The organism is Adlercreutzia sp. CNCM I-6216, from assembly GCF_977113345.1.
Genome location: NZ_CDSBIE010000010.1, coordinates 1 through 57,671, shown reverse-complemented (window position 1 = coordinate 57,671; position 57,671 = coordinate 1). Strand labels below are relative to the sequence as shown.

Annotated in this window: 44 protein-coding genes, 1 pseudogene and 1 riboswitch (1 of these 46 running past the window's edge); of the genes and pseudogenes, 18 read left to right on the top strand and 27 right to left on the bottom strand. The window is 63.6% G+C overall.

Features of this window, described 5'->3' with window-relative positions; translation table 11 throughout:
* A protein-coding gene (locus ACYVRU_RS09550; RefSeq protein WP_461186060.1) for a molybdopterin-dependent oxidoreductase crosses the window boundary here: on the bottom strand, nt 1–799 show its start. Its footprint begins 1,025 nt before the window's first position; only the first 799 of its 1,824 coding nucleotides appear in the window; the start codon lies at nt 797–799; its stop codon lies off the left edge, out of view.
* Nucleotides 800–1,066: 267 nt separating this feature from the next.
* Between ACYVRU_RS09550 and ACYVRU_RS09545 the strand changes: the two genes are divergently transcribed.
* From ACYVRU_RS09545 to ACYVRU_RS09530, 4 genes are all read left to right on the top strand, one after another.
* The gene (locus tag ACYVRU_RS09545; protein ID WP_227070528.1) at nt 1,067–2,302 is read left to right on the top strand and encodes an LL-diaminopimelate aminotransferase; all 1,236 of its coding nucleotides are present in this window, start codon (nt 1,067–1,069) and stop codon (nt 2,300–2,302) included.
* 160 nt (nt 2,303–2,462) lie between these two features.
* The gene (locus ACYVRU_RS09540; protein WP_114548680.1) at nt 2,463–3,413 is read left to right on the top strand and encodes a hypothetical protein; all 951 of its coding nucleotides are present in this window, start codon (nt 2,463–2,465) and stop codon (nt 3,411–3,413) included.
* Between the two features lie 780 nt (nt 3,414–4,193).
* Nucleotides 4,194–5,303 (top strand): cation diffusion facilitator family transporter, encoded by a 1,110-nt coding sequence (locus tag ACYVRU_RS09535; RefSeq protein ID WP_452039540.1) that lies wholly within the window; start codon nt 4,194–4,196, stop codon nt 5,301–5,303.
* Nucleotides 5,304–5,328: 25 nt separating this feature from the next.
* On the top strand, nt 5,329–6,309 hold the full coding sequence (locus tag ACYVRU_RS09530; protein ID WP_302223435.1) for a helix-turn-helix transcriptional regulator: 981 nt from the start codon (nt 5,329–5,331) through the stop codon (nt 6,307–6,309).
* Nucleotides 6,310–6,439: 130 nt separating this feature from the next.
* Here the strand turns inward: ACYVRU_RS09530 and ACYVRU_RS09525 are convergent, their stop codons facing one another.
* Together ACYVRU_RS09525 and cysK are read right to left on the bottom strand one after the other, a co-directional pair.
* The gene (locus ACYVRU_RS09525) at nt 6,440–8,095 is read right to left on the bottom strand and encodes a PAS domain-containing hybrid sensor histidine kinase/response regulator (protein WP_302223436.1); all 1,656 of its coding nucleotides are present in this window, start codon (nt 8,093–8,095) and stop codon (nt 6,440–6,442) included.
* 120 nt (nt 8,096–8,215) lie between these two features.
* Nucleotides 8,216–9,148, bottom strand: coding sequence for a cysteine synthase A (gene cysK, locus ACYVRU_RS09520; protein ID WP_302223438.1), 933 nt, complete (start codon nt 9,146–9,148; stop codon nt 8,216–8,218).
* 352 nt (nt 9,149–9,500) lie between these two features.
* On the opposite strand from cysK, the gene ACYVRU_RS09515 reads away from it, so the two are divergent.
* Nucleotides 9,501–10,427: a LysR family transcriptional regulator gene (locus tag ACYVRU_RS09515; protein ID WP_452039539.1), complete on the top strand. Its 927-nt coding sequence runs from the start codon at nt 9,501–9,503 to the stop codon at nt 10,425–10,427.
* Nucleotides 10,428–10,465: 38 nt separating this feature from the next.
* Here ACYVRU_RS09515 and ACYVRU_RS09510 read toward each other — a convergent pair whose 3' ends face one another.
* On the bottom strand, nt 10,466–11,950 hold the full coding sequence (locus tag ACYVRU_RS09510) for a helix-turn-helix transcriptional regulator (protein ID WP_117284662.1): 1,485 nt from the start codon (nt 11,948–11,950) through the stop codon (nt 10,466–10,468).
* A 345-nt stretch (nt 11,951–12,295) separates the two neighbouring features.
* On the opposite strand from ACYVRU_RS09510, the gene ACYVRU_RS09505 reads away from it, so the two are divergent.
* The gene (locus ACYVRU_RS09505; RefSeq protein ID WP_302223442.1) at nt 12,296–13,909 is read left to right on the top strand and encodes an FAD-binding protein; all 1,614 of its coding nucleotides are present in this window, start codon (nt 12,296–12,298) and stop codon (nt 13,907–13,909) included.
* Nucleotides 13,910–14,164: 255 nt separating this feature from the next.
* Here ACYVRU_RS09505 and mnmA read toward each other — a convergent pair whose 3' ends face one another.
* Nucleotides 14,165–15,274 (bottom strand): tRNA 2-thiouridine(34) synthase MnmA, encoded by a 1,110-nt coding sequence (mnmA, locus tag ACYVRU_RS09500; RefSeq protein ID WP_302223443.1) that lies wholly within the window; start codon nt 15,272–15,274, stop codon nt 14,165–14,167.
* A gap of 182 nt (nt 15,275–15,456) precedes the next feature.
* Nucleotides 15,457–15,578: riboswitch (TPP riboswitch) on the top strand.
* A 78-nt stretch (nt 15,579–15,656) separates the two neighbouring features.
* On the opposite strand from mnmA, the gene thiM reads away from it, so the two are divergent.
* The 3 genes from thiM (at nt 15,657) to ACYVRU_RS09485 (ending at nt 17,876) form a co-directional block, all read left to right on the top strand.
* The gene (gene thiM, locus ACYVRU_RS09495) at nt 15,657–16,547 is read left to right on the top strand and encodes a hydroxyethylthiazole kinase (protein ID WP_302223445.1); all 891 of its coding nucleotides are present in this window, start codon (nt 15,657–15,659) and stop codon (nt 16,545–16,547) included.
* 62 nt (nt 16,548–16,609) lie between these two features.
* A complete protein-coding gene (locus ACYVRU_RS09490; protein ID WP_157012629.1) occupies nt 16,610–16,909 on the top strand; it encodes an MTH1187 family thiamine-binding protein in 300 nt (99 codons plus the stop codon).
* A gap of 103 nt (nt 16,910–17,012) precedes the next feature.
* Nucleotides 17,013–17,876, top strand: a complete 864-nt coding sequence (locus ACYVRU_RS09485; RefSeq protein WP_161127768.1) for an ATP-binding protein — start codon at nt 17,013–17,015, stop codon at nt 17,874–17,876.
* A gap of 57 nt (nt 17,877–17,933) precedes the next feature.
* Here ACYVRU_RS09485 and ACYVRU_RS09480 read toward each other — a convergent pair whose 3' ends face one another.
* Nucleotides 17,934–19,859: an aminotransferase-like domain-containing protein gene (locus ACYVRU_RS09480; RefSeq protein ID WP_417179646.1), complete on the bottom strand. Its 1,926-nt coding sequence runs from the start codon at nt 19,857–19,859 to the stop codon at nt 17,934–17,936.
* Nucleotides 19,860–20,069: 210 nt separating this feature from the next.
* Here ACYVRU_RS09480 and pdxS point away from each other — a divergent pair, with 210 nt between their 5' ends.
* From pdxS to ACYVRU_RS09465, 3 genes are all read left to right on the top strand, one after another.
* Nucleotides 20,070–20,999: a pyridoxal 5'-phosphate synthase lyase subunit PdxS gene (pdxS, locus tag ACYVRU_RS09475; RefSeq protein WP_114548672.1), complete on the top strand. Its 930-nt coding sequence runs from the start codon at nt 20,070–20,072 to the stop codon at nt 20,997–20,999.
* 5 nt (nt 21,000–21,004) lie between these two features.
* The gene (gene pdxT, locus ACYVRU_RS09470; protein ID WP_461186059.1) at nt 21,005–21,553 is read left to right on the top strand and encodes a pyridoxal 5'-phosphate synthase glutaminase subunit PdxT; all 549 of its coding nucleotides are present in this window, start codon (nt 21,005–21,007) and stop codon (nt 21,551–21,553) included.
* A 171-nt stretch (nt 21,554–21,724) separates the two neighbouring features.
* Entirely contained in the window at nt 21,725–22,036 is a 312-nt protein-coding gene (locus ACYVRU_RS09465; protein ID WP_461186058.1) for a hypothetical protein, read from the top strand.
* Between the two features lie 121 nt (nt 22,037–22,157).
* On the opposite strand, the gene ACYVRU_RS09460 is transcribed toward ACYVRU_RS09465, so the two are convergent.
* Nucleotides 22,158–22,808 carry a very short patch repair endonuclease gene (locus tag ACYVRU_RS09460; protein WP_461186057.1) on the bottom strand — a complete coding sequence of 217 codons (651 nt, stop codon included), beginning with the start codon at nt 22,806–22,808 and terminating at the stop codon, nt 22,158–22,160.
* A gap of 121 nt (nt 22,809–22,929) precedes the next feature.
* Between ACYVRU_RS09460 and ACYVRU_RS09455 the strand changes: the two are divergent.
* A pseudogene (locus ACYVRU_RS09455) lies at nt 22,930–23,908 on the top strand (M15 family metallopeptidase); the annotation flags it as partial.
* Between the two features lie 230 nt (nt 23,909–24,138).
* On the opposite strand, the gene nrfD reads toward ACYVRU_RS09455, so the two are convergent.
* From nrfD to ACYVRU_RS09435, 4 genes are read right to left on the bottom strand one after another with little or no spacing between them, the layout of a single operon-like run.
* Nucleotides 24,139–25,038 carry an NrfD/PsrC family molybdoenzyme membrane anchor subunit gene (gene nrfD, locus ACYVRU_RS09450; protein WP_302223458.1) on the bottom strand — a complete coding sequence of 300 codons (900 nt, stop codon included), beginning with the start codon at nt 25,036–25,038 and terminating at the stop codon, nt 24,139–24,141.
* 5 nt (nt 25,039–25,043) lie between these two features.
* Complete coding sequence (locus ACYVRU_RS09445; RefSeq protein WP_041714836.1) at nt 25,044–25,586, bottom strand: 4Fe-4S dicluster domain-containing protein; 543 nt, start codon at nt 25,584–25,586, stop codon at nt 25,044–25,046.
* Nucleotides 25,586–27,790: a molybdopterin-containing oxidoreductase family protein gene (locus tag ACYVRU_RS09440; RefSeq protein ID WP_114548664.1), complete on the bottom strand. Its 2,205-nt coding sequence runs from the start codon at nt 27,788–27,790 to the stop codon at nt 25,586–25,588. The genes ACYVRU_RS09445 and ACYVRU_RS09440 overlap by 1 nt, the downstream gene beginning before the upstream one ends.
* Nucleotides 27,791–27,811: 21 nt before the next feature.
* Nucleotides 27,812–28,555, bottom strand: a complete 744-nt coding sequence (locus ACYVRU_RS09435; protein WP_114548663.1) for a 4Fe-4S binding protein — start codon at nt 28,553–28,555, stop codon at nt 27,812–27,814.
* A gap of 303 nt (nt 28,556–28,858) precedes the next feature.
* Here ACYVRU_RS09435 and ACYVRU_RS09430 point away from each other — a divergent pair, with 303 nt between their 5' ends.
* Complete coding sequence (locus ACYVRU_RS09430) at nt 28,859–31,018, top strand: aldehyde ferredoxin oxidoreductase (protein ID WP_022739251.1); 2,160 nt, start codon at nt 28,859–28,861, stop codon at nt 31,016–31,018.
* A gap of 456 nt (nt 31,019–31,474) precedes the next feature.
* Here the strand turns inward: ACYVRU_RS09430 and ACYVRU_RS09425 are convergent, their stop codons facing one another.
* Both ACYVRU_RS09425 and ACYVRU_RS09420 read right to left on the bottom strand, forming a co-directional pair.
* The gene (locus ACYVRU_RS09425; protein WP_302808908.1) at nt 31,475–32,602 is read right to left on the bottom strand and encodes a hypothetical protein; all 1,128 of its coding nucleotides are present in this window, start codon (nt 32,600–32,602) and stop codon (nt 31,475–31,477) included.
* 2 nt (nt 32,603–32,604) lie between these two features.
* Nucleotides 32,605–33,204, bottom strand: a complete 600-nt coding sequence (locus ACYVRU_RS09420; RefSeq protein ID WP_114539325.1) for an iron-sulfur cluster assembly scaffold protein — start codon at nt 33,202–33,204, stop codon at nt 32,605–32,607.
* Between the two features lie 217 nt (nt 33,205–33,421).
* On the opposite strand from ACYVRU_RS09420, the gene ACYVRU_RS09415 reads away from it, so the two are divergent.
* Both ACYVRU_RS09415 and ACYVRU_RS09410 read left to right on the top strand, forming a co-directional pair.
* Nucleotides 33,422–35,218, top strand: coding sequence for a helix-turn-helix transcriptional regulator (locus tag ACYVRU_RS09415; protein WP_231699512.1), 1,797 nt, complete (start codon nt 33,422–33,424; stop codon nt 35,216–35,218).
* Between the two features lie 9 nt (nt 35,219–35,227).
* Nucleotides 35,228–35,410, top strand: coding sequence for a hypothetical protein (locus tag ACYVRU_RS09410; protein ID WP_157012990.1), 183 nt, complete (start codon nt 35,228–35,230; stop codon nt 35,408–35,410).
* Nucleotides 35,411–35,504: 94 nt separating this feature from the next.
* Here the strand turns inward: ACYVRU_RS09410 and ACYVRU_RS09405 are convergent, their stop codons facing one another.
* From ACYVRU_RS09405 to arcA, 12 genes are all read right to left on the bottom strand, one after another.
* Complete coding sequence (locus ACYVRU_RS09405; protein WP_173114162.1) at nt 35,505–36,698, bottom strand: pyridoxal phosphate-dependent aminotransferase; 1,194 nt, start codon at nt 36,696–36,698, stop codon at nt 35,505–35,507.
* Nucleotides 36,699–36,786: 88 nt separating this feature from the next.
* The gene (locus tag ACYVRU_RS09400) at nt 36,787–38,100 is read right to left on the bottom strand and encodes a hypothetical protein (RefSeq protein WP_173114165.1); all 1,314 of its coding nucleotides are present in this window, start codon (nt 38,098–38,100) and stop codon (nt 36,787–36,789) included.
* A gap of 505 nt (nt 38,101–38,605) precedes the next feature.
* Nucleotides 38,606–39,964 (bottom strand): MFS transporter, encoded by a 1,359-nt coding sequence (locus tag ACYVRU_RS09395; protein ID WP_114548705.1) that lies wholly within the window; start codon nt 39,962–39,964, stop codon nt 38,606–38,608.
* A 281-nt stretch (nt 39,965–40,245) separates the two neighbouring features.
* Complete coding sequence (locus ACYVRU_RS09390) at nt 40,246–41,391, bottom strand: serine/threonine protein kinase (RefSeq protein WP_114539333.1); 1,146 nt, start codon at nt 41,389–41,391, stop codon at nt 40,246–40,248.
* Nucleotides 41,392–41,669: 278 nt separating this feature from the next.
* Nucleotides 41,670–42,248 carry a TetR/AcrR family transcriptional regulator gene (locus ACYVRU_RS09385; protein ID WP_114539334.1) on the bottom strand — a complete coding sequence of 193 codons (579 nt, stop codon included), beginning with the start codon at nt 42,246–42,248 and terminating at the stop codon, nt 41,670–41,672.
* 200 nt (nt 42,249–42,448) lie between these two features.
* The gene (locus tag ACYVRU_RS09380; RefSeq protein WP_114539352.1) at nt 42,449–43,786 is read right to left on the bottom strand and encodes an MFS transporter; all 1,338 of its coding nucleotides are present in this window, start codon (nt 43,784–43,786) and stop codon (nt 42,449–42,451) included.
* A gap of 259 nt (nt 43,787–44,045) precedes the next feature.
* On the bottom strand, nt 44,046–44,606 hold the full coding sequence (locus ACYVRU_RS09375) for a hypothetical protein (protein WP_227070793.1): 561 nt from the start codon (nt 44,604–44,606) through the stop codon (nt 44,046–44,048).
* A 42-nt stretch (nt 44,607–44,648) separates the two neighbouring features.
* On the bottom strand, nt 44,649–45,764 hold the full coding sequence (locus ACYVRU_RS09370) for a DMT family transporter (RefSeq protein ID WP_227070792.1): 1,116 nt from the start codon (nt 45,762–45,764) through the stop codon (nt 44,649–44,651).
* Between the two features lie 258 nt (nt 45,765–46,022).
* Nucleotides 46,023–47,168, bottom strand: coding sequence for an amidinotransferase (locus ACYVRU_RS09365; protein ID WP_022739237.1), 1,146 nt, complete (start codon nt 47,166–47,168; stop codon nt 46,023–46,025).
* 302 nt (nt 47,169–47,470) lie between these two features.
* On the bottom strand, nt 47,471–48,427 hold the full coding sequence (arcC, locus tag ACYVRU_RS09360) for a carbamate kinase (RefSeq protein ID WP_022739236.1): 957 nt from the start codon (nt 48,425–48,427) through the stop codon (nt 47,471–47,473).
* 247 nt (nt 48,428–48,674) lie between these two features.
* Nucleotides 48,675–49,673 carry an ornithine carbamoyltransferase gene (gene argF / locus ACYVRU_RS09355; RefSeq protein ID WP_022739235.1) on the bottom strand — a complete coding sequence of 333 codons (999 nt, stop codon included), beginning with the start codon at nt 49,671–49,673 and terminating at the stop codon, nt 48,675–48,677.
* Between the two features lie 158 nt (nt 49,674–49,831).
* Nucleotides 49,832–51,055 carry an arginine deiminase gene (gene arcA, locus ACYVRU_RS09350; RefSeq protein ID WP_022739234.1) on the bottom strand — a complete coding sequence of 408 codons (1,224 nt, stop codon included), beginning with the start codon at nt 51,053–51,055 and terminating at the stop codon, nt 49,832–49,834.
* 742 nt (nt 51,056–51,797) lie between these two features.
* On the opposite strand from arcA, the gene ACYVRU_RS09345 reads away from it, so the two are divergent.
* On the top strand, nt 51,798–53,426 hold the full coding sequence (locus ACYVRU_RS09345) for an amidohydrolase (RefSeq protein ID WP_461186056.1): 1,629 nt from the start codon (nt 51,798–51,800) through the stop codon (nt 53,424–53,426).
* Nucleotides 53,427–53,582: 156 nt separating this feature from the next.
* On the opposite strand, the gene ACYVRU_RS09340 is transcribed toward ACYVRU_RS09345, so the two are convergent.
* Nucleotides 53,583–55,376, bottom strand: a complete 1,794-nt coding sequence (locus ACYVRU_RS09340) for an FAD-dependent oxidoreductase (RefSeq protein ID WP_022739232.1) — start codon at nt 55,374–55,376, stop codon at nt 53,583–53,585.
* A 202-nt stretch (nt 55,377–55,578) separates the two neighbouring features.
* Between ACYVRU_RS09340 and ACYVRU_RS09335 the strand changes: the two genes are divergently transcribed.
* Entirely contained in the window at nt 55,579–56,520 is a 942-nt protein-coding gene (locus ACYVRU_RS09335; protein WP_022739231.1) for a LysR family transcriptional regulator, read from the top strand.
* 1 nt (nt 56,521) lies between these two features.
* Here ACYVRU_RS09335 and mazG read toward each other — a convergent pair whose 3' ends face one another.
* Complete coding sequence (mazG, locus tag ACYVRU_RS09330; RefSeq protein WP_461186055.1) at nt 56,522–57,397, bottom strand: nucleoside triphosphate pyrophosphohydrolase; 876 nt, start codon at nt 57,395–57,397, stop codon at nt 56,522–56,524.
* Nucleotides 57,398–57,671 lie beyond the last annotated feature (274 nt).

The following is a 57,671-nucleotide window of genomic DNA, read 5'->3' as shown; positions in this document are numbered from 1 at the left end:
CGGAGTCGATGTTCACCACGCCCCAGGATCGCAGCGCCTTGGCGAGCAGGAACTGCTCCTCAGCCACAAGGCGCGCGCCGCCGAAGCTGCCGATGGCCCGAGTGCACATGACCGGCACGCCGCGGGGACGCTTCCGGGCGCCGTAGTCGTTGTCGCCGTAGCCATCGTCGCCGTAGCCGCCGCGGTCGCTCCAGTCCCATTCGTCGAAGTCCGTCTCGCCCTGCGCCTCATCGTCGGCCTCCACGCCCTCGATGCTCTCTTCGAAGGTGGCGTCCCGCGTGTCCTTCACCAAGTTGGCGATCTCATCCAGTGCGCGATCCCAGGAGATGTCCTCCCATGCATCCGACCCGGCGCGACGCACCCGCGGCGAGGTCAAGCGCCCCGGACTGGCCGTCGTCGCGCCTTCGCTCGCGGCGTCGTTGCCGCCCGCGCCATTGCCACCATCGCCACCGGCGCCGTCCTCGGTCGCCCCTTCGGGCGCCTTCCACAAGTCGGTCAGCGCCTGAGCGCGCAGGCAGAGCCGCCCTTCAGAGAACGGATTCGCGCCGTCGCCGCGCACCGCCGCCACCCGCCCGTCCTCCACCTCGAGCACCAGTGTGCAGGCGCCCGGACACTCCTCGCAGACGACGACCGGCCCCGCAGGGGCCGCAGGCTCTTCGGCCGGCGCCTCGTCGGTGCCGGCGGGCTCTTCGGCGACCTCTTCGTCGGCCCAGGCTCGATTCGGATCCAAACCCCATGCCGCGCTTCCCGCCGCCACGGCTCCGGCGCCGGCCAGAAAGCCTCTCCGCGTCAATTTCATGGACGAACGTCTCCTTCGCACAGGCCCGCGTCCTGCTAGCGCAAGCCTATTCACACCCTGTCTCTTAGAACCTTCATTTTCACACAAGAGACCGTCGTGCGGACGCTCAAAAACCCCGAGCGCGCGCCGTAGGCGAGATGCCCACAAATTGTCCACGATTGCGGCGCTGATCTGCCCATTGATGAGGTTTATCCTCGTCTTTTCCCATTGGAAACATTCGCCCCCTAACCTAAGCGCATCAGAAAACCGCACCATGAAGGAGGCCCCATGGCCCGCATCAATCGCAACTACGAGAAGCTGCCCGGCAGCTACCTGTTCTCGGAAATCGCCCGGCGCACCGCCGCCTACCAGGAAGCGAACCCCGACGCGCGCCTCATCAAGATGGGCATCGGCGACGTCACCCGCCCGCTCGCCCCGGCCGTCGTCGCCGCCATGCACGCCGCCGTAGACGACCTCGCCGCCGCCGAGACCTTCCACGGCTACGGCCCCGAGCAGGGCTACGCCTTTTTGCGCGACGCCATCGCCGAGCACGACTTCGCCGCCCGCAACATCGCCATCGACCCCGACGAGATCTTCATCTCGGACGGCGCCAAAAGCGACTGCGGCAACATCGGCGACATCTTCGCCGAGGACAACGTCGTGGCCGTGTGCGACCCGGTCTACCCCGTTTACGTGGACACCAACGCCATGGCCGGCCGCGCCGGCGACTACGACACGGACACCGAGCGCTGGACGAACATCGTCTACATGCCCACTACCGCCGAGAACGACTTCACGCCAGCCCTGCCCGACGCGCCCGTCGACCTCATCTACCTCTGCTCGCCGAACAACCCCACGGGCACGGTGCTTTCCCGCGAGGCCCTGCAAAGATGGGTCGATTACGCCAACGCCACGGATGCCGTCATCCTCTTCGACGCCGCCTACGAGCGCTTCATCGCCGACCCCGCCATCCCCCACTCCATCTACGAAATTCCCGGCGCGAAGACGTGCGCCATCGAGTTCCGCAGCTTCTCGAAGACCGCCGGCTTCACCGGGGCCCGCTGCGGCTACACCGTGGTGCCGCGTGACCTGGTACGCGAGGGGCAGAGCTTAAACGCCATGTGGAACCGCCGCCAGACCACCAAGTTCAACGGCGCCTCCTACGTCATCCAGCGGGGCGCGGCGGCCATCTACACTCCGGAGGGGGCGGCCCAGGTGGACGAGACGATCGACTTCTACCGCGCCAACGCCCGCACGATAAAGGAGGGCCTGGCGGCGGCCGGCCTTGAGGTGTACGGCGCCGACAACAGCCCGTACGTGTGGTGCCGCACCCCTAACGGCACCGGCTCCTGGGACTTTTTCAACCGCCTTCTGGAAGAGGCCAACGTCATCACCACCCCCGGCGCCGGGTTCGGGCCGGCCGGCGAGGGCTACATCCGCCTGACCGCCTTCGGCGACGCGGACGACACGCGCGAGGCCGTCGAGCGCATCAAGCGGATGCTCGATGCCGAGAGTCGCGACTAGCCGAAGCGCACCACGGAACCGGCGCTCAGTCGAGCCCGCGCGCCGTTTGCTGACGCTTGTCAACAAACGCTCCACAATTGATCGCCGATGACGCGACTCAACAATTCGCCGCTATACTGGTCACCATCGCATTGACCGCATCGATTCAAGGAGAGACACCATGAACACCAACCATGCGAAGGCCATCAAGGGCATGAGCATTGCCAATATCGTGCTCGCAGCCCTCGGCATTTTCGGCATGCTCATCGCTTGGGCAGGCCTCGGCGTCGGCGGCGCCGCCATTTCCGGCTCCGGCTACGACTACTTCTACACCGACGACGGCCTCTATTTCACCACCGATGACGTGTCAGTGCTGCTCGGCATGCTGGGCTTCCTCGTCTTCCTCGTGATCGTCTGCGCCGTGCTCATTCTCATCGCCGGCATCCTCGGCGTGCGCGGCGCGGCCAAGCCCGACAAACTGCGCGGCATCATGATCTGGAACATCGTCGCCGCCGTGGTGAGCCTTCTCTCCTGCTGCTGGGTGTCGCTCGTGCTCTGCATCATCGTGGCCGTGTTCGCCAACAAGGATCGCGCCCTGTACGCCGCCGCGCCGGCGCCCGCGGCTCCCTACGGCTACGCGCCGGCCGCTGCGCCTGTCGCACCGGTAGCCCCGCAGCAGCCCGTGCAGCCCGCAGCCGCTGCGCCCCAGCAGCCTGCCGCTCCGGCCGCCGCTGTTCCCGTGGCCGCTGCCGTGGCCGCCGAGGCCGTTGCCGGCGCAGTGATGCCCGCCACGGCCGCTACGGCCCCTGCGGCAGAAGTCGTCGCCACCGAACAGGTCGTCGCGGCCGAGCCCGCAGCAGACGAACCCGTAGCTGCCGTCGCGGAGGAGACGGTCGCCGAGCCCGTCCCCGCCGCCGTGGTGGAAACGGTCGAGGAGGACACCTTCGCCCCGGCCGAGACTCCCGAGGAAGCCGCCGAGGCCGCAGCCGAGCCGGCCATCGTCCTGCCTGACAACTACATCGAAGACGCCCAGGCCGGCGTAGCCGTCGTCGAGGAGATCTCCTCCGACGCCGACACCGCAGCCGCCGACACTGCGACCGACGACGCCGACAACGACAAGCCCACCGCCTAACTTCGACTCGCGGGCAAGCCACATCGCTGCCGCCATCACCCGCCACGAAGGCCCTCCCACTCTATAGCCGGAGGGCCTTCTCTTTCTTGGAACGATCTTCTCTCTTTTTTTCTCTCTCTTTCTTTCTCTTTCTCTTTCCCTTTCTCTTTCCCTTTCTTTCTCGAACCGATCTCCTCTTGCCCCAAATCGGCGCATATACCCCATCCACCCGCAGAGCACCGTTCGCTAACCCGTAGCACGAGAGGGGTTTTTGCCAGGCCACCGCAGCCTTCCCGACAAAAAGCCCCCTCTGGCTGCGGGTCGAAACTCAAAAAGGGGCAAAAACCCGTAGCCAGACGTGGGTTTTTGCCAAAGCAGCATAGCCCGAGGGCCCAAAATGTCGCAAACGGGAAACGGCGATGGCAGAAAACCGTCTCAGGCTACGGATGGGTGCGCAACCGCAGGCGGTCAACGCCGTCTGCTTGCCTTCCCATCTTCTCTGCCAAAGCGCCCGCAATCGGCGGCGGCGAGCAGGATAGTTACCGAACTGCTTCGGAAAGGCTACGGGGCGGGGACTTGCCCACCTGGAGAGAGACCTATAATCGACCCATGAGACAACGCGCGCCCGCGCCAACGGCACCAGTGGCGGCGTCAACAGCCGCGCCGGTGGCGGCACCAGCGGCGGCATCGGCGCCAGCGCAGCAGCCACAACAACGGCCGCACCAGTAGCAACGGCGCCCATAATACAGCGAGGCGCGCCGACCCAAGAGGCACAAGCGCAAACCATCAGGGGTGAGAGTCATGAACCGCGAGAGGGAAATCGTCAAGGCGAGCGTATACGGCATTATCGGCAATGTGCTGCTCGTCGCCTTCAAGATGGCCGTCGGGTTCATGTCCCATTCCATCGCCATCATCTTGGACGGCGTGAACAACGCCACCGACGCCTTGTCCTCCATCGTCACCATCGTGGGCACGAAGCTCGCCGGGCGCCGGCCCGACCGCCACCACCCCTTCGGCTACGGCCGCGTGGAGTACCTCACCAGCGTCGTCATCGCCATCATCATCCTCGTGGCCGGCTTCATCTCCCTGCGCGAATCCATCGACAAGATCATCCACCCCGGCGCGCCCAGCTACTCGGCCATCACCATCATCGTCATCGTGGTGGCCATCCTCGCGAAGATCGCCATCGGCATCATGTTCAAGCGCTTCGGCGACAAAACGAACTCCGAGGCCCTCATCGCCTCGGGCATCGATTCCAACTATGACGCGGTGCTCTCGGCCGGCACGCTCGTGGTGGCGGCGGCCCAGAACTTCTGGAACCTGAACATCGACGGCGCCGTGGGCCTCATCATCTCGCTCGTGGTGCTGAAAGCCGGCTTCGAGGTGCTCGGCGACGCGCTCTCCCCGCTCATCGGCGGCCCCGAAGACAAAAAGCTCGTCGACGACATCACTGCTTACGCCAACAGTTTCCCCGACGTGCGCGGCACCTACGACGTGGTGCTGGACAACTTCGGCCCCAACGAGATTTTGGGCTCGGTGCACATCGAAGTGCCCGACGATATGTGCGCCCGCGACATCCACGCCCTCACCCGCCAGATCAGCGAAGGGCTCACCGCGAAGCTCGGCATCCTCACCACCGTGGGCATCTACGCCGCCAACACGACCGGTGCGTTCGCCCCTCTGCATGCCGACCTCGACGCCCTCGCGAAAAGCGACCCGGCGATCCTGCAGGTGCACGGCTTCTACGTAGACGAGAAAACCTCGACCGTCTACTTCGATTTGGTCATAGGCTTTAAGGCCGACGACGACGCCATCCGCGACAAAATAATCGCCCATCTGAAGGAAAAATATCCCGATTACACCTACAATGTCGTCATCGACCACGATTACGAAGACGATCAGCCAACGTAGGCGATCGTGGGGAAAGGGGCGCACGATGGCGGGCGAGAGCCAGAAACTGAAGCTGCTCAACCTCGCCAAGATGCTCTACGAGCGCACCGACGAGAGTCACGGCCTCACCTGCCCCGAAATCATCGCCGGGCTGGCTGAGGCGGGCATCGAGGCCGAGCGCAAATCGGTGTACCGCGACTTGGACGCCCTTCGCGACTTCGGTCTCGACATCGCGAAGCTTCCCACGCACCCGGTCAGCTACGCCCTCGTCTCGCGCACCTTCACCGCCGCCGAGCTCATGCTGCTCACCGACGCCGTGCAGTCCTCGCGCTTCCTCACGGTTCGTATGGCCCATCGCCTCACCGAAGGGCTGGCGTCTCTGGGCTCCTGCCACCAGGCCGCCGCGCTTTCCAAGAACGTGCACGTGGAAGGCCGCATCAAGATGCAGAACGAGTCGGTGTTCCATCACGTGGACACGCTGCACGAGGCCATCCGGCGCCGCCGCCAGGTGGCCTTCCGCTACGTGAAGCACGACGTGAACAAACAGCCGCGACCCCAGGGCGACGGCCGCATCTACCGTGAGACGCCGGTGTGCCTCATCTACTCCGAGGGGTGCTATTACCTCATCGCCTACAACGAGAAGCACGACTCCTTCCCCAGCTACCGTGTCGATCGCATGCAGGGGCTGCGCATCACCGACGAGGCGGCCGTGCGCAACGAGCGCATCGCCACCTTCGATGCGGCGACCTACACTTCTCGCACGTTCTCCATGTTCGGCGGCGAGACGACGCCGGCGACGCTGCTCGTGGAGGAATCGGTCATGAGCGCCATTATCGACCGCTTCGGCAAGGACGTGGAAAGTGCGCCGGTGGATGCGACCCATGCCCGCGTGCACGTCACCGTGGCCGCCAGCCCCGTCTTCTTCGGCTGGCTCGCCCAGTTCGGCACCGCCGTGCGCCTGGAGGCCCCCAGCGCCCTGGCTCGCCAGTACGCCGACTACCTGAGAGACATCGCCGACAGCTATTAGCCCCTCACGCCCCTTGGGGGGGCAACCGCACCCCTTCCCCGTAGGGGCTGACCTTGGTCAGCCCTCTGCAAGCGGAACAACGGCGCACGACAAAACAGGGGCGACCAAGGTCGCCCCCTACGGGCGTATCTTAGTGAACGACCTTCTCGATGAGGGACTGAAGACGGTGCACGTCGAGCGGCTTGGGAAGGTGCGCGTCCATACCGCATTCCAGCGAACGCTTGCGGTCCTCGGAAAACGCGTTGGCGCTCACGGCGATGATGGGCAGCGACGCGCGCAGCGGGTCGGGCAGCGCGCGGATGGCGCGGGTGGCGGCATAGCCGTCCATGACCGGCATCTGAATATCCATGAGCACCAAATCGTAGGCGTGCGCGTCGGCGGCCTCAATCATTCCCAGGGCCACCTCGCCGTTTTCCGCCGTGTCCACCTCATAGCCCGCATCGTCCAGAAGGCAGCAGGCGATCTCGCGGTTGAGCTCGTTGTCCTCCACGAGCAGGATGTGGCGCACCGGCCCCCGCCCGCGGCTCGGGCACGGCGCCTCGGCGGCCACATCGGCCGGAGCCTGGCGGAAGGTGATGTCCACCGTGAAAGTGGAGCCCTCCCCCGGCACGCTTTCCACAGCAAGCTCGCCTTCCATAAGATCGAGCACGTTGCGCACGATGGTGAGCCCGAGTCCCGTGCCCTGAACGCCTGAGGCCGTGGTGTTGCTCTCTCGCTCGAAGGGCATGAACATGCGCTCCATGAACGCGGGCTCCATCCCTACGCCCCTATCGGCCACGACAAAGCGGAAGCTGGCGAAGCCCTGGGGCGCGCCGGCGTTCTCGGCCACGCTGATGTGCACGATGCTGCCGGCCGGCGAGTACTTGATGGCGTTGTCCACCAGCTGGGTGAGCACATGGGACAGGCGCACAGCGTCCACAAGCACGCGGTCGTGGGTCAGAGGCTCAACATCGCAGACCAGGGTGACATCGGCACGATCGGCCAAGTCCACCATGTCCATGCGCACCTGCATGACCAGCTCGGAAAGCGAGCATTCCGCCTCGGCCAGCTGCACGTGGCCCGCCTCCATACGGCTGATCTCCAACGTCTCGTTCACCACGTCGAGCAGCTGCTCGGAGGCGGCCAGCACCTTGTCGCTGTAGGCGCGCACCCGCTCGGCCTCGCCGCCATGGGCCGAGATGAGCGACGCATAGCCCACCACGGCGTTCAGCGGCGTGCGGATGTCGTGGGACATATTCGAGAGGAACGTGTTTTTCGCCACGTTGGCGGCCTCGGCCTCGGAAAGGGCGTTGCGCAGCATGGTACGGTGCTCGAGTTCGCGGGCATAGGCCTCGCGCAGCTGGGCGTTCACCGCCTCCAGCTCGTCGGCCCGCTCGCGCAGCTTGTCCGTGGCGTCGTTGATGAACACGTAGAAGAACTCGCCCGCGTCCAACGTGACGTGGTGGCCGTAGTCCTCTATCCAACGCACCGAGCCGTCGCGGCGGATGATGCGGTACTCCACGTAGTCCATGGAGTACCGATCGGCCTGAATCTGGCGGCTGATGGAGTGCTCCACGGCTTCGATGTCCTCGGGATGCACCATGCCGGGGAAGGTGCCGCCCGTCAGCGTGACGAACTGCTCCTGATCCGCGCAGCCGAAGATGCGCAGGCAGGCCTCGTTGGCGTAGACCACCGCCTCGTCGCCGTCGGCACGGTAGACGAAGAAGCCGCCCGGCATGTGGGCGAGAACGTCGCCGATATCGAGCTGGGCTAAAGCGGGGAATATGGAGGGCGCCGAGGTTGCCATCTGTTGCTTTCTTTCGTCGGCCGAAAAGGTGCTTTCCGTATGCTACCACGGCCTTTGCCCGGCGCCCCCGAAGCTGTCGACGAGCCCACGAATTTGTAACGAAAGAGAAACGTGGAAGGCCTACGAGAAGTCGAACATGGAGGTGGAAAGGTAGCGCTCACCGGTGTCGGGCAGGATGACGACGATGTTCTTCCCCGCGTTCTCGGGCCGGCGCGCCAACTTCGCCGCCGCGGCCACCGCCGCGCCCGAGGAGATGCCCACGAGCAGTCCGTCATGGGCAGCCAGCTCCCGCCCGGCCTCGAAGGCCTCCTCGTCTTCGATGGCGATGACCTCGTCGTAGATGGCGGTGTCCAGCGTCTCGGGCACGAACCCGGCGCCGATGCCCTGAATCTTGTGGGCGCCGGCGCGGCCCTCGGAGAGCACGGGAGATCCGGCCGGTTCCACGGCCACCACCTGGATGGCCGGGTTCTGCCCCTTCAGGTAGGCGCCCGCGCCCGACAGCGTGCCGCCGGTGCCCACGCCGGCCACGAGGATGTCCACCGCGCCGTCGGTGTCCTCCCAGATCTCCGGGCCGGTGGTGCGCTCGTGCACGGCCGGGTTCGCCGGATTGGAGAACTGCGAGGGGATGAACGAGTTCGGAATCTCGGCCGCCAACCGCTCGGCCTCTTCGATGGCACCCTTCATGCCCTTGGCGCCCTCGGTGAGCACCAGCTCCGCCCCGTAGGCGCGCATGAGGTTGCGCCGCTCCACGGACATGGTCTCGGGCATGACGATGATGATGCGGTTGCCCCGCACGGCGGCGATGGCAGAAAGGCCGATGCCGGTGTTGCCGGAGGTGGGCTCGATGATGACCGTCTCGTCGTCGAGGACCCCGGCCTCCACGGCGGCGTCGATCATCGATTGGGCGGCGCGGTCCTTCACCGAGCCGGTGGGGTTGAACGACTCCACCTTCCCGATGAGCGTGGCAGGCAGCTCGTGGGCGCGCTCGTAGTTGGTCAGCTCCACCAACGGCGTGTGCCCGATCAGCTCGGTGATGTTCTCGTGGACGGTCATGGGAAATCCTTTCTGGCTGAAACAAAGCCGGCAACCGGTCGGAGACGTGGGGTGTTCTGACCGAGCGAGTTCCGCAGCGAACGAAACAGTCCAGTGGACTGTTTCGCAGAGCGAGGACTGTCTGAGCGAATCAGAATACCGCGCGGCTCCGACCGACGAGGAGATGCATTGCCCCCCATCCTACTGAATAGCCCCACTTCGTCAACGGCCCGCGCCATAGCGGTTTCCGATGGCGAGGCGGCCGAGAAAACCGTGGCGCACCGTCAAGTTCTCCCTTCCATCGCCGCCCGACGGTCGTATAATGCCTAGCAGTTCCCTAGACTTGAATCCTAACCCGCCATAGGAGCTTCCCATGACCCTGCAGCAACTTCGCTACCTCATCGCCATCGCGAACCACGGCTCCATCTCGGCGGCGGCGCACACGCTGTACGTCTCGCAGTCAAGCCTATCGGTGGCCGTACGCGACATCGAGCGCGAGACCGGCGTCACCATCTTCGAGCGGTCCAACCGCGGCATCACGCTCACGAGCGATGGCATCGAGCTTTTGGGCTACGCCCGCCAAGTAGTGGAGCAGGCCGACCTCATGGAGCAGCGCTACTCCGGCCGCGGCGGCGAGGCGGCGCAGCGTCTATCCATCACTTCCCAGCACTACGCCTTCGTGGTGGAGGCGTTCCTGGAACTGGCCGAGGAGTACGAGGGCGCCGGCTACAACTTCAGCCTGCGCGAGACCCGCACCTCCGAGGTCATCGAGGACGTGCGCGACTTCCGCAGCGATCTGGGCGTGCTGTACCTCTCCACCTTCAACGAGAGCGTCATCGGGCACGCCATTTCCGACGCGAACCTCTCCTTCAACCTGCTGTTCACTGCGCAGCCCCACGTATTCGTCAGCGACAAGCACCCCTTGGCCTCGCGCACCGAGGTGACCGTGGAAGATCTGGAGGACTACCCCCGCTACGCCTTCGAGCAGGGGGCGAACAACTCGTTCTTCTTCTCCGAGGAGCCCTTGGCCGAGCTGCCCCACAAAAAGTGCATCTCCGTAAGCGACCGCGGCACCCTCTCGAACCTGCTCGCGCACCACAACGGCTACACCATCTCCACCGGCGTGCTCTCCAGCGAGATGTACACCGGCATCGCCAGCGTGCCTTTGCAGACCAAAGAGCTCATGCGCGTGGGCTACATCGTCCACAATGAGCGGCAGCTGTCTGATCTGGCCCAAAGCTACATCGAGAAGCTGAGCCTATTCGTGGAAGGCTGCCAGATAGGCCTCGCGGGACTGTAGGGCACGCATCCCCGTCCGCCGTCCCTGCGTATGCCGACCTAATCCTGGGGCCCCGTCTCGCGGCCATCGAGGCCGAGCAGATCGAAGAGCTCCTGACGCGTGTGGATGTCGAGCTTCTGGTAAATATGGCGCACGTGGGCCTTCGCGGTGCCGTTGGCGATAAGCAGCTCCCTCTCAATGATGCCCACCGTCTTGCGCTGGGCCAAAAGCAGCAGCACTTCCTCCTCACGCGCCGATAGCTTGTAAGTTCGCGCGATCTCGTCGCAACGATCCGCCAGCTCCTGCTTGCGGATCATCGCCGCCGAGTCGGTGCCGCCGGACAGAAAGTTGGCACCCCAGCGGCTCGACAAGTCACGCTCGGAGAGCAGCACCGCCGTGGCCAAGGCCACGGCCACCACCGCCAGCGCAGAAACCGCCACCTCGCCGCCGATTCCGAACGACTCGAGTGCCCCGACCCCCGCCGCGGTCACGCGGCCGAGCCACATGAAAATTTGGCGCACGCCCCGTTCGATGCCGAACAGCCAGATAGCGGAGACCCCATAGCGGTAACAGATATTGGCGCAGATCAGCATGATGAGGATAGACTGGGCTGTATAGGCGGCGGCCATACAGAAACCGGCCGCGTAATTCTGCGTACCGCCGAACACCGGCACCAGGAACAGCGCGGCCACGATGAGGGGCAGCGCGAACCGGTAGATAAGCGAGAAGTCGAAGCGGCCGCCTTGGAAAGAGACGCCGACGAACACGAGCACCGCCACGAGCACGGCCCCGGGCGCCGAATGGGGGCCGAAGACGCCCCCGTACATGCCGTTTTCCATGAGACCGTAACCAAAGGCGTAGGCCGCCATGAACAGCACCGCCTTCCACGGCACCGAGAAGCGCGTCCACGCCGTGGCCGGACGCTCTTGGGGAGGAAGATGGGCGAACCCACGCGAAGCCGCCCAGAACGAGAGCGGAGGCAAAAGCGCCGTCATGACAAACAACCACGGCAGCATGAAACCGCGGTAGACGTACAGCACCACTGCACCCGCGACGATGGAGGCCGAATAGTAGAGAGCGACCCGCAAAGGGTTCAAACAACCGTACAGCTCGCTCCATGTCAGGATCACGAGGGCGATGCCGAAACCGCCCGCCACCGCGGCGGCATAACCGGCCCATGCCGCCAACGACGCCACCCAGCAGCTGGCAAACATCAGCGTCGTCGACGCCACGAGCATCGCGGAGCCCAGCACGAAAGGCCACCGCTTGTCGAAGAAGGGGCCGATGCGCCGGGCAAGGAGGGTGCAGCCGAGGGCGGTGACCACCATCGTCCAGTCGAATAAGTCGCGCGCCGACACGGTAGCGGCAGGAAACACCACGAATGTTCCCACAAACACGATCTCGATCCAGGCACGGTACAACCCGAGACCGAGGAATACCACGGGCACGGCAGCCACCGACCGGGGCCTCCGAAAAAGCGGGGCCCGTTCTGCTGCGGCATCGGGCCGGGCACTCTCGGTCGGGGAAACGCAATCGGACGCCATGTCGCAACCTCCTTATAGGCGCAGTTTTACCAATGAATTTTTCCCAGCATTCCGAAAAAGTTGAAGGGGAAAGCGATAGATGATAGATTCGATTATAGAACAAGACCAGCCGTCCGCCCTTCCCCGACGAGCCCCAAATGCCCACTCTGCCCGAAATAGGGGGTTATATAAGGGGGTTATAAAAGGGTTGGGGAGACAGGTTACACAATTAGGCCCCCTAATTCCCGCAGCGGTCGATGCACACAAGCATTCGCACCCCTATGGTGGAGTTGTCGGCAGGAATGCTCAAGGCCGACACGGGAGCACCGAAGCGCGGTGCCCCTTCGATACACCAAGGAGGGAATTATGAGCACTATTTCTCGCAGGGACCTGTTCAAGTTCGGCGGCGTGGCCGCCGCGGGCGCCATGGGCGTGTCCATGCTCGGGGGCTGCGCACCCCAGCAGCCGGTAGCCGCCACCGAGGAGGCCGCAGCAGCAGCCGGGGATGGAACTCCGGCATTCTTCGTGAAGCCCGAGCCCATCACCGACATCGCCGACACCCGCGATTACGACGTCGTGGTCATCGGCGCCGGCGCTGCGGGCGTGCCCGCCGCCATCTCGGCCCATGAGGCCGGCGCGAAGGTGGCGCTGCTTCAGAAGGAGGCCACGGCGGTGTCCCAGGGCAACACCTGCGACTCCATCATCGTCGACCAGACGGCTCCCGGCGGCGTGGAGGCCGTGGTTTCTCTCATCAACGCCGACTGCTGCCACCTCTCCGACCGCGAGCAGGTGCGCCTGTGGGCCTACAACTCCGGCGAGGCTTTGAAGTGGCTGTGGAACATCGGCGAGCAGGCCGGCGCGCAGATGGTCGATTCCACGGCAAAGTGGACGAGCAACATCAGCAACATCAACGGCTACGACGTCACCTACTTCGCCTTCGACTTCGGACCGAAGCCCTACAACACCGGCAACGGCATGCGCGACATCGCCGATTGGGCCGAGCAGCAGGGCGTCGAGATTTTCTACTCCACCCCGGCCGCCCAGCTCGTGCAGGACGAGTCCGGCGCCGTGACCGGCGTCATCGCCGAGGGCGCCGACGGTTACATCCAGTTCAATGCCGCCAAGGGCGTCATCGTGGCCACGGGCGACTACGAGAACGACGACGAGATGATGGCCTACTACGAGCCGGCCATGGCCAACATCTACCGCAAGGAGCAGAACAAGACCGGCGACGGCCAGAAGATGATGGTGTGGGCGGGCGCTTGCATGGAGGACGCCTGCGGCTCCAAGGTGCAGCACGACTTCGACGCCGGCCCGGGCTCCATGGCCGACATGCCGTTCTTGGCCGTGAAGAACGACGGCTCGCGCTTCTGCAACGAGGCCGCCTGCGAGATGGCCGTCATGGGCAACTTCCTGCGCAGCGAGGCCGACCAGGGTTGGTACAGCCAGATCTTCGACAGCAACTACATGGCCGACACCGAGGGCTGGCCGGGAGTGGCCCTGCCGCCCGAGGCCATGGCGAGCTACATGCCCGAGGTCGAGGGCGAGAAGACCGGCGTCTACGAGAGCCTCATCAACACCTTCTCTGCCGATACCCTGGAAGAGCTCGGCCAGAAGCTCGGCCTGACCGACGTCGACGCCTTCGTGAAGACCGTCGAGCGCTACAACGAGCTGGCCGAGAAGGGCATCGATGAGGACATGGGCAAGCCGGCCCAGTTCCTGAAGGCCATCAAGCAGCCTCCCTTCTACGGCATCCACCGCCACATCGGCCTGTCCACTATCATTCACGGCGTGAACGTGAACAAGGACATGCAGGTGCTGAACGCCGAAGGCGCACCCATCGAGGGCCTGTACGCCATCGGCAACTGCGCCGGCAACTTCTTCGGCAGCCCCGACTACCCCATGACGGTGCCCGGCCTCTCCCTCGGCCGCTGCCACACCCAAGGCTACGTCGTCGGCCGCGCTGTGGCCAGCAAGTAGGCCGCCTCTCGCAGCAACGGTGCGGGCCCCCTCCCGACTTTCCGCACCCTCCCAGCATCACCCTCCCAAGTGCACGGGGCGCCATCGAGCGCCCCGTCGCTTTTCGACCACTCTTTGGCCCGAAGGACTCCGTTAGTTCCAAAAACGGGAGTCCGACACCCGAGCACGGCCAGTCGGAGCCAAAAAACGAGAGTTTGGCATCCACGCCAATCTCCTTTGCGGGAAGACTTTCCGCAAGCATCCTTCCGCAAAACGCTACAGAGCCCGTGCGATGGTGCCGCCGCCGAGGACGATGTCGCCTTCGTAGAGGACGGCGGCCTGTCCTGGGGCAGCGGCGCGCTGGGGCTCGTCGAAGGCGACGGTCAGCTCGTCAACACCAGTCTGCTCGGCCACCGCCGGCACCGGGTGCTGGCGGTAGTGAGTCTTCACCAGCACCTCGCGCGGACCTTGCCAAACGTCGCCGCTGATGAAGTTCACATCGCTAGCCACTACCCCCACGCTGAGCAGCTCGTCCTTAAAGCCAACAATGAGCCGGTTGGCGAACGCATCCTTCCCCAGCACGTACAACGGTTCGCGCGCCGCTACGCCGATGCCCTTGCGCTGCCCGATGGTGTAGCGGATGAGCCCCGCGTGCTCCCCGAGCACGCGCCCTTCCCGATCCACGATCTCCCCCGGATTGAAAGCAGTGTCCGCGCCACAGCGGCCCTCGATGAACCTCGCATAGTCGCCGTCGGGCACGAAGCAGATGTCCTGGCTCTCGGGCTTCGCCGCCGTGACGAGGCCGCGGGCACGGGCCAGCTCGCGCACCTCGCCTTTGGTCAGCTCGCCCAGGGGAAACAGCATGTGGGCGAGTGTGTCCTGGGTAAGGTGGTACAGCACGTAGCTTTGGTCCTTGACGGGGTCGCATGCCCGCAGAAGCTGCCAGCGTCCCGTGGCCGCATCCCACCGGCGCCGGGCGTAGTGCCCCGTGGCCACGTAGTCGAGCCCCAGCTCGCGGCGGCGCTGCTGGAGAGACTCGAACTTCAAGAACCGATTGCAGGCGATGCAAGGGTTGGGCGTGCGGCCCTCGAGATAGGCGTCGCAGAAGGGGCGTACCACCGCCGCATCGAAGCGATCGCGCAGGTCGAAGGCATCGTGGGGGATGCCGAGGCGCTGGCATACCTCCCGCGCGTCTTCCACATCGCGCGACGACCCGCAGGTCGATTCCTGGTCGTCCCGCAGCACCATCGTCGCGCCGCGCACGGCATAGCCCGCTTCCTGCAACAGCAGCGCGCACACGGAGCTATCGACGCCCCCCGACATCGCCGCCATCACGCCGGACGTCCCGAGCGCCACAGCCATCTCCCTGTCATCTTCGAAAGTCATGGGGCGCATCATAACACAGCACGCCGAAACGCCAATCATCCTTCGCTATGGGCAACCTCTTATCCTGACGATGGCCCACAGCAGCTCTCTTGGCTCCCTCTCCCCGTTTTTCCCTGTTTCTTCGCCTCTCGAAAGGCACGAGCGAATTCCTCACACGCACGTCGAAGCCATCGTGCTAAGCTGAAAGCATGCAGGGGTACCGCTCGGCGGCACGCGAAGCCGTCCCGTGGTTGAGAGGGCACAGGCGCCCAACCCTTCGAACCTGTCAGCTAACACTGTCGTAGGGAGCATGCTCGCCAAGCACAAGGGGCGCTTCCTGCGGGGAGCGCCTTTTTTGGCGCGGCCCGCAGGACAACGCTCCGGCTTCCGGAAAGGAACCGCCATGTCCGAACATTCCACTACCACCGCCTCCCCCACCCGCACTGAAGCGGAACTGCGGACGCTCATGGCCCGCGCCGTGCGCGAGGTGCGCGAGACGAACCCGCTCGCGCCTTCTATCACCAACACCGTGACCCAGAGCTTCGTCGCCAACGCCCAGTTGGCCGTCGGCGGCTCGGCGGCCATGGTGTATTTGCCCGACGAGGGCGAGTGCGTCGCCGCCCTGGGAGGGGCCGTCTACATCAACCTGGGCACGCTCATGCCCGTCTACGAGCAGACGGTTCCCGCCACGGCGCGCGCCTGCGCGGCCGCGGCCACGCCCTGGGTGCTCGACCCGGTGGGCGTGGGCATCGGCAGCCTGCGCACTCGGCTCATCGAGGCCGTGCGCGAGAATCCGCCGACCATTTTGCGCGGCAACGCCTCGGAGATCATCGCCGTGGCCGACCTGTGGGGGCTTGGCGGCAACTCGGCCGATGGCGCTTCCGGCGACGGCCCCCGCGGCGTCGATAGCACTGATTCCGTGGATGCCGCCGAGCGCGCCGCCGTGGCGTGCGCCCGCTTCACGGGAGGCGCGGTAGCCGTTTCCGGCGCTACCGACCTTGTCACTGACGGCGTGCAGGTGGCGCGGCTCTCCGGCGGCTCGTCCCTCATGACCTGCATCACCGGCTCTGGCTGCTCGCTGGGCGGCGTATGCGCCGTTTACGCCTGCGTGGCCGATCCCTTCGTGGCAGCGCTCACCGCAACGGCCGCCTACAACCTGGCCGGCCTGCGCGCAGCCGAAACCTGCGACGGTCCGGGCAGCTTCCAAGTCGCCTTCCTCAATGCCCTCTACAACCTCACCACCGAAGAAGTGACTGAGGCGCCTCTGGCACTCACCAGCACATCAGCCGCGTAATCCCATAGCGATAGCCCGCAAACCTCGAAGCCGCATTTGCAACCAAAGAGAAAGGCCGCCCTATGAACACCCTTGTTGCCGTTGCCATCGCGCCCTTCGGCGTGGGAGACGAGCTCGCGCCCTATGTGGCCGAGGCCATCCGCGTCATCCGCGACTCCGGCCTGTCCCACCGCACCACCTCCATGTTCACCGAGATCGAGGGCGACTGGGACGAGGTCATGGCCGTCGTACGCGACGCGACCATGGCCCTCGCCGACCAGGGCATCCGCACCGAGGTGGTCCTGAAGGCCGACATCCGGCCGGGGCACACCGACACCCTGCACACCAAGGTCGAGAAGGTGGAAGAGCTGCTGGCCGAGTAGGGGTTCGTCCACATCTTTCCATCATCTACATGGAGCCTCTTGCGCTTTCGCGTCGACCCGCTATGATGCTGCCCGACATACGACACGAAGCGAAAGAGGTTCCATGCTCCGCAAGATCATTCACATTGACGAGGACAAATGCATCGGCTGCGGCCTGTGCGTCGACGCATGCCACGAGGGTGCCATCGCCATGGTCGACGGCAAGGCGCGCCTTATGCGCGACGACTACTGCGACGGGCTGGGCGACTGCCTGCCGGCCTGCCCTACCGACGCCATCTCCTTCGTCGAGCGGGAAGCCGCTCCCTACGACGAGGCTGCCGTGGCGGCACACCTGGCCGCCCGCAACGGCGGCGCGACGGCTTGCAGCGTTCCGGCCGCGGCCGAGCACCGCAGCGGCTGTCCCGGCTCGGCCGCCCGCACCCTCATCGACGACGCTCCGAAGCCGGCGCCGTCGCCTGCGCACCAGGGCGGATGCCCCGGTTCCCGCAGCCGCTCCCTGAACGGAGCCCCGGCACCAGCCGCTCCTGTACCGGCTGCTCGCACCGCCGCTCCGGCCGCTACCGGCGCCACCGACGCGCTTTCCGCCGTGGCCGCCGCTCTGCCGAACCGCTTGGCTCAGTGGCCGTGCCAGATCAAACTCGTACCGGTGCAGGCCCCCTACTACCAGGGCCGCGGGCTGCTTATCGCCGCCGACTGCACCGCGTTTGCCTGCGCCAGCTTCCACGAGCGCTTCATGAGCGGCAACGTCACCATCATCGGCTGCCCCAAGCTGGACGAGGGCTCCTACACCGACAAGCTCGCCGCCATCATCGCCGCCAACGACATCACCTCGGTCACCGTCGCCCGCATGGAGGTGCCCTGCTGCGGCGGCCTCGAGCGCGCCGCCGCCGAGGCCTGCGCCCAGTCGGGCAAGGACATCCCCTTCGAAGTGGTCACCTTCGCCGTCAACGGCGACGTCATCGGCTAGAAACAACCGACGCGCACTTGATTGAATGCGCCTCCTAGTTCATCGAGGATGACCAGGTCAGCCCAGCTCGACCATAACCGCCTCCGAGACGATCCCGGCTACCTCCGGGATCGTCTCTTCTTCCAAGGAAGAGAAGCTCATCACGAAGGCGGGACGGCGCCGACCCCTCCCCTCGCTGCACCCAGACCGCACCTCGTCGCATACCCTTCGGGCACCCTCGACTTCGCGAGCCTCGCACCGGCAGCCTACCGTTTCGTTCGAGCTGCGCCCAGGAGCTCCCGCCTCGCAACCCGTGAACCGATAACGGCCCAAAGGCGCCAGGCGCACGCCCCGAATCGCAGCGCGCCGGGCCACGCGCTCCTCGAAAGTCGCACTATCTCTCTCGTCTCCTTCGACACTCCTAACCTCCATGAGAAAGTGCAGCCCGGCACCCGCATTGGCAAAGTGCAAATGATCGCCGGCCGAAGACGCCGCTAGTACGTCAATCAGCGCGCTCAGCCGCCGCCGGTAACGCGTCCGCTGGCGATTGACATGGCGCTCGTAGTCCCCCGACTCCATGAACCGCGCCAACGTCAGCTGCTCCAATGCACCCACCGTGCAGGCGTAAAAGCCAAGTCGGTCGCGGAACCGTTCGGCCAGCGCCTCGGGCAGCACCATGTAGCCAATGCGGAAAGCACCCCCGAGCGTCTTCGAGAACGTGTTCGCGTAAATGACCCGCCCAGCCCCATCGAGGGCCGCGAGTGGAGGTACGGGACGCCCCGCCATGCGGAACTCGCAGTCGAAGTCATCTTCGATGAGGTAGCGCGACTGGGCACTGGAAGCTTTCACGCTCCGACCGCGAATCTCCCTAGCCGCTGCACCGTCCTCGGGCGCGGCAACCCCACTCTGGGCCCATTCCAACAACGAGCGCCGGCGCGACACCGGCACCGTGATACCGGTGGGAAACTGGTGCGACGGCGTGCAGTGCAGCACGTCGATGCGGGCACGCTCGAGCGCCTCCAAGACCGGCCCTTCCCCATCGAGAGCGATCGGCCGCACCGCCACGTCGTTCGACTCGTAGATGCGCGTAAGCCGCGGATAGCCGGGGTCTTCCACGCCGTACGCCAGATTACGACCGAGCAGCTGCACGAGCAGGCCATAAAGCGACTGGGCACCGGAACCGATCACGATCTGGTCGGGATGCACCTCCATGCCGCGAAAGCCCCGCAGATGCGCCGCGATGGCCGCCCGCAACCGAGGCGATCCCTGAGGCCCCGACGCCTCCAGCACCGTGCGCTCGCTCTCGTCGGCCAACACGCGCCGCAGCGTCCGTGCCCACGCCGCGTAGGGAAACACCCCTTCCGGCGCCGTCGCCCCCGTGAAATCGGCGAGCCATTTGCGTCCGGCGCCATTCTGGCCGCACCAAGATGCCCCACATCCGGCATCGTTCTGGCCGTTCCAAGATGCCCCGCATTCGGCCCTGTCATCCCCGATGCACGCGTTGCTCCGGATTTTCGTCGCATTCCCGCAGAGGCTCGCTTCGCCCTGGAACCCCCCACACGCCCCCGAAACATCCCCTTTGCCACAAGCTATACAAAAGGACTCGTCTTTTGTGGCAAGTTTTTCGAGGGTTTCGACGTCGCCACCTTCCGAAACCCCCATTTTGGCTACGCCGAGCGCGCTTTTGCCCTCGAAACCGGCTTTGGAAGGCGATTTCACGGTTTCACGCGTCGAAACCCTCGAAAAACTTGCCAAATTCGAGCCGATTTCCTGCACATAGAAGCCGCTGCGGGGCACGGCGCGCACATAGCCCTCGGCCACCAGCTGGTCCAAGGCCCCCTCCACGGTGACGACGCTCACCCCCAAATGCTTTGCGAATGCCCGCTTGGAAGGGAGGCGCGCGCCGGCCGCAAGAACACCGGACTCGATGTCGGCTCGAAGCGCCCGGTAAAGCTGCTCGTACAGGCTCGTCTCCCCTCCACGATTTAGCACATACGTGAGCATCGCTTTCCCTTCCTCCTCCTGCAGCACGCTTTGAACGAGCTGCTCCTTTACGACCACCTGGTCTTCTGCCAGATCGCCAGCTCGTCGGCTCTTTGCGAAACCGAGGCCATCTCCAACTGACCTTATTAAAACTTCCCAAATTGAATATAACACTAAGCTCAGTTATCCCTTACCCTTCCGCTCATATCTTTTGCGAAAGGAAGGATCCTCATGACCGAAACCGCCCCCGCCGCTAACCAGGCCGGCAACCCCGCTACTCCCATCACCTCTGCTGAGCGCGTAGCCCTCAACCGCCAGCTCGCCCAAATGCTGAAAGGCGGCGTCATCATGGACGTCACCACCCCCGAGCAGGCCCGCATCGCCGAGGCCGCCGGAGCCGCGGCCGTTATGGCGCTCGAGCGCATCCCCGCCGACATCCGCGCGGCCGGCGGCGTTTCCCGCATGAGCGACCCGGCCATGATCAAGGGCATCCAGGCGGCCGTTTCCATCCCCATCATGGCGAAATGCCGCATCGGGCACTTCGCCGAGGCACAGATCCTCCAGGCCATCGACATCGACTACATCGACGAATCCGAAGTGCTCTCGCCGGCTGACGACACCTACCACATCGACAAGACCGTCTTCGCCGTCCCCTTCGTCTGCGGCGCCCGCGACCTCGGCGAGGCCCTGCGCCGCATTGCCGAGGGCGCCACGATGATCCGCACCAAAGGCGAGCCGGGCACCGGCGACGTCGTGCAGGCCGTGCGCCACATGCGCCGGATGAACGCTGAAATCCGCCGCATCCAGAACCTGCGCGACGATGAGCTGTTCGAAGCGGCGAAGGAGCTGCAAGTGCCGGTGGAGCTGCTGCGCGAGGTGCACGAGGCCGGCAAGCTGCCCGTCGTGAACTTCGCCGCCGGCGGCATCGCCACCCCGGCCGACGCGGCCCTTATGATGCAGCTGGGCGCCGAGGGCGTCTTCGTGGGCAGCGGTATCTTCAAGTCGGGCGACCCGGCCCGACGCGCCGAGGCCATCGTAAAGGCCACCACGAACTTCAACGATCCTGAGATGCTCGCCGCCTTGTCCGAAGACCTCGGCGAAGCCATGGTGGGCATCAACGAGCAGGAGATCCAGATCATCATGGAAGAGCGGGGGCAGTAGAACCCATGTCCCCAACCATCGCCGTTCTCGCCCTGCAAGGCGCTTTCATCGAGCACGAGCAGCGCCTGCAATCCCTCGGCTGCACCACCATCGAGCTGCGCCAGGCCGCCGACCTCGCCCGTCCCTTCGACGGCCTGGTGCTCCCCGGCGGCGAGTCCACCGTACAGGCGAAGCTGCTGCATGACCTGGGAATGTTCGAACCGCTGCGCCAACGCATCGCCGAGGGCCTCCCCGCCCTCGGCACCTGCGCCGGCCTCATCCTGCTCGCCGACCATTTCCGCACCCTGCCCGTCACCGTGCGCCGCAACGCCTACGGCCGCCAACTCGGCAGCTTCCACGCCAAGGGCCGCTGGGAAAACACCGACGAAGCCATCCCCCTCACGTTCATCCGCGCCCCGCGCATCGAGGCCCTCGGCCCCGGGGTCGAGCCCCTCGTCACCCTAGACGGCACGCCGGTGGCCGTGCGCCACCGCAACCAGATAGCCTCCGCCTTCCATCCCGAACTCGACTCTGACAACCGCCTCTACGAGGCGTTCCTCGAGCGTGTAGCCTAAATCGTAGCCGCAGTGCGCAAATCGCTGATCTCAGGCACAACCAACCCCCGCTAGCAGCTCGCGCGCTGCTAGTAGTTGCAAATAGTCTCATCTCTTGAAACAACATGAGACTATGGTAGGGGGATGCGGACGAAATCTTGGACCTGGATCGAGGCCCGGAGAGGAGATCGCATGTTCACCGACGAGGATCGCAAACGCGCCTTGGAGGCCCTCGCTGCCAACGGCGGTCGAGTGACCAAGACGCTGAGGGAGCTGGGCCTTCCCCTCGATCGATTTGGCCACGAATCGTTTATTCCGACCGCTCAGCTTGTGGGGAATGAGGTCGAATATACGCTTGACGACCAGCGCCCTGTCCCCGGCGCGCTTGGCGATGTCCTCGCGATACCATTCCACGATATCCTTTTGCCTCGCGCGGAGGATCCACTTTCGTTTCATCGCGTCATCAGGCTATATATTGTTTTCTGGACCTTAGCTTTTGCCTAATTCGGTTTTCTGAACCAAGATGGAATCAGGTTATACACTTTTCTGAACCTGAACAGACCCTATATTCTCACTTTTCTGAACCCAATGAATTAGATTAAGGGCTTGTACCGCCCGAATCCACTTATTCCTCCCTCTCTTCCGGGAACGTCTCATCGTAGTCGGGGTCGTCTTCGCGGCGTACGAACTCGTACAGAAGGCGGCGCGTGGCCGGCAGCTCCTTTTTCTTCAGCTGGTGCTCCCACAGCACGAGCACCCTCCAGCCGGCCGCCTCAAGCGCCGCTAGGTTTTGCTCGTCGCGCTCGACGTTGCGGGCGAACTTAGCTTCCCAGTAATCGAGGTTCTTCTTGGGTACCGACAGGCTGCAGGTGGGGCACCGGTGCCAGAAGCACCCGCGGATCTCGATGGCGAGCTTGCGCCCCACGAAGGCCACATCGGGACGCCCGGGCGCCTTTCCCCAGTCGCAGCGGTAACCGGGAAAGCCCATCTCACGCAGCATGCGACGCACGAGCACCTCCGGCTTCGTATCGCGTCGCTTGTTGCCCTGCATCGATTTATGCGTGGCCGCCGACACGACCCCGAAATCGTAGCGGTTCGTCTTCGATAAGCGCACGCGAGATTCAGCGCCCTCCTCGCCTTCTGCAGAGTCTTCGTCGGCAGCCGCCGCTAAGACTTGCTCCCTCGCCTCGATTGCGCGATCAGTCACGCCGTCGGGAGCATCGCCCGCATCGCCCTGCGCAATCGTCTCTTTCGTTTTCTCTGTTGGCTTTTTCATGGCCGTTATTATAGCGCCTGCGCCTTCCCGCTTGCGGAACCCTGAACACTCCAATTAAGAAAGCGTAAGATGTGCGTCTTTTTGCAAATGCTGTCACGCGGCGCGCAACCCAAGCGCTACCATGGGAGCCCCCCATCGGCTCGCCAGTCGCAACTGGCGCATTCCAGCGGCAATCACACGTCGCCGGAGCCGGCCGCCCCAAAAGCGAACCGAGCCCCAAGCGACAACGCAGCAGCCGAAGGCAAGCCAAACGAAACACCGAACCCAGGAAGGAGGAGGCCCCATGACGAACGCGCCATTCGCGCTCGACCGTCGCGAGTTCATCGCGCTCGCCGGCGGATTGGCCGCCGTGCTCGTCGTCGGCGACGGTGCCTATTTCTCCTCCCGCAGGTCGGCCGCCCACGCCCAGCCTGTACCTTCCGAATCCGGTACCCTGACCCAACCCGAAACGCCGCTTAACGGCACGATCGCCTCACCCAGCACAGAGACAGCAGCGGCCGCCACGACCTCTCCCGAGACCGAGTCAGCAGCCGCGACCAATACCGAAATGCCTCCGACGACGCTTGAAGACCTACCCTGGAACCTGCGCCTCGTGAACCGCGACCATCCCCTCGCCGCCGACTTCGCGCCTAGCAATCTGGCCGAGTTGCCCGACGCAAGCTGGGTGGAGCCCCACGTCAACCACCGAGTGGATGCCCGCATCGTCGAAGATCTCACAGCCATGCTCACGGCTGCCGAAGCCGCCGGCACACATCCCATCATCTGCTCCTCTTTCCGCACCTACGACTACCAGGAGAATCTCTTCGAAAACCGCATCGAGCGAGCCGAGCGCGAGGAGCATCTGGAAGGCACCGAAGCCGAGGAGGCCGCCGCATTCTGGGTTGCCCCACCGGGCGCCAGCGAGCACCAAACCGGTCTCGCCGTCGACATCGTGGACGCTGACTACCTGGAACTGGACGAAGGCCAGGAATCCACGGCCACCCAGCAGTGGCTCATGGCCCACTGCACCGAGTACGGCTTCATCCTGCGCTACCCCACGGACAAAAGCGCCACAACCGGCATCGGCTACGAGCCCTGGCACTACCGCTACGTCGGCAAAGAGGCCGCCTCCGACATAGCGGAAAGCGGTCTCTGCCTCGAAGAGTGGCTCGTCGAAACGTACCACGTCCAGGCCTGAAGCCGCTCCGCTCCTTTTCCGCAACTGCACCCTTCCGCAGCCGCCCTCTCCGAAACCTGCCCTCTCCGAAACCGCGAAACAAAAATGCCGAGCCGTCCCACAAGAAAGGCGGCCCTAAGGCCGCCTTTTGCAAGGAGTGGGTATCGCAAGAACTTACAGCATCCAGGGCTGAACAATCGTGATCGGCACCGCCGCGCTCACGATGAGCAGACGCAGCATGAAGCCGCCGACGAGCACGCCCGCATCCGACAGCGCGCTGATCATCTGGCCCGTGCGCGAGGTCTCGAACTCGTGCTTGGCCAGCCACAGCATCCAGCATTCCAGAATCGTCGGGAGCACCAGGCCCACGATGACGAACAGCAGCCAGAACGCGACGGCCCAATTGCCCGACACCAGCGACATCACGCTCTCCCAGCCGGCGGGGCTCGGGTTGAACGCCGTGATGAACAGCAGCGCAGCAACCAACACGAACTCGATGACGGGCAGCCAGAAGTGGAACTTCTTCATGACGACCACCTCGTTGAACTCATCGGGCGCATAGAACACGCCGACGAGCAGCACCGCGGCCATGCCGGTGGACACGGCGGACACCAGGAACAGAATCGGCAGAAGCGCGCTGTTCCACAGGGGGAATCCCTGGCACACGCCAAGCAGGCAGCCGGTGTAAATGGCGACGCACAGGCCCATGACGAGCCCCACGCAATCGAGCCACATCGGCACCTCGCGCTTCATCAAATCAAGCAGGAGCACGATGAGCGCGACGACCACGAACACCGCCAGAAACACCACGCCCCAGGTCATGACCGACCCGAAGTTCGTGAGCAGAAGCGCGAAGCGCAGCGGATGGGCGAAGCCCGCGGCAGCGTCGAACATCAACAAGCACAGACCGATGATAACCACGATCGGCGCGATGAGGCGTCCGACGCGCATGAGGCGCTTACACTCCGGGTGGCGATAACGAACGAACACTGCCGTTGCGAACGCACCGCCGCCCAAGCCGGCCAGGAAGAGGTACCACGCGATGATGGCGCCCCAAATGGGTTCGTAGATCATGTCAATCACCTCACGTAATAGATCTTGGCGCGGGTCAGATCGCCGGCGATGGGAGCCGCACCCGTGCGCGCGATTTCCTTGGAAATCTCGCTGTCGGAATCGTCCAGATCGCCGAAGATGCGGGCACCGGTCAGGCAGGCATCCACGCACGAGCACATCTTCGTGCCGTTCTCATACGAAGAAAGCGTGCAGAAGCGGCACTTGTCCACCTCGCCCGTCTTCGAGTTGCGCGTACGCACCTGGTAGGGGCAGGCGGCCATGCAGTACAGACAACCGATGCAGCGGCCGTGATCCACTTCGACGATGCCGTCAGAGCCCATATGCGCGGCCCCGGTGGGGCACACGCTCGCGCACGGCGCGTCCTCGCAGTGCATGCACTGCAGCGGGATGTGCTCCACGGTCACGTTGGGGTACTTGCCCACTTCGCGCTCCTCGAAGCGAATGAACGACTCGTCGGGGAGCAGATCGTTCTGGCGCTGGCAGGCCGTGCGGCAGGCATAGCAGCCAATGCACTTCTTGGTATTGATGAGCATTCCGTAGCGTGCCATCATTCACCTACTTTCTGCACGGAAACCAACGTCTCCTGCGTCATGGCCGAGCCATAGGCCGGTTCCATGTGGAAGGGAACGAAGTCCATGAAGTTCAAGCCAACCCCATAGGCCGTGCGCTGATCGGGAGACTTGCAGCCATAGTGCGAGGGCATGTAGATGGCCGTCGGGTTAATGCGCTCGGTCACCTTCACCTTGATGGGGCCCTCGGCCATCGTGTTCGACAGAATGACCTCGTCACCATCCGCGATGCCCAGACGCTCGGCCACCTCAGCGTTGATCCAGATGCGGTCGAGGCCGTAGGACTTCGTGATGTCCATCAAAGGCTCGCAGTTGGCGGTCTGCGTATGCGTGTGGATGGCCTGCTTGCCGCCGATGAGGCGGAACTCGCCGACGGTCTCGTTCGGCATCACCTGGGGCTCGACCCACACCGGGCACGCGGACAATCCAGCCGCCTCGCACGCCTCGCTCGTAAACTGGATCTTGCCCGTCGGGGTCTTCCACTCGGGAACCTTGCCGTAGGCATAGGCCTTCTCGGGGAACGAGATCGTGCCGACCTGGCGCAGCTCATCGAGGCTCGTGCCCACGCTGCGCAGCTGCGCGTCGGCCAGCTCGTCAACGGTGAACGGGAAGTACTGCCCCACGCCGCACGCCTCGGCCAGCTGCGTGAAAATCACGTCCACCGGACGCGTGTTGGGGTGAATCACCTCGAGCACCTGATCGCGCAGGGAAACAACCGGCACGCGTCCGCCCACGAACTCGGGCAGCTCGCGACGCTCCAGGTAGCTGCACTCGGGCAGCACGTAGTCGGCCAGCATCGCGGTTTCCGACATCTGCACGTCGACGACGACCATCAGATCGAGGTTCGCGAAGTCCTCTGCCAGCTGGGCGGGGTTGGAATAGCCGGCCGCCATGTTCGAGTTGTAGAAGAACAGGCCCTTGACCTTGCCCTCCTTCGCCATCTCGGCGACGTAGAGGTTGGTGCCCATGGAAGAGAGCGCCAGCGGGTACTCCTCGGCGCCCCACATCTTCGCCTCGACCTTCGGCACCTCGGGGAACTTCGCCGGATCGAGATCGCCCGCCTTCACGCTGGGGAGGAACAGCGCCCCGCCGGGCTGGTTCCAGCAGCCCAGAAGCGTGTTGAACAGGCAGAGCGCTCGCGCCGTCTCGCCCGAGTTCGCGTACGAGCACCCGAAGGCACCGCGCCAGCTCGGCTCGATGGAGGCCGCAGGGGCCGCCTCGGCGAACTCGAGCGCCAGCCGTTCGATATCGGCAGCGGGAATGCCCGTGATGCCCTCGGCCCATTCCGGCGTGTAGCCCGCAATGGCGCTCGCCCACTCGTCGAATCCGACACTGTTGGCCGCCACGTACTCGGCATCGTAGAGATCGCGATTAATAAGCACGTTGGACATGGCCAAGATGAGCGCCAGGTCGGTGCCAGGGTTGATGGGCACCCACTCGTCAGCGAAAGCGATGCTGTTGTTCAGGCGCGGATCCACCAGCACGATGTGCGCGCCGTTCTCGTGCGCCTGCTGCAGCGCGGCCACCGAGCTGGGCCGGATGGCGTCGGCATAGCTGCGGCCGATGAACATCGTCATCTTCGAGTTGGCCACATCCGATTCGAAGTTGGCCGCCCCGATGGCCTGCGTGAACCCGGACTCCTTGGAGAGGTTGCAGGCGGCGCCGTGCGTGTACACGTTGGGGCTGCCGAGCGCGTTCATGAAGCGCTTCGTGTAGTACTTGCCCGACGGGCGCGGATCCTGCACCATGGCAAGCGCCTCGGGGCCGTACTGCGCGATGATATCGTTCACCTTCTGGCCGATCTCGCTGAGCGCCTGATCCCATCCTATTACTTCGAATTCGCCGTTTTCGTTCTTCTTCATCGGGTCGGTGAGTCGATCGGGCGAATAGGCGATCTGGGAATAGCCGTACCCGCGCGCGCACAACTTGCCCTGCGCGTTCGGATGGGCCTCATCCCCAATGAGCTTCGTGAGCTCGCCGTCTACGACGTAGGCGTAATAACCGCACTTGCTCGAGCAGGAATTGCACAGCGAGTGCACCACTTCGGTTCGCTTATCCGTCTCGGCATCAGCATCGGCTTCGCCGCGAACCGACAAGCTCACAAGGCCCGCGCCGGCGGCCACGGCAGCCACCCCGGCGCTTCCAACTAAAAAGCTGCGCCGTGTTAAAGCGTGTCCTGACATAATGGTCCTTCTCTCTATCGTTTAAGCCTCGACGATGGTGACCGTGGAAACCACGCCCTCGTCGATGGCCTTCTGGGCAATATCCTCCCAATCGATGAACTTGATGGCGCCGTTGGGGCACTGCTCGGCACAGCGACCGCAGGAGATGCACTTGGTCGACGTGCCGGTCTGGGCGTTGATGTGGGGCATGTTCCAAGGGCAGGCGGCAGAGCACATGCCACAGCCGATGCACACGTCCTCGTCGACAACGCGAGCGCCGGTCTCCTCATCGGAGTGGATGGCATGGACGGGGCAGTACTTGGCGCACTGCGGATCGACGCACTGCTTGCAGGAGGCGACCGTGAACTGGCAGTTGCCGAAGATGCCGTCGTTGGTATCGACGCCGGAACCGAAATTGTAGTTGTCCCACACGCGCACGCGGGCGATGGACTGCTGGGTCGCGCCGTCGTTCTTCAGGGTGCACATCATCTCGCAGCGCTGGCAGCCGGAGCAGCGAGCGCGGTCGGTGACGATCATTTTCGTAGGAGTGGTGCGCAGCTCGATGCGGCCCGAGGCAATGGAGGCGGTGGTCACGCCCCAGGAGGCGAGCACGCCGCCGACCACCAGGCCGGCAACGCCGCAACCGGTCATGGCGAGCACGGTGCGACGGGTAAAGAAGGGCTGCTTCTTCTCGGAGGCCGGCGCAGAGCCGGGCTCGGTAGCGGACACCGGGGCCGCGGGCGGCTGCTCGGTGGCCACGGTTTCATTTTTCTGGGTGTCAGACATTTGAACTCCCCCTTGTAACTTCATGCTTGTCTCAGAGAGAACTCAAGATCGCGACGCCACGCAACAGAGGGCATCATAGTCATGAATGAAGAAGCTGTGTACCCTCTTTGAGGGGGATTACCGAACGTTTGATTTCTCCTCATCCGTCCGTAGAGGAGCCGTCATGTTTCCGTTGAAAAAGATCCCCTCATTGAGGGGAGGGGGATAAAATTGCCCTCCCTTATACTCGTACGCGACGATTACTCCAGATCGACGACCTAGTACCACGCAACATGAGTACACGAAGAGATTTGGAGCTTCATCATGGCTGATTCAAAATTGGATCCCAACAAGTCCTATGGCTGGACCGGTAAGATCCTCCGCGTCAACCTGACCGACAAAACCGTTTCCGTCTCGCCCACCGACCCTTATAAAGAGTATTTGGGCGGTATGGGAATAGCCAACAAGATCATGTACGACGAAGTGCCCGCCGGCACCGATCCGCTCTCCCCGGAGAACAAGATCGTGTTCGCCGTCGGCCCTCTGACCGCCACCGGTGTTCCCCTGGCGGGCCGCACCACCATCGCCTCCCTTTCCACCTATACCACCGATCATCAAGTTGTTGACGCCCACACCGGCGGCATGATCGGTGCGGCCATCAAGAAGGCCGGCTGGGATGCCATCGTCATCGAGGGCGCTTCCGACGAACCGGTTTACCTGAAGATCGACGATGACGACATTGAGATCAAGCCCGCCGATCAAGTGTGGGGCCAGGGCACCCGCGCCACCACCGAGGCGCTCTCGCGCAAGGAGGGCACCGACTTCTGCGTGGCCACCATCGGCCCTGCCGGCGAGAACCTGCTGCCCTACGCCTGCATCATCAATTCCCGCAACCATTCCGCCGGCGCTGGAGCCGCCGCCGTCATGGGCTCGAAGAAATTGAAGGCGCTCGTCGTGCGCGGTAGCCAGCCCATCTACGTGGCCGACCCGCAAGAGGTGGCCGACCTGTCCGACTACATGCTGCGCGAGATCGTCGGCTCCAACAACAACCACGTCGTACCTTCCACCCAGCAGGAGTGGGCCGAGTACTTCGACAAGGGCAGCCGCTGGACGGCCCAGAAGGGACTGACCTGGGCGCTGGCCGAAGGCGGCCCCATCGACACCGGCGAGCCGAAGCCCGGCGAGATCAACACCGTGGGCTACCGCTGCATGAAGGCCTTCAAAGACGAAGGCCCAGAGGCCGAGAAGTACACCATCAAGATGGACGGCTGCCACAGTTGCCCCATCCATTGCTACTCCGACTTGCGCGTGCCGGCCTCGGCGGCCAACGGCGGCTACGAGATCACGGGCAACACCTGCGTGCCGAACTTCCCGTTCACCAACTACATGATCAAGATTTTAGGCGACAACACTTCCGTTGAAGCCGGCAGTGAAGACGCCCTCATCTGGGATCAGGTATTCGGCTCCACCATGGACGATTTGGGCCTGTGGTGCAACTACGGGCAGATCTACCGCGACATCGCCCACTGCTATGCTACGGGCCTGCTCCAGAAGGTGCTGCCCCCCGAGGAGTACGCGGAAATCAATTGGGAGGGCTTCAAGAATAACGACCCCTCCATGGTGCCGCCCCTTCTGGCGAAGATCGCCGCCAACGACTCGGAGATCGCCTACATCGGCCACGGCCCCATCGTCTGGACCGAGCGTTGGAACGATCCAGACTGGTGGAACACCCCCGCTTCCACGCTCATCAACGTGCGCGGCTGGCCGGTGCACCATGCCCATGAGTGCTTCGGACAGGTGGGCCTGCTCTATAACATGGTCTTCAACCGCGACGACATGATCCACTCTGCCGTGAACTTCCAGGGCTGCGGCTTGCCCTTCGAGCTTAAGCAGCAGATCGCGGCCGAAGTGTGGGGCGACGCGAGCGCCATCGATCCGGACAAGAACTACACCCCCATGAATGAGTATAAAGCGAACTTCGCCTGGTGGTCCATCGTCACCGACGTGCTGCACGACTCGCTCACGCTGTGCAACTGGGTATGGCCCATGACGATGAGCCCCACGAAGGCTCGCGACTATCGCGGCGACCTGGATCTGGAGGCCAAATTCATGAAGGCCGTCACCGGCGAAGACGTGACGACGGAAGACCTGTACAAGATGGGTGCGAAAATCACCACGCTACAGAGAGCCAACACCGCGCGCGGCATGGTGGGTGCCAACGGGCAAATGGGTACCAATGACTTCCGCAACGTGCACGACGTCGTTACCGAGTGGCCCTTCACCATGGATCCGGACATCGAGGTGTTCACCGAGGGCACCAACAAGATGGACAAAGAGGATTTCCAAACGGCCCTCACCATGATGTACGAATGCTTTGGCTGGGATCCCGAGCTGGGCTGCCCGACGGCCGAGTGCCTGGACTACTACGACATGCCCGACGTGAAGGAAGACCTCGCCGCCCTCGGCCTGCTTCCCGACGCCTAGGGAGATGCGCAGAGCGAAACCAATCTGCGCTGAAGGCTGATCCGTAGGGGGCGACCTCGGTCGCCCCTCCCAAGCGGCATCACCTCACCTGATAGCCGACCCCTTCTAACGCGAGCTCCGAAGGAGCTCCCCCTTCGTGAAAGGAGCCCCCGCAAACCGGTTGCGGGGGCTCCTTTTTTGCACGCACCCGTAGCACGAGGCGTGTTTTTGCCATCAGAGAAGAGCGCCTACGACATTTTTGCCTCTCGGGCTGCGGGTCGTCTTCGCCCGAACAACAAGCCCGATGCCCTGAACAGGTATTTCTTGTTCTTTTGGAAAGTTAGTCGCCTAAAACACCGCAGCCCGACCCACAAAAATGTCCAACTCATCTGAAAAGCGCGACAAAAATACGGGTCGAGCTACGGTTTCGACAGCGCAGCTCACAGACTGAACCGCCGAGGCTTGGGCAGGCAAGTCTTACACGTTGCGAATGCGCTCGACGGCGTCCCACTCGGCGAGGGCCTGGGCGCGGCGAGGAGTCAAATACGTCGTGGAATAGAAGTAGACGTCGCCGTTGGAAGCCTCCACGCGCTCGATGTCGTCGGCGCGACCCTGCGCGCGGGCCTCAGCGAAGGCCGCCTCCACCGCTTCGGCCTTCATGCGAAACGGGTCGTTGGCCAAGCTCTCCCGCGCCATGGGGCGGGGGTAGACCGACGACTCCTCGCGCACGCATTCGATGAAGGTGGCCACGGGGTCGTCCTCAGCGGCGAGGAACGCCCAGCGGGCGTAGGCGTCGGTCATGGCCGAATCGTCGTAGAGGTAGTAGCTCTCGGCACCCATGAGCAGGCGGATGTGCGCGAACTCGGGATGCGGGTCTTCCTCGGGAATCTGGTTGGAAGTCTCCTGGGGCGGGGCTGGCGGGTACCCTGATTCGCTCAAACAGTCCTCGCTCTGCGAAACAGCCCACTGGGCTGTTTCGTTCGCTGCGGAACTCGCTCGGTCAGGGCACCCGCCAGCCCCTCGGACGTCTTCTTCTGTCGCGGAGCTCGCCCGATCGACGCACTCAGCCTCTCCGCTCGGCTTCGCCTTCGCCGATCGCTCCGTCCCAACCTCTGCCGCATCCGCTGAGACGGCTTTGCGTTTGAAGGGGGATGCGCCCACGGGGCGGCCGTTGGAGGAGGAGAAGGCGGACTTCACGTGCTTGTTGGCGGCGCGGCGAGGTGCGCCTCCGGCATCGGGGCCCTCCACGTCGCCCGCATCGCGCGAGCCGTTGGGATCGCCGAATTCCATAAGCGCATCGTAGACGGCCATCTCCAAGTCTTCGGGCGTCATCGACGGGGGCACCAGGCCCGCAGCCTCCCATTCGCAGGGACACGACAGGCGGCTTGCTCGCGAGGTCGCGCGCGCCGCATCAAGCACCGCCGCGATGGCCTCCTCACGCGCCTGCTCGGGATCGAGGGCGTCTTCCGCGCCCACCTCGTCAGACGCTGCAGCCGTGGCGGCCCAAGCCTCGCCATGGGGCAGCGCGTCGGCAATGTCCTCGCCCGCCGCCTGGGCTTCCGCCAGCGCGATCACCGCCGCGCGGATCTCGTCTTCCTCGCGCACGGCTACTCACCGTCCATGGCAGCCACGAGCAGGTCGGTGCGGGTGTCGCGCAGCGAGCAATGCTCGCACATCAGGCAGGCGACGCTGTAGGAGTCGCAGGGCACCACCGCATCAAGCTCGGCCAGACCGGCCCCCTCCCGCGCAAGGAAGTCGCCGATGAGCGCCCGCACCGCTTCCACGGAGAACGTCAGTGTGTTCGCCTTCCCGGCGGGAACGCCACCCACGGCCTCCCGCACATCCTCAATGGTGAGCGCCAGCGCCTCGTCGAAAGTGCGCCCCTCGATCATCGAGCAGGTGGCGCTCGCGCACCCCGTCATCGCCAGGCATCCGCGCGTCTTGAAGCCGGCGGCCTCGATGACGCGCGTCTCGGGATTGATGCGTCCGAACAAGCGGAACGCCACCTCGCCGCGCTTCGACTTGCCGACCATCGCCTGGGCGTTCATCCCCTCGGGGCGACCGCCGTTGTGGTAGTCAGCCACAATGGCCAAAAGCTTGTCCGAGTATCCGGCCACTTCGTCGTCCACTTCGGTTTGGTACACATCGGCCGTGCGCAGCAGCACTTTCTGCTTCGGCTCGTGGTAGATATCGCGACCCTCGCTCATGGGCTCCTCCTCTTCTTCGATTGTTCACTTGCAAGATTACCAGAACCCCCTCAATGCCCCTCCCCTCTTTCAGGCGATGTCAGATTGCGGAAACGTAACGGCTCTCTCGGCAGATGCGCCGCAGCCAAGATTCCCCGCGCACAAGCCCGAAAAAGAGCTATGATGGGGAATCGCGGGAAAGCCATGATGGAACATGCATCGGGCGAAAGGGGGATTCATGAGCGTTGTCGTGAGCGGACTTTTGAGTCGCGCAAAGGCATTCTGGCCCATGCTCGCAGGCATCATCTGCGCACGCACAGCTCTCATCGTGGCGTGCTACGGCAGCTACGCCTCCACCGACGACGGCATCTTCACCGACGGCTCCATGTTCGTCACCTGCGCGCTCTTCATCGTGGCGCTGCTCATCTTCTCGCGATCTCGCCGCGAGCTCGGCGCTACCGCCGTGCAATGGATCATGGTGGGGAGCATCATCGTCGCTGCTGGAGCCTCCATGGCCCTCTCCCTGCTCGACAGCGCCGACCAAATCCTTGTGGCCACGGCTTTTGCCCTCAGCATTGCAAACACCCTGGCCCTGTCGCTGTGCATGTTCTACTGGCTGCGCTGCCTGCGCGGCACCGACGAAGTGACGGCCGCCCTGTTCGTGTTCTCGGCCTTCTTCATCAGCGTCGGCATCGTTTACCTACTTTCGTTTCTGCCCACCCGAGCGCAGAACATCATCGGTATGGCGCTCATCGTGGCCCAGTTCGCCTTCCTCGGCCCGGCCGGCCTGCGCGCCGAGCATCCGACGGAGCGGCCGCACCGTCGGGCGCGCACCTTCTTCACCTTCGCCCGCAGCAACATCCAGGACTCCCGATTCCTCGCCGCCTGCGCTGTCGGCATGGCGCTTCTGGGATTCGTCGACGGCTTTCTCCGCGGTTATCCCGACGGCCTGCCCATCCCCTTCACCTGGAGCTCGCGACTGGCCTACGCCTTGTGCTCCATGCTGATATGCGCCCTGCTCATGCTTCTCGTCGTGCGCCGCCGCGAGCGCGTCATGACCGTGGACGCGTTTATCACCATGGCGCTTTTGGCCTCCCTCAGCCTCGTCCTGTTCGGCGCCTTCCCCTACCACTGGGAGATCGGGGCCGTGGCCGTCAACACGCTGAACATCGTCATCTGCGCCTACTGCTGGTACGTCATCATCGCCTTCACCAGCTTCGGAACTCGCGACCCCTATATTTACGCCATGGGCGGCTGGGTGATCTGCTTCGGCTCGCGCTCCCTCGCCCGTATGCTGCTGTACTTCACTTACCCGTTGGCCGGCAACGATCTGCTCATCAACTCGCTTCTCGGGGCTCTTGTCCTCATTTCCACCCAAGTGGTTCTCGTGCAGTTCATGCACGCCGAGCGCGGAGAATCGTCCGCGGAAGCCGATCGCCTGGAGGCCGAGAACGAGCGGGTCATGCGCCAGGCCGAAGCCGATGCGGCCGAGTCGGCGGCGGCGCTGGCCGAAGCTGAGCAAACGCTGCAGAGCGTCGTATTCAACGCCGCGAGACGCGAGGCCACCGCCCAACAAACAGCCTCCGAGGCTTTGAAGGCCGCCGAGGCGCGCCAGTGCATCCGCTGCAACGAGGAGTGCGCCGCTATCCGGGAGCAGCTTTTCCAGATCGACCCCGCCTCAGCCTCCCCCGGTTCCACGCCCTCGCCTTCCCCCTCGGCGACAATGCCGTCGCCTCTCGGCTCTTCGCCCTCCTCTGCCCTGGAGTCTTCCCTCGCCCCTTCCCCGTCCACCATGGGCGAGCTGTCCGATTCCATGCGTCGCAACGTGGAGCGCATGGGCGAGCATTTCCTGCTCACGAGCCGCGAAATGGACGTGCTCACCCTCTACGCCTTGGGTCACACGCAGAAAAAGGTGGCCGAGGAGCTGTTCATCACTCCCGCCACCGCCCACAGCCACATCAAGCGCATCTACAGCAAGTGCGGCATGCACTCGCGCCAGGAAATCCTCGAGTACCTCAATTCTTACGGAAGCTAGGACGCCCTCATGGAAGAGAAGCAACGTTACCTGCGCTGGCTCGGCATTCTCTGCGTCATCATGGCCGCCTTCTGCCTCGGCGTCTTCGCCATCGGCTACAAAGACCCCAGCGTAGGCCGCGTGGCGACCCTCGCCGGTCTCATCGTCGCCAGCGCCGGCTTCTTCTGGCTCGCTCACCGCAAGCGTAAGTAGAGCCACTTTCTTTGGAAAATGACGAGAAGCGCACCAACCAAATTCCTAAAGCGGTCGGCTTGGATAAATCTGAGAAAACGAGGGCGCGCTATGGCTACGAACTCAATTTGGCTTCGTAGCTCTCCTTCAGGGCTTTGAATGCGGGCATCGAGCGTTCGATGGTGTCGCGGGCGATGCAGTAGGACAGGCGCACCCAGCCGCCGACGCCGAAGCTGTCCGAAGGAACGATGAGCAGCTCGTATTCCTTCGCGCGATCGGAAAACGCCTGGGCATCCTCTTCCAAGGCGCGCACCCACAGGTAGAAAGCGCCGTCGGGCTCCACGTACTCGTAGCCCAGCGCGGAAAGCCCCTCAGTCAGCAGACGGCGGTTCTCCGCGTAGGCGGCCACGTCCGACGGCTCCCCCACGCAGCGAGCCGCCACGCGCTGCAGCAGCACCGGCGCGCACACGTAGCCGAGCGCCCGTCCCGCGCCCGCCACGGCCACCGCCACCGCATCGCCGTCGTCAGCGGCATCGGACACGTACACCCACCCGATGCGCTCGCCGGGAAGCGAGAGCGCCTTGGAATAGGAGTAGCACACAATGGTCCGCGCGTAGATCGACGGCACCCAGGGCACCTCGATGCCGTAGGTGATCTCGCGATAGGGCTCGTCGCTGATGAGGTACAGCGGACGTCCCAGCGCTTCCTCGCGCTCGCGCAGCATGGCCGCCAGGGCTTCAAGGCTCTCGCGGGTGTACACGGCGCCCACCGGGTTGTTCGGCGTGTTGATAATCACGGCACTCGTCTTCGGCCCGATGGCCGCGCGCAGCGCCTCGATGCCGGGCTGGAAGCTCGGAACCGCCGCCGGCACCTCCACGATGGTGCAGCCGGCCGCCTCGATCCACGTGCGGTACTCGGGGAAGTACGGTGACACCACGACCACCTCATCACCCGGATGGGTCACAGCGGCAACGGATGAAGCCAAAGCCGCCGCCGCACCGGCCGTCAGGTACAAGTGACCCGACGTCGCCGTCGTGTCGTAGCGCTCAGACAGATACGCCGCAATGGCCTCCTTCACCTCGGGCAGCCCCGCCGCCGGCGAATAGGCGTGAAGGGCCACCGGATCCATATCCAGAAGCTCCAGCATGGTTTCGCGCACCAGCTCGGGCGCCGGCACCGAGGGATTGCCGATCGAGAAATCGAACACGTTCTCGGCACCGATCTCGGCCTTGCGCGCCATCCCGTAGGCAAACAGCTCGCGGATGGCACTCGGCTCATCGCCCAATCCGTACATCTTCTCGTTGATCATGGCAATCCCTTTCGCACGCTCTCGCCAGCCGCAGCGCGCGGGCTGGCCTCAAGGCGGCCCTCAACGCCACCGCCCTCTCAGTTCCCCCTCAGGATACTACAAGGGGCGTCGCATCCAGGCTCGCTTCCGCCGAGCCGACCACGGCGGCCCCCAGCTGGACGATCTTCTCCTGCAAGTCGGGATGAGCGCGGAAGGCGAAGGCGCGCCCCTCCTGCTCCCGCACCAGATACCCCTCGCGTTCGAGCCCCAGGAAATCGGCCCGGGCCGTGCCGTAGGCGATGCGGAATGCGCGCTGATGCGGCGCGATGCGCAAAAGAGCTCCCGGCTCGCGGCACAGCGCCACCAAAATAGACTTCTGCCGCGCGTTGATATGGGATTCGAAGATGCGCTCGATCTGCTCGTTCAGCTGCTCGAGATAGGTGATGGATGCCGCCAAGCCCTCCAGCTCGCGCAGGTACAGGCACACGTTCAGCTCGAAATAGGGCGTGAAGTCGAAGCCGAAGCCATAGTCGGTCGACCACGATTCGAACACTGCCTCGTAGCGAGCCGCATCCACCGGCGCCTCCGCCAAGGTCGGATCGAAGCCCTCCGGTATCCAGCTGAGCACGGGAAAACCCCACTTCAACGCCAGGATATTCCGCAAAAGCAGTCCCACGAGCACGTTCAGGCGCGGCAGCACGTTGAAGTAGCGAAAGAACCAGCTGATGTTGAGCAGCCGCAATACGGGACCGAAGCGCATGTCGTCCCCTGCGGCACAGGCCCGCTGGCACACCAGATCCATCAGCACCTGGGACTCCGGGGGCGCCAAGCGCGGATCCAACGGCGCGAGCACCCGCTCGGGCAGCTCGGACAAATCCACCCCCTCGGAAAGCTCGTAGTACAGCGTCTCGATGAGCCCGTGGGTCACCGCGCGCCGCGCCAAGCTGTCGCAATCGCTCGAAAGACGAAAGTAGTTGGCCACCAACTGATCGAGAGACGTCAGCGGGGGCGCCCCCGCGAACAGCTCGTGCACCCGCTCCTCGTCCACCGCGATGCCCTCGTCCGCCAGGCCGCGCACCAGCGTGCGCTCGATGAAGCGCGTCACGAACGGCGACCCTTGCATGTCCTTGAGCGATCGCGCCAGCGAGGAGTCCTCCTTCGAGCGCACCTCCAGCATCTCGGTGTTGAAGGACAGCGAGCTCGTGGTCACCATCCACATGTCGGCCGTGCGCTCCGGATCCTCGGGGACGAACACGGCGGCCTGCTTGCGCACAGCGAGCAGGATGCGCCAGATATCCTCCTTCGAGTAGCCCTCGGGAAGATCGTATTCGTCCAAGTCGTCAAAGAGCAGGATGCCCACGTCCACCGCCGTGCGCAGCTCGTAGAATATGGGCAGGCTCATAAAGGCCACCAGTTCGTCCACAGAGAGCCGCTTTGTCGCCTTCGTCGACCGAGGCACCGCCTCCGTCTTTCCCCGCATCGCAGACTTCCCCGCCATCGCGCCGCCTTTCCTTGAGCTTGCCCTCTCGCTCCCATTCTATCAGCTTCGGGGTCTCCTATTATCAAAAGTTGATCTTAAAGATAGTTATAACTGAGAATGTTATTATTATTTTATACCAAAGTTATTATCAGGAATTTAGATATTGATAATTGAAGAACGGGACTTTATAGTGAAATCAGCGAATACGCAAACGACCAGAGGAGGCCCATTATGGGAGACTGGCCCGTCATCATCCGCTAATTCCAGGGCGCTAACCGCCCAAATCCCCTGCGGCTGCCCTCCGCAGGACTCTCTGAGGTGAGAACCCCGCTGCGAAAGCCCTTGAAACGCAGCGGGGTTTCTTGCGTCTGGAGAGCGCCCCCCGTCGCAAAAAAAGGGCCTCACGCAGGAGGCCCTTCACTTAATGCAGTCAAATGGGCGGCAAAGCTTACTTCACGTCGTCCAGCTTCTTGCCGGAATGGTCGTGGGTCATGCACATGGCGATGAACGCGACAACCGCGATGGCTACCATGTACCAGGCCGGCGCGATGGCGTTGCCCGTGAGGTCGATCAACCAGAACGAGATGAACGAGGCCGAGCCGCCGAAGATGGCGTTCGCCAGATTGAACGAGAGGGCAAAGCCGGAGTAGCGCACATCGGTCGGGAACGTCTCGGTAAGGTAGCTGGCCAGAGTGCCGTCGTTGATGGTGAGCAGAAGGCACATGAGCAGCTCGACGAGCAAAATGACCCAGAAGTTCATCGTGCCGAGCAGCATGAACGCCGGCACCGTGAACACGATGAAGCCCACACAGGCGCCGATGAGCATCTTCTTGCGGCCCACCTTGTCGGAGATGCGGCCGGACAGGAAGATGAAGGCGATGTAGACGACGAGCACGATAGTGGTGATGGTCGACGCGTCGCTCGGCGGGTAGTTCAGCGTCGTCTCCAAGTAGTTCGGGAGGTACGTGAGCACCGCATAGAATCCCACGGCATTCAGCACGCAGGCGCCGAACGAGATGAGCAGCACCTTGAGATGCTTGGTGAACAGCGTGCGGATGGGATGCTCCACCTTCTCGCCCATTTCCTTCATGCGCTCCTGCATTTGGGCATATACCGGGGAATCCTCCAGATGGGTACGGATATAGTGGGTGATGTAGCCCAAGGGAAGCGCCAGCCAGAACGGGATGCGCCAGCCCCAATCGACGACGAAGGCCGAGTCGGCTCCCCAGACGGAGAACATGAACGTGGCCAGAAGCGAGCCGACGAGCAGGCCCGTAGCCGTGGAGGCGGGCACCATCGAGCAGTAGAACCCGCGATGATTGTGCGGCGCGTACTCCGCGATGAAGGTGGCAGCGCCAGCGTACTCGCCTGCCGCCGAGAACGACTGCACCATGCGCAGCAGCAGAAGCAGCAGCGGCGCTCCCACGCCGATAACGGCATAGCCGGGCAAGCATCCGATCAGGAACGTAGCGCCGCTCATGAGGAGAATAGATACCGACAGGGCCCACTTGCGACCCTTCTTGTCGCCCATGTTGCCCCAGAAAATCGCGCCGATGGGGCGCACGAGGAACGAGAGCGCGAACACGCCGAACGTGCTCATCACTGCCACCGCGTGGTCTTCCGCGGGGAAGAACACCATGGCGATAACCGTGGCCAGATACGAATAACTTGCGTAGTCGAACCATTCGATGAAGTTACCGAGGAAGGAAGACCCCGTCACCTTGCGCAGGACGGCATGTTTCTCTGCTTCGGTCGCCTCAGCGTACGTCGTTGCCGGCCGTACCGCTTCCTTAGTGCTAGATGCCATGGTAATCACCCAACCCCAAGCGCTCCGTTGTAAAAGTTCCGGTCATGGCTTCTCCTTTCAATAAGGCCCTGACTTAAGCGTTTACCTTACCATAGGAATCAATTTATGCAGGCGGGATTAGCAAAATAGTTAGTCGCACAAATCCGCTTTTTCCATTTTGACCTGGAATCTCGCCGAAAAAGAAGGGAGCTTGATCCAACTTATGACAACGAGGACGCGCAAAAAAGGAGCCCGCACGATGCGGGCTCCTTGCACAGATGCCGTAGGCTGATGCGAAATGCTTACTTCCACATCTCGGGGCGCACGAGGGTGGGATCCTCGACGCGGTTCGGGAAGTAGTCGAGGCACTCGCCCTCGCGGTAGACGTCGGCGGTGGAGCAGTGCAGGCCGCCGCCGAACGGGTAGGCGTCGCGCAGGTCGCAGGGGATGACGTTCATGCCCAGCTTGTCCATCTGCTCCTGCTGGTAGACCTCGGAGGCCTCCACGATGACGGTCTTCGGGTCGAGGACCAGGCAGTTCATGGACAGCCACACGGAGGAGTAGCACAGCGCCGGCGGCTCGGTGTGCGCGGGCTGGGCGGCCTCGACGATCTGCCAGTCGTTGGCCTCGAAGATGGCGCGCTGCGGCTCGGGCAGCGGGCGGTGCGGGTTGTTGATGATCAGGCCCGGGCGCAGCGGCACGAAGGTCGCGTCGATGTGGATCGGGTAGGGGTCGCCGGGGAAGTTCACGGCGTGCACGCGGTACTCGGGGTAGTAGCGCTGGAACCAGTCCATGGCGGCGCGGTTGGTGGTCAGGCCGTGCTGGATGAACAGGTCCTTGCCCATGCGCATCACGTCGGCGGCGTCCCACATCGGCTCGACCTCGGTGGTCACGAAGTCCTTAGCAGCCGTACGCTCGAGACGCTCCTCCAGGGAGATCTTCTCGTCGTAGTAGTTGTGCTTGTAGGAGCGGTCGGTCAGGCGGGGACGGGGGGCCTGGGTCCACTTGAAGTCGGGATCCTGCTCGAAGTACTCCTCCATGAGGGGCCAGTAGGCGAGATACTCATAGTAGCGGCAGCGGAAGGAGTTGGCGGCGGCCATGATCTCGTTGCCGATGGTCAGCAGGATGTCGCGCGGAGGCATGCAGGTCATCATGGAGTCGTTGCGGAAGTCCGGCGTGCCGATGGCCTGGTTCCACTGCAGCGGGGTCGGGCGGTCGACGACGACGCCGCGGTCCTCGAGGATCTTCACGAGGTTCTCGAGGCACTCGTTGCCGCGAGCCACGGTGTCGGAGGGACGCAGGCCCCACATGCCGCGCATCTCGGAGTCAACCGGCACCTTCTCAGAGGTGGCGGGCTCCTCCGGCGGGATGACGGAGTTGTCGCAGCGGCCGACGATGACGCGCTTCAGCGGATCCCAGTCGTTCCAAGAGCTGACGATCTTTGCCATAACATGTGCTCCTATCTCATAGGCACTCTTCCGTCTCTTTTGAGACTAGCTGCACTATAGCATTTCTTGCAGTTGCACAAAAGCCTTTTACCGAAGAAAGTTTTCGATTTCCTGAAAAATCATCGTCATCTTGTCAACTATGGATATCTATCATCTTTTGCAATCGCACAATATTTGTAGTACACCCCGTAACCGATTGAAGCAGCAAAAAAGACGCCCACTCCTTATTCGAAAGAGCGGGCGTCTTCCCTTTGAAACGATAGGCGAAAGCACCAGAGCTACCGGTCGAGAGCAGTCTCCAAGAGCATACGGGCAATCTCGCGCACATCGTAGCCTTCCGAGATCGCCTTCACCGCTCCCCCGTCGACGAGGGCGACGACGACCGAAGGAGTAAGGTTCACGCCGGCGCGAACGAGAATGCGGTTCACGGCCGCATCGAGAGCCTCGCGTCCCTTGCGGTAGGCCTCGGTAACCACCGGCGCTTCGGCTGAGGCGATGAGCTGAGCATAATGGGCGGGCATGGATACCGTGTCGTCTGGAAGGCACGCCTCCAGCAGAAGGTCGACCACGCGCTCGCGACATTCCTCGGGGCTGAAGGCATCGGCGGCCTGAGCCACCTTCTCGGCACGGGCGATCCACAGTTCAATGTTGTAGCAGCCCGCTTCGTAGAGAAGCTCGGTGACGGAGTCGAAATAGTAGCCCACCGAGGACGAGGCCGCACCGGCCCATTCTGCCACCTTGCGATAGGTGACGGCCTCCGGGCCGCGCTCGCGAAGCAGAGCGGCCGCAGCCAGCACCAGCGAGGTTCGCGTGATCTGAGCTTTCAGGGATTTGGGCTTGGACAACGGCTTAGCCATGGGAGACTCGCTTCCTTTTTGATTACTTTTGCGTGACTCTACCAGAAAACGCCCAACAATGAAACCCCAGATGAGAGTTATTTTCTGGAAATACTTGAAGCGCTGTCAAAGTTTCGCTTCATGGTGCAAGTGCACAAGCAAGCGACAGCCGAGCGACCCTCCCCGATCGCTCGGCTGCCGCAGAAAATGTCACTTCCCGACTATTGGATCTCGGTCAGCTTCTTCTTCGAGTTGTCGTGAGTCATGCACATGGCGATGAACGCGACCACGGAGATGGCCACCATGTACCAGGCCGGCGCGATGGCGTTGCCCGTCGCCTCGATGAGGGCGATGGAGATGAACGACGCCGAGCCGCCGAAGATGGCGTTGGCGAAGTTGAAGGACAGCGCGAAGCCGGAGTAGCGCACCTCAGTGGGGAACGTCTCGGACAGGTAGCTCGAGAGCGTGCCGTCGTTGATGGTGAGCAGAAGGCACATGACGAGCTCCACGATCAGGATGATCGCGAAGTTCTGCGAGTTCAGCAGGTAGAACGCGGGCACCGTGAAGATGATGAAGCCCACGCAGGCGATGATGAGCATCTTCTTGCGGCCCACCTTGTCGGAGATGCGGCCGGACAGGAAGATGAACGCGATGTAGGCCACCAGGCAGATCGTTGTGATGAGCGACGAGGAACCGGCGTCGTAGCCCACGGTGTCCTGCAGATAGTTAGGCAGGTAGGTGAGCACGGCGTAGAAGCCTACGGCGTTCAGCATGCAGGCGCCGAAGGACACCAGCAAAGGCCGCAGGTGCTTGGTGAGCAGAAGCTTGATGGGTTTGTCGTCGGACTCGCCCTTGGCCTCCAGCTTCTCCTGCATCTCCTGGTACACCGGCGAGTCGGACACGCGGGTACGGATGTAGTGCGTGATGAGTCCGAGCGGACCCGCCAGAAGGAACGGAATGCGCCAGCCCCACTCGGTCACGAAGGACGAGTCGTGGCCCCACGTCATGAACATGAACGTGGCGAGCGCCGAGCCGATGAGCAGGCCCGTAGCCGTCGAGGCGGGCACGAGCGAGCAGTACAGGCCGCGGTGGTTGGACGGGGCGTACTCGGCCAGGAAGGTGGCCGCACCGGCGTACTCGCCGGAAGCGGAGAACGACTGCACCATGCGCAGGCACAGAAGCAGGATCGGCGCCAGAATGCCCACGGCTTCGAAGGTGGGCAAAAGCCCGATCACGAAGGTGGCCGCCGACATCATGAGGATGGAGGTGGCCAACGCCCACTTGCGGCCCTTCTTGTCGCCCATGTGCCCCCAGAAGAAGGCGCCCACGGGACGCATGAGGAAGGACAGCGCGAACACGCCGAAGGTCTCCAGCAGCGCCACGGTCGGGTCGCCCGGAGGCATGAGCACGAGCGCGATGACCGTCGCAAAGTAGGAATAAGACGCGTAGTCGAACCACTCGATGAAGTTCCCGAGGAAGGAGGAGACTGCCACGCGCCTCAGTGTCGCGTGCTCCTCGCTGTCCCGCTGAACCGCAGCCGCTGTTTCGCTAGACGCCATGGAAATCACCCGGATCCTTTCCGAACCCCTTTTTACTTTGTGTTTTCCTCATCGGGAAACACCCCCTTTAGAAACGAGGGAGGCCCGGCATCCGTGACTCACAGATACGCGAACCTCCCTTTCTTCGTGCAAGCCGGCACGTCCCGGGGTCGGGAGGTTGTACCTCGTGCCAGCCAGCACACGTACCGCACGGTTCGGGCCGTGCGCGCCCTTAATGCGCCGAGGCCGCACGAACGCTTCGCACGGCCTCGGTTACATCCTAGTAGTCGCCCATGTAGTCAACTTGGGCCTTGCTGGCACGCAGCACGAACGCCTTCTCGGCCTTCTTACCGCCGGCAGCCAGCTTGCCGAGCACCACGCGCTTCAGACGCGGATACGGATTCATGCCGTACCAAGCGAACGCAGTGCCGCCGGTGTAGCACTCCACGATGCTGTGCACGGGAAGCGAGGCATCGCGCTCGGCATCGAGCTTGATGTACTCGGCGATCTCGTCGGCGCACACGTCGCGGATCACCTCCACGCTGATCTCGAGGTCGCGGGCCAGCTGCTTGAGCTGATACTCCACCTCGGCGTCATCGGCATGGGGGAAATAGGTCACGTCGTAGGTGACGGCGGAGAGCCCGGACGCCTTGGCGAAGGCGATGAACTTCTCCAGCGACACCATCTGCACATGCTCCTCGGTGCGCTCGGCGATGTCGAGCTCTGCGGGGAAGCCGGCCACGTCGTTCTGAGCGAACACAGCCTCCAGCTGCTCCTCGGTCATCGCGGGCTCGAACTCCACCGACGAGGCGATGTGCGTCAGGTTCTTAGTCATCTTCATAAGAAGCCTCTTCCTATACGGCAGTCATTTCTGACGCGCTGCTTACAGACCCTCGATGTCCTCTTGCTCGGCAATGCGGGCGCTGAGGTTCTCGGCGATCTCCTGCTGCTGCTTCGCTTTGCGCTCGGCAACCATGCCCTTGACGGACGGGATGGCGCCACCGGCGATGATCATGAGACCACCGATGATGGTGTTCACGGTCAGCGCCTCGCCGAAGACGACCAGACCCACGAAGATGGCCACGGGCACCTCCCAGTAGGCGATGGTGCCGTAGTCAGCAGCCGGCAGGTTGCGGCCGGCCACCAAGAGGAAGCCCAGAGCGATAGGACCGCAGATGATCCACAGGAGCACAGCACCGATCCAGTTGAAGGTGGTGAAGTGCACGGACAGCGCCCAGTTCTCCATGCCGGGCTGAGAGCCCAGGGAGTTCAGGATGATGGTGATGAGGCCAGCGCCCAGCACGGCGAAGATGAAGTTCCACACGCCGCGAGCCGTGGTATCAGCATCCTTGCGATAGCCGTTGAAGAACATCGACAGGCCGTAGAACAGGCCGGACAGCAGACCGAAGGCGTCGCCCACGCCCTTCTGCGGGAACTCGGGCGTCGAGGTCTCGAGGCTGAAGTCGAGGCCGAAGAACTGGCCGCCCACGCCGAAGCCGAGCAGGCCCTCGCCGAACAGCATGCCGATGAACACGACGAGCAGGCAGATCCACTGCAGGCCGCTCATGGGCTCCTTGCGGAAGATGCGGGCCGCCAACACGCAGATCACCGGGCCGGTGTAGATGAACAGTACGGCATTGGCAACGGTCGTGAGCAGCGTGGACGTCACGTAGCATGCCAAGGACATACCAATCATCAAACCGCCGAGAGCGATGGCGGGAGTGAGCTTGAGTTCCTTGAAGGTCTTCACCTTGTGAGTGGCGACCATCAGGATAACGAAGAACAGCACGCCCATGCCCATGCGGCCGCAGGCCATGAGAGCGCCGATGGAGTCACCGGCGTTCAGGCCCAGGGTGCCATCGAACATATCCGTTCGCGTGGCCCAGCGGCTGAACAGGGGCACGAGACCCATGCCGGTTGCAGAGATGAGCATGGCAATGGTACCCCACCCGGTCTTCATCTGATAGCCCTCGGTGGCGTTGGTGTTTTCCTGTGCCATAATCCCTCCTTTTTCTTTCCTCTGAGGTGAGATAGGTTGAATGGAACGTCCCCTCGCCCTTAAGAGAGGCGCCCCGGACACGGAACTTGCCCTAGTTCCGTGAAATAAAGAAGGGGAACAGGCCGCGCCTTTGCGTTGAAACCTGTTCCCCTTTCTTTTCTAACTTGTGCCTCTCAGGCAGCTGCCCTTAGCTGCTGATCGGCGATTCTAACTCTCAGGCTGCTTTTCGAACCTGAGAGCCCACGATAAACGTCGTGCTTACTTCCACATCTCGGGGCGCACGAGGGTGGGATCCTCGACGCGGTTCGGGAAGTAGTCGAGGCACTCGCCCTCGCGGTAGACGTCGGCGGTGGAGCAGTGCAGGCCGCCGCCGAACGGGTAGGCGTCGCGCAGGTCGCAGGGGATGACGTTCATGCCCAGCTTGTCCATCTGCTCCTGCTGATGCACCTCGGAGGCCTCCACGATGACGGTCTTCGGGTCGAGGACCAGGCAGTTCATGGACAGCCACACGGAGGAGTAGCACAGCGCCGGCGGCTCGGTGTGCGCGGGCTGGGCGGCCTCGACGATCTGCCAGTCGTTGGCCTCGAAGATGGCGCGCTGCGGCTCGGGCAGCGGGCGGTGCGGGTTGTTGATGATCAGGCCCGGGCGCAGCGGCACGAAGGTCGCGTCGATGTGGATCGGGTAGGGGTCGCCGGGGAAGTTCACGGCGTGCACGCGGTACTCGGGGTAGTAGCGCTGGAACCAGTCCATGGCGGCGCGGTTGGTGGTCAGGCCGTGCTGGATGAACAGGTCCTTGCCCATGCGCATCACGTCGGCGGCGTCCCACATCGGCTCGACCTCGGTGGTCACGAAGTCCTTGTTGGCGGTGCGCACCAGGCGCTCCTCAAGGGTGATCTTCTCGTCGTAGTAGTTGTGCTTGTAGGAGCGGTCGGTCAGGCGCGGACGGGGGGCCTGGGTCCACTTGAAGTCGGGATCCTGCTCGAAGTACTCCTCCATGAGCGGCCAGTAGGCCAGGTACTCGAAGTAGCGGCAGCGGAAGGAGTTGGCGGCGGCCATGATCTCGTTGCCGATGGTCAGCAGGATGTCGCGCGGAGGCATGCAGGTCATCATGGAGTCGTTGCGGAAGTCCGGCGTGCCGATGGCCTGGTTCCACTGCAGCGGGGTCGGGCGGTCGACGACGACGCCGCGGTCCTCGAGGATCTTCACGAGGTTCTCGAGGCACTCGTTGCCGCGCTCGACGGTCTCCAGCGGACGGAGGCCCCACATGCCGCGCATCTCGGAATCGACGGGCACCTTCTCAGAGGTGGCGGGCTCCTCCGGCGGGATGACGGAGTTGTCGCAGCGGCCGACGATGACGCGCTTCAGCGGATCCCAGTCGTTCCAAGAGCTGACGATTTTAGCCATGGTTCATTCCTTTCTTGAGCACGCCTTAACCGTGCTCGCGACGATGAGGAATAATTACTATCGACAAAACCGATGAGCTGATCGGTCGGCTTTATCGATGGGTTCAATATAGCACCATTTTTGTTCACCTGCAAGAAAAAATTTCCCAGTTGAGCAACTATTTTTTTGTTGACCTGTTGTGCATACGAGCAGAATAGGAAGAGCGCGTTCTCCACCTTCGCGGAGAACGCGCTCTTTTAATACATTAAGTTAATGTCAAGGGGCGCCTATCGCACTCCCCCTGACAGGTTGCGCATCGGTGCCTAGTCGGCGACGATGACGGTGCCCGTCTCGCCGCGCAGGCCGGCGGCCGCGCACTCGAGCGACGTGATGAGCGCCTTGCCCTCCGGGTAGGCCTCGACGTACTCGATGCAGGCCTCGACCTTCGGGAGCATCGAGCCGGGGGCGAACTGGCCCTGGGCGATGTACTCGCGGGCCTGGGACACGGTCATCTCGGAGATCTGCTCCTGCTCGGGCGTGTTGAAGTTGATGCACACCTTCTCCACGGCGGTCAGGATGATCAGCATGTCGGCACCGAGCTCGGCGGCCATGAGGGCGCTGGAGCGGTCCTTGTCGATGACCGCGGGGGTCCCGACGTAGCCGTTCTCGGTCTCGAAGACCGGCACCCCGCCGCCGCCGGTGGACACGACCACGTAGCCGTCCTCCACCAGGTCGCGCACGGCGTCGAACTCCACGATGCGCTTGGGGATCGGGGAGGCGACCACCTGGCGCCAGCCGCGGCCGGCGTCCTCCTTGACGGTGATGCCCATGGCCTCGGCCTTGGCCTTGGCGGTCTCCTCGTCCATGAACGCGCCCACGGGCTTGGTGGGGTTCTGGAACGCGGGGTCGTCCTCGTCGACGACGGTCTGGGTCACGATGCAGGCGGTCGAGCGCATGATGTCGCGGGACTTCAGGTCGTTCAGGATGGCCTGGGACAGCTGGTAGCCGATGTAGCCCTGGGACATGGCGCCGGCCTCGGGGAAGGGCATGTCCGGGGTCTTGTCGTCGTTGGCCGCCGCGTAGGCGAAGGCGTTGTTGATCATGCCGACCTGCGGGCCGTTGCCGTGGGAGACGACGACGTTGGTGCCGTCCTGGATCATGTCCACGATGTGCTTGGCGGTGTTCTGCACGAGCTCGAGCTGCTCCTGCGGGGTGTTGCCGAGGGCGTTGCCGCCCAGGGCGATGACAGCGGTCTTGCCGTTGCCCTTTTCGTAAGCCATAGATTTCACCTCAATCTTTCGGTGAACCAGCCAATCTCGCTTCTAGGTTGCATGTAAGAGAGACGAGACTGCGGTTCCAAACGGAACATAACATGCAACGGATGTGATTCTAGGTTTCAGGGCGATGACGACGCCGCGCAGAAGCATTCCGTTGTCAAATCGTAGGGGCGGAGCGCTTGTCCCCGCCCACTACTTCCAGCAGGGGCGAGCGCTCTCACTCGCCCCGATAAAGCATGTTCTGGGCAGATTAGCCGCAGAGGGTGGCGTACATGACGGCCTTGATGGTGTGCATGCGGTTCTCGGCCTCGTCGAAGACCTTGGAGGCCTTGGACTCGAACACCTCGTCCTCCACTTCCATCTCGGTGACGCCGAAGCGCTCGGCGATGTCAGCACCGATGGTGGTGTTGGTGTCGTGGAAGGCCGGCAGGCAGTGCAGGAAGATGGCGTCGGGGTTGGCCATGGCCATGACTTCCTTGGTCACGCGGAACTTCTCGAGATGCTTGATGCGCTCGGCCCACACCTCGTCGGGCTCGCCCATGGACACCCACACGTCGGTGTAGATGACGTCGGCGCCGGTGCAGGCGTCCTTCACGTCGTCGGTGCACTTCACGGTGCAGCCGTTCTCGGCAGCGATGGCCTCGCAGGTCTTCACGAGCTCGGCGTCGGGCATGTTCTCCTTCGGGCCGCAAGCCACGAAGTTCATGCCGAGCTTGGAGCACACGACCATCAGCGAGCGGGCCACGTTGTTGGCGGCGTCGCCCATGAACACGAGGGTCTTGCCCTTGATGTCGTAGTTGAAGTTCTCCTGCACGGTGAGGATGTCGGCGAGCATCTGGGTGGGATGCCACTCGGTGGTCAGACCGTTCCACACCGGCACGCCGGCGTTCTCGGCCAGATCCTCCACGTCGGTCTGGGCGAAGCCGCGGAACTCGATGCCGTCGTAGAAGCGGCCGAGCACGCGGGCGGTGTCCTCGATGGACTCCTTCTTGCCCATCTGGGAGCTGCCCGGATCAAGGTAGGTCACGCCCATGCCGAGGTCCATGGCGCCGACCTCGAAGGCGCAGCGGGTGCGCGTGGAGGTCTTCTGGAACAGCAGCACGATGTTCTTGCCCTCGAGGTAGCGGTGCGGGGTGCCGGTGCGCTTGAGGTCCTTGAAGTTCTTGGAGAGCTTCAGCAGGTACTCGATCTCCTCGGTGGAGAAGTCGAGCAGGCGGAGGAACGGACGACCGCTGAGATTGATAGGCATGTTCTGTTTCCTTTCCCTTGAAAGAGACATTTGTATCGCGCGGGGCCCCCGAGAACCGGGGAACCCGCGCCTCTTTTACGGCCCAGCGCTGGCTGGCTAGACTGGGCCGGAAAAGACGGACGAAAGAGCGCTCCCTGACGGAGCAGGCGCCTTGCGGCTTACAGAGCCTCGCGCCAGGCCGGCATGGACATGCAGCGCGGGCCGCCACGGCCGCGGGAGAGCTCGGCCGAGGGCATCTCCAGGCAGTTGATGCCCTGCTTGTACAGCACGTCGTTGGTGACGTTGTTGCGCTGGTACACCACCACGGTGCCGGGACGGACGCAGAGCGTGTTGGAGCCATCGTTCCACTGCTCGCGCTCGGCCGCGATGCGGTCGCCGCCGCCGCAGGGGATGAGCTTCACCGGCTGGCCGACGTACTCGGAGAGCACTTTCTCGAGATCCTCGTTGCGCTCGCGGATCTTCGTGCCGCCCTTGCCGTCCGGGGTGATCTCGAACACCGTGAGCGGGCCCATGATGCCGGGATGGATGGTGAACTTGTCGTAGTCGATCTGGGTGAACACCGTGTCCAGGTGCATGAAGGCGCGGGAGGACGGGATGTTGAAGGCCAGAATCGTGTCGATGGTCGAGGTCTCATCGTTGAACACGTTGTGGGCGATGGCGTCGATGGCGTCGGGCTCGGTGCGCTGGGAGATGCCGATGGCCAGCACGTGCTCGTTGATGTTCAGGATGTCGCCGCCCTCGATGTGGAAGGTGTCGTTGCGATCGTAGTAGGTCGGCGTGCCGGCGAAGTCCGGATGGTACTTGAAGATGTAATCGCCGTAGATGGTCTCGCGGTTGCGCGTCACCGAGTACATGCGGTTGATGGACACGCCGTTGCCGATCATCGCGAACGGGTCGCGGGTGAAGTACAGGTTCGGCATCGGGGCGCACACGAGCTTGCAGCGGTCGGACACCATGTCCACCAAAAGGTGGGTGTCCTTCTGGGGCAGCTCCTGCAGGTTGATGCCGGCCATGGTCTTCATGACCATCTCCTTGGTGCCCGCGTAATTGGAGTTGATGTAGTCGGTGATGATGTCGTGGTACATGTCGGTGCGGATGCCGGCCTCGTAGATCCACTGATCGAGGAACTGCTGGCGCAGCTCGGGCTTGGCGTCCAGAACCTCGGCCATGAGGTCCTCCAGGTACACGACCTCGACACCCTCGCCGCGAAGGATGTTCGCGAAGGCGTCGTGCTCCTCCTGGGCCACGGGGAGGAACGGGATGTCGTCGAACAAGAGCTCCTCAAGCGTATTGGGGGTGAGGTTCAGCAGCTCGTCGCCGGGGCGGTGAAGGATGACCTTCTTGAGGTTGCCGATTTCGCTCTTGACGTTTACTCCTTGCATGTGACTCTCCAATCCGGCGGCTTGAAGTCCGCCATCATAGTTGAGAAGCTGCGGGCGAATGCCACCCTCAGCCCATCGCGGTCGGCGCGATGGATGCATCTAATGTCTCAGAATCCGGGCCAGGGGGAAGAGGTAAAGTGGTATTAGATGAGGGTTTAACTTGTCATTACCAACCCTCTGCCAGCCTTACACCCTTAGTAAACGCCCCTTGCTACGTCTCCTTCGCCCCAGGTCAAGCGTGCGACCCGAAGCTTTTGCATCGGATGCCTTCCTTGCGCATCGACGGTGCTTTGCTTTTCGGCCCCCTAACAATTACAGCCGAGGTCGCAATTCGTCGATGAATCTAAAGTATCATCATTTTTGTTCACATGCAATAAAAAAGTTCCAATCGTTTAGGGATTCAATCAAATTTCACGAATGCATAAGATAGCACAGCCTCTACCTTGGTCGCGCTTGAGCCTGGAAGGCGGCTTATCTGAGGTGTTTTACCAGCTAAAAGTCATGTTTTTCTCATTTGACCATGTTTAATGCACTCTTATTGGCTCCATAATCTACTTTGTCAATTAGTAGAGCGTGCATCATTCGGCCTCTTCTTCCCTCATCTTTTTTCAGTTCAAACCCTCATTTTTCGTAGTGCAGATGAACAATTTTACTTCAAGGCGTATACTGCACCTGAGAAACCGAGTCGCCCTTGCGAGTCGCTCGGCCACCCCACACGCTCGCCTTCGGAAGGAGACGCACCATGGCAACTCCCCGCCCCGCTGATCGAATCCTCGTTACCTCTGCCTTGTTTACCGGTGCCGACGACGAGCCTGCGCCCGGAGCCGTGGCCATCGGGGGCGACCGCGTTTTGTGGGCCGGCCCTCTTGAAGTCCTGCCCGAGCATCTGCGCGGCACCGATACCGAAGTCGTCGACTACGGAAACGCTCTCGTGATGCCGGGCTTCCACGACGCCCATCTTCATTACTTCCACTCCGCGCTGTACCTCTCCCCTCTGGCTGAGCGCTTCGTGGGCGAGAACGAGGCCGACGCGGTAGCGCGCCTGGCGCCCTTGGCCGCACGGCGACCGGCCGGCTCGTGGCTGCTCACCCAGGGCTGGCGCGACTACTTGTGGAACCCGGCCGGCATGCCGAGCCGCGCGTCGCTGGATGCTGCCTACCCCGACCGACCCGTGGCCATGTACTCCGGCGACGCCCACACCCTGTGGCTGAACAGCTGCGCGCTGGAACGCTTGGGCATCACGGAGGAAAGCGAGCCGCCCGCAGGCGGGAGCTACGACAAAGACACCGACGGGCACCTTACGGGCATTGTGCGCGAGGCGGCAGCCATGGAGCTCATGCCGCGCATCGTGGCGGAATTCTCGCGCGAGGAGCTGCTGGACGCCTACCGCTCCTTCGAGCGTTATCTGAACGAGCACGGCATCACGGGCGTGTGCGACGTGTCGCTCATGGCGATGCCGGGCCTCGATTTCGTGCGCGACGACCTGTTCGGCGCCTTGGAAGAGGCCGGCGAGCTCACCGTGCGCGTGTCCATGTTCCCCACGCTTTTGGAAGACCGCAGCCGTCTGGCCGCCCTGCAGGCCGCCCACACGGGCCCGCTCCTTTCGGCTCAGGGCTTCAAGCAGTTCTTCGACGGCGTTTCCAGCCAGCACACCGCCTGGGTTCACGACCCCTACACCAACGCTCGCTTCGAGGGCGACTGCGGGCGCCCCACCGTGGCTGCCGAAGTGATGGAGGCGCTGGTGGCCCCGGCGGCGGCCGAGGGCTCGCCCGTGCGCATCCACGCCATCGGCGACGAGGCCATCCACCGCTGCCTCGATATCTTCGAAGCCCACCCGGTGGCCTCCCCCGCCCATCACACCATCGAGCATTTGGAGAACTTCCAGCCCGACGACATCGCGCGCATCGCACGGGCGGACGTCATCGCCAGCGTGCAGCCACGCCACATCACCCTGGATCCCGGCGGCCCGGAGCGTGATTTGGGCCCCGAGCGCGTCCCTTATATGTGGCCCTTCCGCACCCTGCTCGATTCCGACGCCACGCTGGCCTTCGGCACCGACTCCCCCGTTACCGACATCGACCCCATCGACGCCGTCTACACCGCTGTCACTCGCCGCGATGCCGACACCCACGAACCGCTTGGAGGCTGGCTGCCCGAGGAGCGCATCACCTTGGCCGAAGCCCTGCGCGCCTACACCGCCGGCAGCGCCGCCGCCGCCCAGCGCGCCGACGAACTGGGACAGCTGGCCTCGGGCATGTTCGCCGATATCGTCGTGCTGGACCCGAACCCCTTCGAGCTGGCCCCCGACGACCTGCAGCAGGCAAAGGTACAAGCCACCTACGTCGCCGGCAAGAAGGCGTACGAGCGATAAGATCACGCCTCTTTAGGCTAGCATCCTTCCTTCCGCCGGCTGCGCCAACTGAGAAGCGAGCCCGCGCAAGCAGGCTCGCTCCAATTCGATCTATGGAAAGGCGGCGGAACGAGGGGGAGGAAGGAGAACGTCCCGCCGCCAGTTTCCCTTCAGCGATTAGGCGTCGGTGCGGCCGTCCTTCTTCATGACGCCGCCCGCGGCCATGTAGCCGCCCACGAAGGCCAAGCCCAGATCAGCGAACACGCCAGTGAGAGGCTTGCCCGCGGGGTTGCCCTCGCCCGCCGACCCGCCGGCAGTATGCCAGGCGGCGTACAGACCCGGAATGGGCGCGCCCTCGGTGCTGATGACCTGCATGTCGGGGTTCACCTTCAAACCGCACTTCGAGCCGAACACATGGCCACCAACGATGGCTCCATAGTAGGGCGGCTCATCTAAAGCAAGCAGCCACTCCTTCGGATATTTGTAGGTGGCAGCGTAGTCCTCGCCCGCTGCGCAGGCAGCGTTCCATTTCTCCACGTTGTCCACGAGGACGCCCTCGCGCAGGCCAAGCGCCGCCTCAAGCTCCTCAATGGTGTCGCACTTGCGAATGACGCCAGCCTCCACCATGTCGTTGAACCCGGTGTGCCAGTCGCGCAGATACTCCGGCACGCGATCGTAGAAGGGGTCGTCGTCAGCGAGGATCTTGCCCTTGCGGCAAATCACCTGGCCAAAGTAGTTGTCCAGCATGAGCTGCTCGTACTTCGAATCGAAGATGCAGTAGGTCTTGCCGCCGGGCTGGCTCATCTCGATGGCGGCAGTCTCGCAAAGCCCCTCAGAGGAGGGCGACGCATCGTTCACATAGGGATAAACGCGAGCGCTCGTGCCGATATAGGGAACGCGGTTGCCGTCGCGGTTGATGCGCAGCCAGGGCTGGCGCACTACCTGGTTGCCGTCCTTGTTGATGTGGCAGTCCATCTCGGTATCGAACTCGTCATAGTCGCGCCACCACACGCCGCCGTCGAAGGCGCCGGTGGAATCGTATCCGGCCAGATCGGCCCCTACACCCTGGCCCATGCGGATGCACTCGCCAGTGCCGTTGGGCGGCGTGGCGATATTCGCAATACCCTGAAGAGTCGTGGCGGAGTACTTGGCCATCATGGCGCGGTTCACCTCCATACCACCGGCGCACAGGATGACGCAGTTGGTAGCGTGGATGAACTTCTCGCCCTCCTCGTCGGTGACCTTCACGCCCACGACGGCCCCACCGTCGAAGACGAGCGTGTCCACGTTGCTGTTGGCGCGCACCTCGGCCCCGTCTTTCTGCGCCTGCTCGGTCAGCAGCTGCAGGGGGATCAGGTTCACGTTGATGCCGTTGGTGGGCGTGGACATCCCCTCCCATTCCAGCATGCCCGCACCGGCAGGGCTCGGGTTCATAGGCACCCATTTGGCCCCGGCCTTCTCGTTCATCCAGTCGATGCACTTCGGGCCTTCCACCAGCATGGCGCGCACAAGCTCCGGATCACCGGTCTGCTGCTGGCAGCTCATGACGTACTCTAGGATGCGATCCACATCGTAGGGATATTCCGGATAGGCGAACTTGCGCTCTTCAGCGGCCTTGTGGCCGCCCATGTTCGAGAACACCGATGAGTGCTTCGAGTTGCCGTTCAACTCCATGTTGCGCTCTAACACAAGCACCTGGTAACCCGCCTGGCCGAGCCGGATGGCGGCGTTGATGCCCGCGGCGCCGGAGCCGACCACGATGACCTCGGCCTCCTCATCCCAGTTCTCGGGAACACTAGCCGGCTCGATGGGGGCAGCGGCAGCCTCGAAGGCCTCTCGTTCCTTGTCGCGAGCATCGCTGCCGCCAGTATCGGCCATCTCGGCCTTCGGAGCGCAGCCGGCAAGTCCCGCTGCAGCAGCCGTTCCTCCGAGCAGCGCCCCCTTGAAAAACGTTCTGCGATCGATGTTCATAGGTCTCCCCTTTCCTTCAGGTTTCGTCGCTCCTCCATCATAGGGGCGCCCCTGCCGGGAACGAGGGAGGTTAATTGCGAGCGCCGTCGGTTTCCTTTGCATCTCTGTTCAGGTTGGCAACGCACGTGTAAAGTAATCTTTACAGCATGCCGTATGAGTGGGACACTGGACGTCTCGCCGTCATGTTTGGAAGGAACGCGCCGTGAACACACGCTATCTGGAGGAATTCCTCGTCATTGCCGATGAATTGAACTTTTCTGCAGCGGCCAAGCGGCTCTATACCACGCGCCCCACCCTCAGCGAGCACCTGGCGGAGCTGGAGGATGAACTGGGCTGCAAGCTCGTCGAGCGCGGTCGGGGAAAGCCCGCGCTGACGCCGCTTGGGAGGCGGTTCCTCGGCACAGCTTCCGACTTGCTGGGGCAATGGGACGAAGTTGTCGACGAATACCGGGATCTCTCCGACAACCTGCTCACCGTTACCGTGTCGGCCACAAACCTTCCCTGGCTCGAAGCGCCTCTTCTGCGCGCACGGCACCGCATCGCCGAAAAGTGGCCCGAGGGCAAAATCGACATCGTCACCGACAACGGCCCCTTGGCCACCGTAGACGCGCTGGGCGAGCGGAAGAACGACATCGTCGTCGTAGGCTGCAAGAACTTCAGCGAGGCAGGACATCGGCTTCTCACGAAAGAGCATCCAGGATTCGTGCTGAACGCCGAGACCACTCACTTGTTTATGGCCGAGGATAACCCGTTGTTCGGACGCGATACCATTCACGCCACCGACCTTGACGGCGCCGTCCTGCTCCTGCCGCCCGACGTCCACCAGAGCTACGAGCGCGACGGAGTCGCCGACCGCTTTGCCGCGAACGGCGCTCGCGTCACGCTCAAGACGATGCCCTTCCGCGACCATGCCGAGTATTTCGCCCACGATTTCGGGTGCGCCATCGGCGTTGCGCCCGGCACCCTTGTGCCGCGCTTCGGGCTCGACCGGCGCCCCGGGCTGCGCCTGTTCGACCTCGACGATATGGATTTCTCGACGGACTTCATCGCCGTGTTCCGAGACGAATTCGTCGAAAGCCCCCACGGCCGCGTCCTTTTCGACGAGATGAAGGCCGCTGTGGCCCAAGGAGAGCCCGGAGCCTAGTTTAGCTCTCCAGGACCTTCGAAAGCTGCCAGAGTTCTTCCATCTCCTCCATGGAGAGGTCTTCCACGCGACGGCCCTGGCCGGCAGCGGCGCCTTCCATGAAGGTCCAGCGGAAACGGAACTTGCCGCAGGTGGCGCGCAGGGCCTCCTCGGCCTGGACGCCCATCTTGCGGGCTACGTTCACGAGCGAGAACAGCACGTCGCCCATCTCCAGTTCCACCGCCGCGGCAGCCGCGGGATCGGCGGCGGCATCCACTTTGCCGTTCGCGGACTTCGGCGCGGCGGCGTAGGCGGCCTTAAGCTCGGCGACCTCCTCGTCCACCTTGGCCCACACGTCGTCCACCGTTTCCCACTCGAAACCGGCCGAGGCCGCCTTCCGCGAGATCTTCTGCGCCTGTTTCAGCGCCGGGAAGCTCTTCGGCACGCCGTCGAGCAGCCCCTGGGGCGCGTCGGCCGCAGCGTCGGCGGACTCCTTCTCGGCCATCTTTATCTGATCCCATACGTCCAGCACCTCGTTGGCGTCGCCTGCCACCACGTCACCGAACACATGGGGATGCCGGCGCACGATCTTCGCGTTCACGTCGCGGCACACGTCGTCGATGGTGAACTCACCAGCGTCCGCGGCAATCTGCGACTGCAGCACCACCTGAAGCAGCACGTCGCCGAGCTCTTCGCGCATGTGCGGCACGTCGTCGGCCTCGATGGCATCCACGGCCTCGTAAGCCTCCTCCACCATGTTGCCGGAAATGCTCTTGTGGGTCTGCTCCTTGTCCCAGGGGCACCCGTCCGGCGAGCGCAGCGCCTCGATGGTGGCCACGAACTCGTTGAAGGCGGGGTGCTCGGTCGGCTGCACCTCGGCTACCAGCTTCTCAGTCACAGTATTGCTCCCTTCGATTGCAGGTTTCCGCAGCATTATAGCGCTCCTGCTTTCGCGTGCCCGTCCAACGTCTTCGAGCAGCGCCTTCCCTCCCCTTTTTCGCAGTTTCTCAAGAAGCTTGAACAGCCGCATTCGAGCTATTTCGTCACCAAATCCCCATTTCGGAGCCTTAAAAGGGGGTGCGGACAAAAAGTTGGACACTCCGGTGTCCGGATTGGAGTCCGCATGTACCCGTTGGAGACCAGGGAGCTCGCCGTGGAGGCCGTCGCGGCGG

What these genes read in the sequence shown, in the direction of transcription:
- ACYVRU_RS09440 (WP_114548664.1), bottom strand. Translation starts at nt 27,790, where the DNA reads ATGTCAGGACACGCTTTAACACGGCGCAGCTTTTTAGTTGGAAGCGCC.
- arcC (WP_022739236.1), bottom strand. Translation starts at nt 48,427, where the DNA reads ATGGCTTACGAAAAGGGCAACGGCAAGACCGCTGTCATCGCCCTGGGC.
- cysK (WP_302223438.1), bottom strand. Translation starts at nt 9,148, where the DNA reads ATGACCGTCCACGAGAACATCACCGAGCTGATCGGGCACACGCCGTTG.
- ACYVRU_RS09545 (WP_227070528.1), top strand. Translation starts at nt 1,067, where the DNA reads ATGGCCCGCATCAATCGCAACTACGAGAAGCTGCCCGGCAGCTACCTG.
- ACYVRU_RS09415 (WP_231699512.1), top strand. Translation starts at nt 33,422, where the DNA reads ATGAGCGTTGTCGTGAGCGGACTTTTGAGTCGCGCAAAGGCATTCTGG.
- ACYVRU_RS09535 (WP_452039540.1), top strand. Translation starts at nt 4,194, where the DNA reads ATGAACCGCGAGAGGGAAATCGTCAAGGCGAGCGTATACGGCATTATC.
- ACYVRU_RS09460 (WP_461186057.1), bottom strand. Translation starts at nt 22,808, where the DNA reads ATGAAAAAGCCAACAGAGAAAACGAAAGAGACGATTGCGCAGGGCGAT.
- pdxS (WP_114548672.1), top strand. Translation starts at nt 20,070, where the DNA reads ATGACCGAAACCGCCCCCGCCGCTAACCAGGCCGGCAACCCCGCTACT.
- pdxT (WP_461186059.1), top strand. Translation starts at nt 21,005, where the DNA reads ATGTCCCCAACCATCGCCGTTCTCGCCCTGCAAGGCGCTTTCATCGAG.
- nrfD (WP_302223458.1), bottom strand. Translation starts at nt 25,038, where the DNA reads ATGATCTACGAACCCATTTGGGGCGCCATCATCGCGTGGTACCTCTTC.
- mnmA (WP_302223443.1), bottom strand. Translation starts at nt 15,274, where the DNA reads ATGACTTTCGAAGATGACAGGGAGATGGCTGTGGCGCTCGGGACGTCC.
- ACYVRU_RS09420 (WP_114539325.1), bottom strand. Translation starts at nt 33,204, where the DNA reads ATGAGCGAGGGTCGCGATATCTACCACGAGCCGAAGCAGAAAGTGCTG.
- ACYVRU_RS09485 (WP_161127768.1), top strand. Translation starts at nt 17,013, where the DNA reads ATGCTCCGCAAGATCATTCACATTGACGAGGACAAATGCATCGGCTGC.
- ACYVRU_RS09370 (WP_227070792.1), bottom strand. Translation starts at nt 45,764, where the DNA reads ATGGCACAGGAAAACACCAACGCCACCGAGGGCTATCAGATGAAGACC.
- ACYVRU_RS09505 (WP_302223442.1), top strand. Translation starts at nt 12,296, where the DNA reads ATGAGCACTATTTCTCGCAGGGACCTGTTCAAGTTCGGCGGCGTGGCC.
- arcA (WP_022739234.1), bottom strand. Translation starts at nt 51,055, where the DNA reads ATGCAAGGAGTAAACGTCAAGAGCGAAATCGGCAACCTCAAGAAGGTC.
- ACYVRU_RS09525 (WP_302223436.1), bottom strand. Translation starts at nt 8,095, where the DNA reads ATGGCAACCTCGGCGCCCTCCATATTCCCCGCTTTAGCCCAGCTCGAT.
- ACYVRU_RS09430 (WP_022739251.1), top strand. Translation starts at nt 28,859, where the DNA reads ATGGCTGATTCAAAATTGGATCCCAACAAGTCCTATGGCTGGACCGGT.
- ACYVRU_RS09515 (WP_452039539.1), top strand. Translation starts at nt 9,501, where the DNA reads ATGACCCTGCAGCAACTTCGCTACCTCATCGCCATCGCGAACCACGGC.
- ACYVRU_RS09385 (WP_114539334.1), bottom strand. Translation starts at nt 42,248, where the DNA reads ATGGCTAAGCCGTTGTCCAAGCCCAAATCCCTGAAAGCTCAGATCACG.
- ACYVRU_RS09530 (WP_302223435.1), top strand. Translation starts at nt 5,329, where the DNA reads ATGGCGGGCGAGAGCCAGAAACTGAAGCTGCTCAACCTCGCCAAGATG.
- ACYVRU_RS09340 (WP_022739232.1), bottom strand. Translation starts at nt 55,376, where the DNA reads ATGAACATCGATCGCAGAACGTTTTTCAAGGGGGCGCTGCTCGGAGGA.
- ACYVRU_RS09435 (WP_114548663.1), bottom strand. Translation starts at nt 28,555, where the DNA reads ATGTCTGACACCCAGAAAAATGAAACCGTGGCCACCGAGCAGCCGCCC.
- ACYVRU_RS09465 (WP_461186058.1), top strand. Translation starts at nt 21,725, where the DNA reads ATGTTCACCGACGAGGATCGCAAACGCGCCTTGGAGGCCCTCGCTGCC.
- thiM (WP_302223445.1), top strand. Translation starts at nt 15,657, where the DNA reads ATGTCCGAACATTCCACTACCACCGCCTCCCCCACCCGCACTGAAGCG.
- ACYVRU_RS09490 (WP_157012629.1), top strand. Translation starts at nt 16,610, where the DNA reads ATGAACACCCTTGTTGCCGTTGCCATCGCGCCCTTCGGCGTGGGAGAC.
- ACYVRU_RS09375 (WP_227070793.1), bottom strand. Translation starts at nt 44,606, where the DNA reads ATGAAGATGACTAAGAACCTGACGCACATCGCCTCGTCGGTGGAGTTC.
- ACYVRU_RS09510 (WP_117284662.1), bottom strand. Translation starts at nt 11,950, where the DNA reads ATGGCGTCCGATTGCGTTTCCCCGACCGAGAGTGCCCGGCCCGATGCC.
- argF (WP_022739235.1), bottom strand. Translation starts at nt 49,673, where the DNA reads ATGCCTATCAATCTCAGCGGTCGTCCGTTCCTCCGCCTGCTCGACTTC.
- ACYVRU_RS09410 (WP_157012990.1), top strand. Translation starts at nt 35,228, where the DNA reads ATGGAAGAGAAGCAACGTTACCTGCGCTGGCTCGGCATTCTCTGCGTC.
- ACYVRU_RS09405 (WP_173114162.1), bottom strand. Translation starts at nt 36,698, where the DNA reads ATGATCAACGAGAAGATGTACGGATTGGGCGATGAGCCGAGTGCCATC.
- ACYVRU_RS09345 (WP_461186056.1), top strand. Translation starts at nt 51,798, where the DNA reads ATGGCAACTCCCCGCCCCGCTGATCGAATCCTCGTTACCTCTGCCTTG.
- ACYVRU_RS09395 (WP_114548705.1), bottom strand. Translation starts at nt 39,964, where the DNA reads ATGGCATCTAGCACTAAGGAAGCGGTACGGCCGGCAACGACGTACGCT.
- ACYVRU_RS09480 (WP_417179646.1), bottom strand. Translation starts at nt 19,859, where the DNA reads ATGCTCACGTATGTGCTAAATCGTGGAGGGGAGACGAGCCTGTACGAG.
- ACYVRU_RS09390 (WP_114539333.1), bottom strand. Translation starts at nt 41,391, where the DNA reads ATGGCAAAGATCGTCAGCTCTTGGAACGACTGGGATCCGCTGAAGCGC.
- ACYVRU_RS09380 (WP_114539352.1), bottom strand. Translation starts at nt 43,786, where the DNA reads ATGGCGTCTAGCGAAACAGCGGCTGCGGTTCAGCGGGACAGCGAGGAG.
- ACYVRU_RS09365 (WP_022739237.1), bottom strand. Translation starts at nt 47,168, where the DNA reads ATGGCTAAAATCGTCAGCTCTTGGAACGACTGGGATCCGCTGAAGCGC.
- ACYVRU_RS09540 (WP_114548680.1), top strand. Translation starts at nt 2,463, where the DNA reads ATGAACACCAACCATGCGAAGGCCATCAAGGGCATGAGCATTGCCAAT.
- ACYVRU_RS09445 (WP_041714836.1), bottom strand. Translation starts at nt 25,586, where the DNA reads ATGGCACGCTACGGAATGCTCATCAATACCAAGAAGTGCATTGGCTGC.